44 protein-coding genes are annotated in these 57,671 nt (G+C 66.2%); 27 read left to right on the top strand and 17 right to left on the bottom strand.

Annotation, left to right across the window (positions count from 1 at the left end; all coding sequences use genetic code 11):
• Positions 1-456: 456 nt before the first annotated feature.
• The 3 genes from ACFRAU_RS09280 to ACFRAU_RS09270 all read left to right on the top strand — a co-directional run bounded on the left by ACFRAU_RS09280 (position 457) and on the right by ACFRAU_RS09270 (position 6,181).
• Positions 457-1,605, top strand: coding sequence for an acyltransferase family protein (locus tag ACFRAU_RS09280; protein WP_377999725.1), 1,149 nt, complete (start codon positions 457-459; stop codon positions 1,603-1,605).
• A gap of 893 nt (positions 1,606-2,498) precedes the next feature.
• Positions 2,499-3,656, top strand: a complete 1,158-nt coding sequence (locus tag ACFRAU_RS09275; protein WP_377999669.1) for an alkaline phosphatase family protein — start codon at positions 2,499-2,501, stop codon at positions 3,654-3,656.
• A gap of 320 nt (positions 3,657-3,976) precedes the next feature.
• On the top strand, positions 3,977-6,181 hold the full coding sequence (locus ACFRAU_RS09270; RefSeq protein ID WP_377999668.1) for a S8 family serine peptidase: 2,205 nt from the start codon (positions 3,977-3,979) through the stop codon (positions 6,179-6,181).
• An 83-nt stretch (positions 6,182-6,264) separates the two neighbouring features.
• Here ACFRAU_RS09270 and ACFRAU_RS09265 read toward each other — a convergent pair whose 3' ends face one another.
• On the bottom strand, positions 6,265-6,852 hold the full coding sequence (locus tag ACFRAU_RS09265; RefSeq protein WP_377999667.1) for a TetR/AcrR family transcriptional regulator: 588 nt from the start codon (positions 6,850-6,852) through the stop codon (positions 6,265-6,267).
• Between the two features lie 205 nt (positions 6,853-7,057).
• Here ACFRAU_RS09265 and ACFRAU_RS09260 point away from each other — a divergent pair, with 205 nt between their 5' ends.
• Positions 7,058-7,303 carry a DUF5655 domain-containing protein gene (locus tag ACFRAU_RS09260; protein ID WP_377999666.1) on the top strand — a complete coding sequence of 82 codons (246 nt, stop codon included), beginning with the start codon at positions 7,058-7,060 and terminating at the stop codon, positions 7,301-7,303.
• Between the two features lie 165 nt (positions 7,304-7,468).
• On the opposite strand, the gene ACFRAU_RS09255 is transcribed toward ACFRAU_RS09260, so the two are convergent.
• Both ACFRAU_RS09255 and ACFRAU_RS09250 read right to left on the bottom strand, forming a co-directional pair.
• Positions 7,469-8,863 (bottom strand): NAD(P)-binding domain-containing protein, encoded by a 1,395-nt coding sequence (locus ACFRAU_RS09255; protein ID WP_377999665.1) that lies wholly within the window; start codon positions 8,861-8,863, stop codon positions 7,469-7,471.
• A gap of 143 nt (positions 8,864-9,006) precedes the next feature.
• Positions 9,007-9,387 (bottom strand): cupin domain-containing protein, encoded by a 381-nt coding sequence (locus ACFRAU_RS09250; protein WP_377993539.1) that lies wholly within the window; start codon positions 9,385-9,387, stop codon positions 9,007-9,009.
• Between the two features lie 487 nt (positions 9,388-9,874).
• Between ACFRAU_RS09250 and ACFRAU_RS09245 the strand changes: the two genes are divergently transcribed.
• The 3 genes from ACFRAU_RS09245 (at position 9,875) to ACFRAU_RS09235 (ending at position 11,960) form a co-directional block, all read left to right on the top strand.
• Positions 9,875-10,285: a cupin domain-containing protein gene (locus ACFRAU_RS09245; protein ID WP_377993540.1), complete on the top strand. Its 411-nt coding sequence runs from the start codon at positions 9,875-9,877 to the stop codon at positions 10,283-10,285.
• Positions 10,286-10,359: 74 nt separating this feature from the next.
• Positions 10,360-10,524 carry a hypothetical protein gene (locus ACFRAU_RS09240; RefSeq protein ID WP_377999664.1) on the top strand — a complete coding sequence of 55 codons (165 nt, stop codon included), beginning with the start codon at positions 10,360-10,362 and terminating at the stop codon, positions 10,522-10,524.
• A complete protein-coding gene (locus ACFRAU_RS09235) occupies positions 10,521-11,960 on the top strand; it encodes a purine-cytosine permease family protein (RefSeq protein ID WP_377999663.1) in 1,440 nt (479 codons plus the stop codon). The genes ACFRAU_RS09240 and ACFRAU_RS09235 overlap by 4 nt, the downstream gene beginning before the upstream one ends.
• Positions 11,961-12,039: 79 nt before the next feature.
• On the opposite strand, the gene ACFRAU_RS09230 is transcribed toward ACFRAU_RS09235, so the two are convergent.
• On the bottom strand, positions 12,040-15,114 hold the full coding sequence (locus ACFRAU_RS09230; RefSeq protein ID WP_377999662.1) for a hypothetical protein: 3,075 nt from the start codon (positions 15,112-15,114) through the stop codon (positions 12,040-12,042).
• Positions 15,111-20,354: a hypothetical protein gene (locus ACFRAU_RS09225; RefSeq protein WP_377999661.1), complete on the bottom strand. Its 5,244-nt coding sequence runs from the start codon at positions 20,352-20,354 to the stop codon at positions 15,111-15,113. Before ACFRAU_RS09225 ends, ACFRAU_RS09230 begins: the two co-directional genes overlap by 4 nt.
• A 266-nt stretch (positions 20,355-20,620) precedes the next feature.
• On the opposite strand from ACFRAU_RS09225, the gene ACFRAU_RS09220 reads away from it, so the two are divergent.
• From ACFRAU_RS09220 to ACFRAU_RS09195, 6 genes are all read left to right on the top strand, one after another.
• Positions 20,621-21,994 carry a S1C family serine protease gene (locus ACFRAU_RS09220; protein WP_377999660.1) on the top strand — a complete coding sequence of 458 codons (1,374 nt, stop codon included), beginning with the start codon at positions 20,621-20,623 and terminating at the stop codon, positions 21,992-21,994.
• Between the two features lie 147 nt (positions 21,995-22,141).
• Positions 22,142-22,783: a TetR/AcrR family transcriptional regulator gene (locus ACFRAU_RS09215; protein WP_377999659.1), complete on the top strand. Its 642-nt coding sequence runs from the start codon at positions 22,142-22,144 to the stop codon at positions 22,781-22,783.
• A 235-nt stretch (positions 22,784-23,018) separates the two neighbouring features.
• Positions 23,019-24,437, top strand: a complete 1,419-nt coding sequence (locus ACFRAU_RS09210) for an MFS transporter (RefSeq protein ID WP_377999658.1) — start codon at positions 23,019-23,021, stop codon at positions 24,435-24,437.
• A 112-nt stretch (positions 24,438-24,549) separates the two neighbouring features.
• A complete protein-coding gene (locus tag ACFRAU_RS09205; protein ID WP_377999657.1) occupies positions 24,550-27,270 on the top strand; it encodes a family 78 glycoside hydrolase catalytic domain in 2,721 nt (906 codons plus the stop codon).
• 36 nt (positions 27,271-27,306) lie between these two features.
• Complete coding sequence (locus ACFRAU_RS09200; RefSeq protein ID WP_377999656.1) at positions 27,307-28,257, top strand: alpha/beta hydrolase; 951 nt, start codon at positions 27,307-27,309, stop codon at positions 28,255-28,257.
• Positions 28,258-29,375: 1,118 nt separating this feature from the next.
• A complete protein-coding gene (locus ACFRAU_RS09195) occupies positions 29,376-30,863 on the top strand; it encodes an NCS1 family nucleobase:cation symporter-1 (RefSeq protein ID WP_377999655.1) in 1,488 nt (495 codons plus the stop codon).
• A 29-nt stretch (positions 30,864-30,892) separates the two neighbouring features.
• Here ACFRAU_RS09195 and ACFRAU_RS09190 read toward each other — a convergent pair whose 3' ends face one another.
• Positions 30,893-32,368: a hypothetical protein gene (locus ACFRAU_RS09190; RefSeq protein ID WP_377999654.1), complete on the bottom strand. Its 1,476-nt coding sequence runs from the start codon at positions 32,366-32,368 to the stop codon at positions 30,893-30,895.
• 303 nt (positions 32,369-32,671) lie between these two features.
• Between ACFRAU_RS09190 and ACFRAU_RS09185 the strand changes: the two genes are divergently transcribed.
• Together ACFRAU_RS09185 and ACFRAU_RS09180 are read left to right on the top strand one after the other, a co-directional pair.
• Positions 32,672-33,496 carry a sulfurtransferase gene (locus tag ACFRAU_RS09185; RefSeq protein ID WP_377999653.1) on the top strand — a complete coding sequence of 275 codons (825 nt, stop codon included), beginning with the start codon at positions 32,672-32,674 and terminating at the stop codon, positions 33,494-33,496.
• A gap of 159 nt (positions 33,497-33,655) precedes the next feature.
• Positions 33,656-34,324, top strand: coding sequence for a VTT domain-containing protein (locus ACFRAU_RS09180; RefSeq protein ID WP_377999652.1), 669 nt, complete (start codon positions 33,656-33,658; stop codon positions 34,322-34,324).
• A gap of 8 nt (positions 34,325-34,332) precedes the next feature.
• Here the strand turns inward: ACFRAU_RS09180 and ACFRAU_RS09175 are convergent, their stop codons facing one another.
• Entirely contained in the window at positions 34,333-35,841 is a 1,509-nt protein-coding gene (locus ACFRAU_RS09175; protein WP_377999651.1) for a hypothetical protein, read from the bottom strand.
• 162 nt (positions 35,842-36,003) lie between these two features.
• The gene (locus tag ACFRAU_RS09170; RefSeq protein ID WP_377999650.1) at positions 36,004-36,399 is read right to left on the bottom strand and encodes a DUF1622 domain-containing protein; all 396 of its coding nucleotides are present in this window, start codon (positions 36,397-36,399) and stop codon (positions 36,004-36,006) included.
• A gap of 189 nt (positions 36,400-36,588) precedes the next feature.
• Here ACFRAU_RS09170 and ACFRAU_RS09165 point away from each other — a divergent pair, with 189 nt between their 5' ends.
• Positions 36,589-37,230 (top strand): LysE family translocator, encoded by a 642-nt coding sequence (locus ACFRAU_RS09165; RefSeq protein WP_377999649.1) that lies wholly within the window; start codon positions 36,589-36,591, stop codon positions 37,228-37,230.
• Between the two features lie 129 nt (positions 37,231-37,359).
• Here ACFRAU_RS09165 and ACFRAU_RS09160 read toward each other — a convergent pair whose 3' ends face one another.
• From ACFRAU_RS09160 to rox, 5 genes are read right to left on the bottom strand one after another with little or no spacing between them, the layout of a single operon-like run.
• A complete protein-coding gene (locus tag ACFRAU_RS09160) occupies positions 37,360-38,043 on the bottom strand; it encodes a DsbA family protein (RefSeq protein WP_377999724.1) in 684 nt (227 codons plus the stop codon).
• A gap of 26 nt (positions 38,044-38,069) precedes the next feature.
• The gene (locus ACFRAU_RS09155) at positions 38,070-38,993 is read right to left on the bottom strand and encodes a cation diffusion facilitator family transporter (RefSeq protein ID WP_377999648.1); all 924 of its coding nucleotides are present in this window, start codon (positions 38,991-38,993) and stop codon (positions 38,070-38,072) included.
• Between the two features lie 3 nt (positions 38,994-38,996).
• A complete protein-coding gene (locus ACFRAU_RS09150; protein WP_377999647.1) occupies positions 38,997-39,773 on the bottom strand; it encodes a cation transporter in 777 nt (258 codons plus the stop codon).
• Positions 39,770-40,096 carry an ArsR/SmtB family transcription factor gene (locus ACFRAU_RS09145; protein ID WP_377999646.1) on the bottom strand — a complete coding sequence of 109 codons (327 nt, stop codon included), beginning with the start codon at positions 40,094-40,096 and terminating at the stop codon, positions 39,770-39,772. Before ACFRAU_RS09145 ends, ACFRAU_RS09150 begins: the two co-directional genes overlap by 4 nt.
• Before the next feature lie 27 nt (positions 40,097-40,123).
• Complete coding sequence (gene rox / locus ACFRAU_RS09140; RefSeq protein WP_377999645.1) at positions 40,124-41,563, bottom strand: rifampin monooxygenase; 1,440 nt, start codon at positions 41,561-41,563, stop codon at positions 40,124-40,126.
• A 165-nt stretch (positions 41,564-41,728) separates the two neighbouring features.
• On the opposite strand from rox, the gene ACFRAU_RS09135 reads away from it, so the two are divergent.
• A complete protein-coding gene (locus ACFRAU_RS09135) occupies positions 41,729-42,328 on the top strand; it encodes a TetR/AcrR family transcriptional regulator (RefSeq protein ID WP_377993568.1) in 600 nt (199 codons plus the stop codon).
• Here ACFRAU_RS09135 and ACFRAU_RS09130 read toward each other — a convergent pair.
• A complete protein-coding gene (locus tag ACFRAU_RS09130; protein ID WP_377993569.1) occupies positions 42,325-42,735 on the bottom strand; it encodes a hypothetical protein in 411 nt (136 codons plus the stop codon). The two genes, ACFRAU_RS09135 and ACFRAU_RS09130, sit on opposite strands and share 4 nt — an antisense overlap.
• Before the next feature lie 228 nt (positions 42,736-42,963).
• Between ACFRAU_RS09130 and ACFRAU_RS09125 the strand changes: the two genes are divergently transcribed.
• From ACFRAU_RS09125 to ACFRAU_RS09095, 7 genes are all read left to right on the top strand, one after another.
• On the top strand, positions 42,964-43,893 hold the full coding sequence (locus ACFRAU_RS09125) for an ABC transporter ATP-binding protein (protein WP_377993570.1): 930 nt from the start codon (positions 42,964-42,966) through the stop codon (positions 43,891-43,893).
• Positions 43,894-43,897: 4 nt separating this feature from the next.
• The gene (locus ACFRAU_RS09120) at positions 43,898-45,145 is read left to right on the top strand and encodes an ABC transporter permease (protein ID WP_377999644.1); all 1,248 of its coding nucleotides are present in this window, start codon (positions 43,898-43,900) and stop codon (positions 45,143-45,145) included.
• Between the two features lie 33 nt (positions 45,146-45,178).
• Positions 45,179-45,757, top strand: coding sequence for a GNAT family N-acetyltransferase (locus ACFRAU_RS09115; protein WP_377999643.1), 579 nt, complete (start codon positions 45,179-45,181; stop codon positions 45,755-45,757).
• A gap of 59 nt (positions 45,758-45,816) precedes the next feature.
• Complete coding sequence (locus ACFRAU_RS09110; RefSeq protein WP_377993573.1) at positions 45,817-46,167, top strand: metalloregulator ArsR/SmtB family transcription factor; 351 nt, start codon at positions 45,817-45,819, stop codon at positions 46,165-46,167.
• The gene (locus ACFRAU_RS09105) at positions 46,164-46,883 is read left to right on the top strand and encodes an aquaporin (RefSeq protein ID WP_377999642.1); all 720 of its coding nucleotides are present in this window, start codon (positions 46,164-46,166) and stop codon (positions 46,881-46,883) included. The genes ACFRAU_RS09110 and ACFRAU_RS09105 overlap by 4 nt, the downstream gene beginning before the upstream one ends.
• On the top strand, positions 46,880-47,284 hold the full coding sequence (locus tag ACFRAU_RS09100; protein WP_377999641.1) for an arsenate reductase ArsC: 405 nt from the start codon (positions 46,880-46,882) through the stop codon (positions 47,282-47,284). Before ACFRAU_RS09105 ends, ACFRAU_RS09100 begins: the two co-directional genes overlap by 4 nt.
• A 251-nt stretch (positions 47,285-47,535) precedes the next feature.
• Positions 47,536-47,970: a low molecular weight phosphatase family protein gene (locus tag ACFRAU_RS09095; RefSeq protein ID WP_377999640.1), complete on the top strand. Its 435-nt coding sequence runs from the start codon at positions 47,536-47,538 to the stop codon at positions 47,968-47,970.
• A gap of 67 nt (positions 47,971-48,037) precedes the next feature.
• Here ACFRAU_RS09095 and ACFRAU_RS09090 read toward each other — a convergent pair whose 3' ends face one another.
• A complete protein-coding gene (locus ACFRAU_RS09090) occupies positions 48,038-51,247 on the bottom strand; it encodes a bifunctional cytochrome P450/NADPH--P450 reductase (protein WP_377999639.1) in 3,210 nt (1,069 codons plus the stop codon).
• Positions 51,248-51,759: 512 nt separating this feature from the next.
• Between ACFRAU_RS09090 and ACFRAU_RS09085 the strand changes: the two genes are divergently transcribed.
• Complete coding sequence (locus ACFRAU_RS09085; RefSeq protein ID WP_377999638.1) at positions 51,760-53,322, top strand: M23 family metallopeptidase; 1,563 nt, start codon at positions 51,760-51,762, stop codon at positions 53,320-53,322.
• Positions 53,323-53,337: 15 nt separating this feature from the next.
• On the opposite strand, the gene ACFRAU_RS09080 is transcribed toward ACFRAU_RS09085, so the two are convergent.
• The gene (locus ACFRAU_RS09080) at positions 53,338-54,024 is read right to left on the bottom strand and encodes a response regulator (RefSeq protein ID WP_377999637.1); all 687 of its coding nucleotides are present in this window, start codon (positions 54,022-54,024) and stop codon (positions 53,338-53,340) included.
• Positions 54,021-55,634: an ATP-binding protein gene (locus ACFRAU_RS09075; protein WP_377999636.1), complete on the bottom strand. Its 1,614-nt coding sequence runs from the start codon at positions 55,632-55,634 to the stop codon at positions 54,021-54,023. The genes ACFRAU_RS09080 and ACFRAU_RS09075 overlap by 4 nt, the downstream gene beginning before the upstream one ends.
• A gap of 267 nt (positions 55,635-55,901) precedes the next feature.
• Between ACFRAU_RS09075 and ACFRAU_RS09070 the strand changes: the two genes are divergently transcribed.
• Both ACFRAU_RS09070 and ACFRAU_RS09065 read left to right on the top strand, forming a co-directional pair.
• On the top strand, positions 55,902-56,750 hold the full coding sequence (locus ACFRAU_RS09070) for an ABC transporter ATP-binding protein (protein ID WP_377993581.1): 849 nt from the start codon (positions 55,902-55,904) through the stop codon (positions 56,748-56,750).
• Positions 56,747-57,628 (top strand): ABC transporter permease, encoded by an 882-nt coding sequence (locus ACFRAU_RS09065; RefSeq protein ID WP_377999635.1) that lies wholly within the window; start codon positions 56,747-56,749, stop codon positions 57,626-57,628. The genes ACFRAU_RS09070 and ACFRAU_RS09065 overlap by 4 nt, the downstream gene beginning before the upstream one ends.
• Positions 57,629-57,671 lie beyond the last annotated feature (43 nt).

Genomic DNA, 57,671 nt, shown 5'->3' with positions numbered 1-57,671 from the left:
GGGACGCTCCGGGCCCGCCTTCGCTCCCAATGATTCAGCCGAGCCGTCGCCAAGCACAGCCCCACGGAAGAATGTCCGCGCAAACACCATGCGTGCTGCGGACAGCAAAAAGTTCGATGACAGCGACCCGGAGCAGCTGCTAGTCCCACTACGCGGCGACATTCCTTCGGCGGCGCCGCTTGCGACTTGCGCCCAAAGCCGGAAGCGTCAAACGCGAGGCGTGCCTCGAATCCGACGGGTGCCGTATCGATGACGGTGTTCGCGGACAGATTTGTCGGTTCTTAGGTTCCCGTGTGCGTCGGTATGGCCATTGCTGTGCCCCAACGGTCGTCGTCCGCCTAACTTAGTCTTCCCACTGGAGTGCCCACGGCACTAGTGCGACGCGTTACCATTTTGTGATATTCCCCTTCCTCGTGGGTAGACTGGACCGTTCCCCGTCGTCCCACTCAAGGAGAACTGAACATTTCACCCGCCCGCCTGGATTCACTGACTGGATTGCGGTTTATAGCCGCCATGCTCGTGGTTTTGTACCACGCTGCGGTGACGCTGGTGCCCGAGATGTATCCGCTCGTGTCCATGGGACAGACCGGCGTGACGTTCTTCTTCATGTTGTCCGGGTTCGTGCTCGCCTGGTCCATGAATCCGAGCACGACCAAACGCCAGTTCTACTGGCGCCGGTTCGCCCGGATCTGGCCGCTGCACGCGCTCACGGCGATTGCCGCCGTCGTCCTTGCCCTCATCACACAGGGTGACCAGTCCGTGCCCCGGTTCCTGGCCTCCCTGTTCCTTGTTCAGGCCTGGCTCGGCGACCAGCACTGGGTCTACGCCTACAACGGGGTGTCCTGGTCGCTCTCCTGTGAAGCGTTCTTCTATGCGGTGTTCCCGCTCCTGGCGGTACGGCTGTCACGCCTCGAGCCGGGGAAGCTCTTCCGCGCCGCCGCAGCAGTCTTCGCCTCTGCCGTCGCGCTCGTCGCCGTCCTTCTGGCGTTCGTCCCGGGCTTCGACTGGGGCGCCCTGTTCTACACGTTCCCCGCGTTCCGGATCGCCGAGTTCATTGTGGGTGTCTGCCTGGCCATCGCCATGAAGAAAGGCTGGAAGCCCAGATTCGGCGTGGGCACCGGCGCCGCTGCGGCCATCGGCTCCTTCGTCATTCTCGAAGTGGTTGACGGCATCGCGCCGTGGCATACCGCCGGGCCGCTGGCGGGCGCTCTCTGCATTCCAGGGTACGCACTCCTGATTGCGGCGTATGCGGACCGTGACCGCTGCGGCGGCCGCCCCACCTTCGCCAGCGCCCCGGCCATGGTGAAACTGGGCGAGTGGTCCTTCGCCCTGTACCTGGTCCACGAGCTGGTGCTGCGGACAGCGCTGGAACTCGGCCCGGAGAGCCTTGCCCAGCGGGCCGCGTTCGCCGCCGTCGGAATTGCCATTGCCATCCCGCTGGCCGGCGCCGCCTACACCTTTATCGAGCGTCCGGTTGAGGCCCGGCTCCGGAACCGGGGCACCCGCCGCGGGCCCGTGGCGGACACGCCACAGCCCGAGGTTACGGGCACCTTCACGGAGCCGCAGACGCAGCCGGCTACCGCTGGGGCAACTGCACGAGGGTGACCGTTCCTTCAACGGCCCCGCTGTGGATGTACGCCCTTTGACCGGAGGGTTCAAAGACGATCGGGCTTCCCATGAATCCGACGGGCGCGGTCCCTACGAAAGTGTTCGACGCCAGGTCAGTGACGTGGAGGATGCCGCCGGCGCTGCGTATTCCAGCCGGCCGGAATGTTCGCTATGGTCCGTCCCGTCCGCACATCCAGGAGCACGGCCCAACAGGCACGCCGTTCACGGCCAGGTACAGGACGGTTTCTGCCGCTTTGAGAACAAACTGCGACGGCCCCGACGGGACGTTCAGGGCTCTTGACCACGGAGGATTTAACCAATGATGCGACGCCATTGAGGACGACATCATAGTGCTGTTTTCGACGTTGCTGGGGCGGACCTCGTGTCCAAATCTTGATCCAACACGCTGCATTCCTTCTGGGAGGTGCCCAGCTCGTGCCGGTAGTGTCGCCGGAACACAACTGGAAGGTGTGGCCGCGATGACTATCCCCGAATATGCATCAGCACTGGCAGTAATGCTTGGATCATTGGTTGCAGCAAGCGGTCTCTCCGCCGTGATTATCCGGTCCAGGTCCAGACACTAACCGCCGCACGCGGGCAGACGGCATGGTCGCTCCCGGGAAGCCGCCAAGCTTTCCGGGGTCGACCGAACCGTCGGAGGTGGATGCTCCATCCCGATCAACGTGGCGAACGCGTGGCCCAGAAGATCATCGCCAATGATTCGGCGCGGCTTCTGCCAACAGTTTCTTACCGGATATTGAAAACGATGCTGGGAATCACTGTTCAGGGAGGCCTATGCTGGTGCCAGCCGTCGGGGCCTCTGAACTCCGAAGATTCCCGATGCGGTGTTTGCCGACGACTGCCGGACGGGTCCGTGAGAGAAGGACACGATGGGCTGGAAGGTCAGGCGAAGGCTGCGCGGAGGTACCCGCCGCGGTGCCCAGTGGCTCGCACTTGCCGTCGCCGTAGCAGTGTCAAGCGGGACCAGCCAGCCGCCACCGCCGCCGCAGAACGAACCAGCTCCCGTCATCACGGCCGCTCCGGCCGTCGCGGCGGCTGTGCCGGATGCAACTGCGGCGACCCGGGCAGCGAGGCCCGGCCACGTCTTTGTGATCAACCTCGAGAACAGGGGATATGGCACGGTCTGGGGTCCGGCGTCGAAAGCCCCTTATCTATCCAAGTTTCTGCGCGCCCGGGGTGTCCTGCTGTCCCAGTACTACGCGATCGCCCACCATTCGTTGCCGAACTATCTGGCGCAGATTTCCGGGCAGCCACCGAACGCGAAGACCCGTGCCGACTGCGGGACCTATGCGCGGTTCAGGCCCGCCGGTCCTCCGTACCGCGGCGTCCTCAGGGGCGCCGGTTGCCTCTACCCCCGCTCTGTTCCCACAGTTGCCGGGCAGCTGACTGCGGCCAGGAAGAGCTGGAAGGGGTACATGGAGGACATGCGCATCCCGTGCCGGCATCCGCGGCCCGGCGGCAAGGACGGGAGCCAGGGGGCCAGACGCGGTGACCAGTACGCGACGCGGCACAACCCCTTCGTGTATTTCGAAGGGATCACTGCCTCGCCGGACTGCCGGCGGCGGGTGGTTGATTTCCGGGCACTGGCCGTTGATCTGCGGTCAGCGGCGACGACGCCGAACCTCTCCTACATCACGCCCAACCTGTGCAACGACGGCCACGACAGCCCGTGCGTCGACCGGCGACCCGGCGGCCTGGCCACCGCGGACGCCTGGCTCCGGCGGCTGGTGCCGGCCATTCTGCGTTCCCCTGCGTTCCGGCACGACGGGGTCCTGGTCATCACGTTCGACGAAGCCGAAGGGCGATCGGCCGGCCCTCCCGGCAGGCCCGGAGGGACTGCAGGGGGACGGGTGGGTGCACTGGTGCTCTCGCCTTTTGTCAGGGGCGGCACAACCTCCAACCGCTTCTACAACCACTACAGCCTGTTGGCCAGCATCGAGGACATCTTCCGGGTGCCCCGCCTCGGTGTTGCCCGCGGCGCGGGAGTGAACAGCTTCGGACCCGACGTCTTCAACGCCCCGCGCTGACGTTCTCTTCCGCGTTGGCGCCGAACGGACCTCCCACGTGGGGGATAGGCGGTCAAGATATCCCCAAGGTGGCGCCGCTAGCGTGTATTCATGGAAGACCCATGTTCGTCGGTGACGCCGCCCTAAACCGGCCGCATATCCATGCCCCTGGGAGAACCGGGTGGCCACGCTGCGCCTGCACAACTATTTCGGGATGGCCGGCCCCCTGATACCGTGCCCGAGGTCACTGCCGCTAGACTCGTCCTGAACGCGGCGGGGGCCGCGCCTCATAACTGCGTCCCGGCACCAGCGGCTGAGCGGCGCCGCACAGGATGGTCTCGATGTCTCTAACGCGCCGAACACGCTTCTCTGCCGCCGTCATGTCCGCCGGCATCGCCGGCCTGGTGGCATCGGCCCTCATTGTGCCCTCCGCTTCAGCGGCCGACGGCGACCCCCACCTGCCGTCCATCCCGCGCCGGCCGTCCGTGTCCACCCCGCCCACGGACCAGTTCATCGTCAAGTTCAAGGACCCGGCCCGGTCCGGCACTGCGCTCCGCGCGCAGTCCTTCGGCCGCGCCGCCGCCAAGCTCGGCGCCACCGCGAAGGACGTCCGCGCCACCGCCAGCGGCGCCCGCGTGGTCCGCACCAGCAAGGAACTGGGCGATGGCGACGCCGAGAAAATGCTCGCCTCGCTGCGCGCCGATCCCGCCGTGGCCTACGCCGAGCCGGACGTGAAGCTGCAGGCCAAATTCGCGGAACCGAACGACCAGTTCTTCCCCTGGCAGTGGAACCTGTCCGCGGAAACCGGCGGCATCCGCGCTACCCGCGCCTGGGACGTCACCCAGGGCGCCGGCCAGGTGGTGGCCGTCATCGATACGGGCAAGACCAGCCACGTGGACCTGAACGCGAACATGCTCCCCGGCTACGACATGATTGCCGACGCCGGGGACGCCCGAGACGGCGACGGCCGCGACCCCGACGCCACGGACGAGGGCGACTGGTCCACCCCGGGCCAGTGCGCCGAAGGCTCGGCGGAAATGTCGTCCTCCTGGCACGGCACGCACGTGGCCGGCATCATCGCCGCCGTGGCCAACAACAACCGCGAAGGCATCGCCGGCATCGCGCCGAAGGCCAAGATCCTGCCCGTCCGCGTGCTCGGTCCCTGCGGCGGCCAGCTCTCCGACATCGCCGACGCCATCGTCTGGGCCTCCGGCGGCGCGGTGGACGGCGTGCCGGCCAACCCGAACCCCGCGCGCGTGATCAACCTCAGCCTCGGCGGCACGGAAGCCTGCTCGCAGACGTTCCAGACCGCCATCGACACCGCCACCGCCCGCGGCTCGGTGGTGGTGGCGGCGGCCGGCAACGAGATGGCGCAGGCCTCCACGTCCAGCCCGGCCAACTGCAAGAACGTCATCGCCGTTGCGGCCAGCGGCCGCACCGGCGCCCTGGCGCCGTACTCAAACTTCGGATCCGCCGTCGACATCACCGCCCCCGGCGGTGACATGACGCCCACCAACGCCGCCGAGCCGGACAGCGGCGTCCAGAACGGCATCCTCTCCACCCTGAACGACGGCCCCCAGACCTTCGGCACGGAAGCCTACTTCTTTGCCGAAGGCACGTCCGCCGCGGCACCGCACGTGTCCGCCGCGGCCGCGCTGCTCATGGCCCAGATGGGCCCGACGGCGACCCCCGCCGCCGTCGAAGCCCGCCTCAAGCGCACCGCACGGCCCATGACCGGCGGCTGCCCGCAGGGCTGCGGCGCCGGCCGGCTGGACGCCGCCGGCGCGGTGCTGCACTTCAGCACGGTCCTCGCCGCGGGCGACTTCACCGGCGACGGCAAGGCCGACGTCCTGGCGCGGGAGAACTCCGGCTTCCTGTGGCTGTACCCGGGCAACGGCCGCGGCGGCTGGCTTGCCCGCAAGCAGGTGGGCTCCGGCTGGAACGGCTTCACCACCCTCGTGGCCCCCGGCGACTTCAACGGCGACCGGCGCGCGGACGTTCTGGCCCGCGACACCACGGGCGCCCTCTGGCTCTACCCGGGCAACGGCAGTGGCGGCTGGCTGCCCCGCGTCAAGGTGGGCTCGGGCTGGAACGGATTTAACGCCATCACCGGTGCCGGCGACATCAACGGCGACGGCAAAGCGGACGTCCTGGCCCGCGACACCACCGGCGCCCTCTGGCTGTACCCCGGCAACGGCCGCGGCGGCTGGCTCGCCCGGACCAAGGTGGGCGCGGGCTGGAACTCCATGACCGCCGTCGTCGGCCCCGGTGACATCACCGGCGACCGCAAGGCGGACCTGCTGGCGCGCGACGCCGCCGGCGTCCTGTACCGCTACCCCAACAACGGCCGCGGCGGGTTCGGCGGCAAGGTCCCGGTGGGCTCCGGCTGGAACTCCATGACCACCATCACGGGCCGCGGCGACTACAACGGCGACGCCAAGACGGACGTCCTGGCCGTGGACACCAACGGTGCGCTGTGGCTGTACTGGGGCAATGGGGTAGGCGGATTCTCCGGCCGGTCGGCTGCCGGCAGCGGCTGGGGCTAACCCACCAAGCGCGAACGCACACTTAAGCCCCACCGGCAGCGCGAACGCACACTTAAGCCCCGCCGTCGTTCAGGCCTCCTGAACTAGATGCCGGCCTTGACCAGGAGCGCGTCCAGCACCAGGAAGAAGTTGCCGCGGTGGTCGGCGGCCTTCGGGTCGGTCATGTACTGGATGGCCGCCCCGTCGTAGACCATCAGGAAGGTCCGCACCAGCGTCGCGGCGTCGAGGATGCACTTGTCGCCGTTGCTGTGGGCCGCGGCAGTGAAGAGGTTGCCCAGCTCCACTTCATAGGCGGGATAGATCTTCGCGGCCAGCGGGCTGGAGGCGGCATTGCGCGTTGCCCACAGAATGAGTTCGATTTCGGCGAGCAGGCTGCCGGGCTCTTCCTCGAGCGCGCGCCAGTAGTTTTCCGCCACCTGTTCCACGGCCTTGCGCAGTCCCAGGTGGACCGGCACGTCGCTGGAATAGCGGTTCAGGTTCTTCAGCCACGCCTCTGCGGCGGCGTCCATGAGCTCGCTCTTGTCGCTGAAGCAGTAGTGTGCTGCGGCCAGGGGCGCGTTGGCCTCCTTGGCAATGGCCCGCATGGTCACATACTGGACACCTTCACGCCGCATCAGTTCCACGGTGGCTGCAATCAGCTGTTCTTTTCGATCGGCTGAGGATATCCGCATAGCTCACTCTCCAGTCTCCCGGTCCCGGCCCGGTTCCGCCCCGGCAGGGGGCATTTCCTTAAGACTATTGCTTGGATAAAGGTTACACACCATTGTCCTGAACAATTGACTGGAACGGGTGTCACGTAAACCATTGGGGCGGGGGAGTGTCTCCTCTGGCTGCCGTATGCTGGCTGGATGGCGCGCACGGCGAGAGAACGCATTGATGGTGACCCGATTTCGTCCGGCGTTTACAGTGCGCTCATGGACAGGATTTCGGACCTTCCATCCGCGCCGTGGCGGGATTCTGGTCAACATTGTTCTGACCAGGGAGCTCGAATCGGCCCGGATTCACCGGGCCGAGCGTGTGTCGGCCAACCGGTGGCACAACGAAGTCATCCTCAAGGACCCCGCAGAGATCGACGCCGAACTCCTCGCCTGGATCAGCGAAGGATATGCCCACACCGCGTGAATAGCTGACCCGCGTTGCCAGGAACGGGTGTCACGTTGAGCAGCGCGCTCATGCTTAAACGGGTCACTGCCTGGCCCTGGCCGCGTCACACCTTGGAAGGTGTTTGCGGTCCAGGGTGCCAGGCAGTGCAACCTGTATGCGCGCTCAGCCGTGCATGGCCCCGGATTACCTGGCGGCCACGATGTCCGGGACGGTCGCTCCGGTGTCCGTGTCCTGCGACGGTCCGTTGAGGTAGCGCTCCATGGAGTCGTCCATGGCGTTGAGCCAGCGGGTGTGGTGCTTGGTGGCCATGGTGCCGGTAACTACGGAGCGGTGCAGCATGTCGCGGTATCCCAGGATGTCTGTGTGCTTGTGGTGCATCCAGTCCTTGAACAGCTGGGACACGGCGTCCAGGTCAAACGGCGGGTAGTCCGTGGCGTCAATGAGTTCACGCAGGTAGTCCGTCTGGAAATCGGCCTCCGCGTCATGGTCCGGCAGGGCGGCCTGGCGCTCGAGCCAAAGCTGGATGTCCGCCTCGCGCTCGGCAAGGGACGGCAGGTCAATCGCTCCGGTCATGACGTCGCGGGCAAACCAGGCCTGCGCGTCAAACATGTTGAACGTGTAGTACTGGTCCTGCGCACCCAGGTAGAACAGGTTGGTGTTCTGCTGCCACACCACGCCCTTGTAGAGGTTGCCCGGGTACAGCACGTTGGGCGACTTCAGCGAGAGCTCGCTGGGCAGGAACGGGTACTTGTGCTGGTAGCCGGTGCAAAGCACGACGGCGTCAAAGTCACCCTGGGTGCCGTCGCTGAAGTGCGCGGTGGGTCCCCGGAAATGGGTGACAAGTGGGCGCTCCACCGTGGTCTCCGGCCAGTGATAGCCCATGGGGGCAGAACGGTAGCTCATGGTGATGGACGCGGCGCCCATCTTGTGGGCCTGCATGCCGATGTCCTCAGCGGAGTAGCTGCTGCCGATCATGAGCAGGTTCTTGCCGTAGAAGCGTTCGGCTCCGCGGAAGTCGTGGGCGTGCAGGACCTCGCCCGGGAAGGTGTTGATGCCCTTGAACTCCGGGACTGCCGGGACGGAGAAGTGGCCGGTGGAGACTACGAGCTTGTCGAAGACGTGGGTCTCGGTGTGGTTGGTCTGGAGGTCCTCAACCGTCAGCGTGAATTCCTGCATGGCCTCGTTGTACGTGGTGTGGCGCGCAACGGTGTTGAACTGGACGTACTTGCGTACGTCGGACTTTTCGACGCGGCCCTTGATGTAGTCGAAAAGAACCTCGCGGGGCGGGAAGGACGAAATGGGACGGCCAAAGTGCTCGTCAAAGGAGTAGTCCGAGAACTCGAGGCACTCCTTGGGCCCGTTCGACCACAGGTGCCGGTACATGCTGGAGTGGACCGGCTCGCCCTGGGCGTCCAGGCCGATCCGCCAGCTGTTGTTCCACTGCCCGCCCCAGTCCTCGCGCTTCTCAAAGCACTTGATCTCGGGGATGTCGGCGCCTTTTTGGCGTGCTGATTCAAAGGCCCGCAGTTGTGCCATGCCGCTGGGGCCGGCGCCGATGATTCCTACTCGTAGTGTCATGCTTCTCTCCTCTTCCAATGTCTCTTGTGGGCCGCTGCTCTGCGGCCCTGTGGGTTGCGCTGCGTGCGCTGGCGGCACGTGGGTTGGGCCACGTGCGCCAGCCGCGTGCGCGGGGGAGTGCTTACGGAGTGCTTACTGGGTACTTACGGGGCGAAGGTGCGGTCGCCGGTGAAGAACCCCAGGCCGTACTCGGGGGTCTCGAACTTGACGGTGGTGCCCTTGGGGAAGAACAGGACGTCGCGCTCCTTTGCGTGCGTGACTTCCCCTGTCGTCTGGTCGGTGAGGATGAACTCGCCCTTGATGACCACCTTCATTTCGTCGTACGTGTACGTGTACACCAGGGGTTCGGAAGCCTTCAGTTCGAAGAAGCCGGCGCACATGACCGACCCCGTGGGGTTGTGGAGGGAGTCGCCGATTGCGGCGACCGTTCCGGGCTCGTCCATCGGCGGAAGGCCGAGGTAGCCGCCTTCCACCTTGTGGATGGATCCGGCCTTGCTGAGGGTTCCTACGAGGGTGGTTTCCATGGTCTCTCCTTGTGAATGGTGTTGGGAAGGGTTTTGCCAGAGTTGGTCACTTGGTGCAGGTGACGTTGCGGGGTGCAGGTGACGTTGCGCTTTGGGGCAAAGGGGACTGCGTTGGGATCAGGCCAGAGCCGTGGTTGAGGCTCCGGGGGATCGACTTCGAACGGGACATTCTCTGTGTCCAGAGGGCCCCGGCAGGCTCCGCGTCGAGGCTGCCGGTGTGATGCCAGTCACGCATCTCGTGTTCCAAAACTTTCACATGAACAGCTGTACAAGTCAACCGTTCAAGATGAAAAACATTTGCCGCCCGCTGTTGCCCGCTTCATGAAAAAAGCTTCCAGATCTTTCGTTCTGAACCATTGACTGGAACATGCGTCCCTGTCACTGTATTGAAAGTGCCGTGACGCAGATCACGATGACGCAATCTGATTTAGATTCCCAAGCAGAACCCGCAAAGCAGATTTCCCTACTTAAGAAACGGGTAAAGACAATGACCACAACCACCTCTCAGTCCCCGACGTCGACGACGGGGCAAGCGATCGATTTCTGGCCGGCGAAGTCCATGAAGGTCATGAAGGACGAATGGCCGCGGTTGCGGTGCAGGTTCATCAACTCCGATCCCATAGGTCCCTGGGACGAAGTCATCCTCTCGGAGTGGGAGTTGGAGGCCTGCGGCTGGGAGGACTTCCACCCCCACACCGAGACCAACTACGTGCTGGAAGGCGAGCTCCACATCGAGTGCGAGGGCCAGACCGTCATCCTGCGGCCGGGCGATTCGGCTCGCGTAAATCCCGGACGCACCGGCCGGTACTGGGCGCCCGTCTACGCGCGGATGGTCACTATTTACGGCCCCAACCCCGCAGGCGCGGAGTCACATTCCTTCCGTTACGTCGAAATCTGAGCGCTGAATTCTTCCGCAGTTCCCGGCACCGCCGAGGTCCACCCCTACTCCAACTCCTTGAAATTGGGTACACCGTGAGCACACTTGAAAAGCAGTACGCAGAAGAACTCAACGCCCGGCTGGCTGAATGGCAGACCGGCAGCCTGGAGCCCCCCGCCAGGTTCGCCGACATGCGGACCCTGATCGCCGTCACCATCGCCTTTCCCCTTGTCGCTTTGATCGTGGGGTGGTTCCTATGAGTCAGGCAACGACCGAAATCTCCACCTCCGGAACCGAAGGATCACTTCCCCTGCTGAGCCACGAGCGGAACTGGAGCCCCAAGGCCCTGTTCTTCAGTTCGGCCCAGGCTGCGGTAGCCACCTGGTGCTTCATCATCGGCGGATATGTGGCCTTCTACCTGCCGGCGGTGCAGGGCTCGGTGGTGATGATCGCGGCCATGCTGGCAGGAATGTTTCTGGTATTCCTGGCCACGGTGCCGATGGCAACCCGGTACGGGCTGGAGGCAGTGCGCTCAACACGGCCCGTCTTCGGAACCCGCGGTTCGCTCTTCACCGTGGCCCTGACCTTTCTCTTTACCATCGGGTGGGGAACCACGCTGATGATTTTCAGCGGAAAGTCCGCTGCCACGCTGCTGATCACTCTCGGCGTCGTCAGTGAATCCAACGGCCCCATCGCCCAGACGGTGAGCAGTCTCATCTGCCTTCTGGTGGTGTGGGCGCTCATCAGCCGCGGCCCCGGCATCCTCCGCAGGGTGGGGGTCATCGTTGCCTGCTCGGTCCTTGCGCTCGGGGTCATGGTCATCGTGGTGATTGTGGCCAAGGTGGGCTGGGGTGCCCTCCTCGACGCCAAGCCGAGCGCCGCCAGCGGCAACAAGCTCCTGGACTACACCACCGCCATCGAACTCATGCTCGCCACGGCCCTGTCCTGGTGGCCGTATGTGGGCGGCATGACGCGGTTCTCCAAGAGCACCAAGAAGTCGGTCCTGCCGGTAACGCTGGGCCTGGGCCTCGCCCTGGCGGTGATCTGCCTGATCGGGCTCTACACCGGACTGGTATTCCCGGACTCCGGCGGAAACCCATTGCCCGGGCTGCTGGAAATCGGCGGCGTGTGGCTGGCACTGCCGGCGTTCGCGTTCATCATCATTGCCAACGTGGGCACGGCGATGGTGGGCACCTACACGGCAGCACTTTCCCTCAAGCAGCAGCCTGCCATCGACGCCCGCGTCAGCTGGAGGGGGTCAACCACGTTGGCAAGCCTGACGGTGGCCGTGGTGATCCTGTTCCTGGCGGAGCCCTTCTACGCCAATTTCGGAACGTTCCTCACCTTCTCAGCCGTGGTCTTTGGCCCGCTGTGCGGGCTCCAGATCGCCGACTACTTCATCATCAGGAAACAGCGCCTGGACCTGGACGGTCTCTATAACGACGGCGCCGGGCAGGCGTACTGGTACTGGAAGGGCGTGAACGTGGCCGGCTTTGTCAGCATGGCAATCGGCGTCGTGGTTTACCTGCTTCTGCTCGACCCGGTCACGTTTGCATCGGCCCCACTGTTTGCCTTCACGACGGCAACGCTGCCGTCAACGCTGGCCACGGTGGCCGTCTATGTGCTCCTGGCGCGGCTTCAGCCCAAGGCCTTCGGGGCAAGCGCGCCGCCCCTCGATGCCAGCAAGGTGCACTGACAACCCGGCGCATTGACAGGCCCGGGCACCTCCAACTGCACAGCGCGAACGCACAGTTGTGTCCCACCGGCGTCCGCGTTCACAGGACGGGCACTGGCACCGGCCCGTGCCGCCCGCCGAACGGATCAATGAGCAGCACCGCGTACCTGTACTGGGGCCTGGGCATGACGCTCAGGCCCTGGGACGCCGGAACCGGGTCCCCGGCGGGACCGGGGTCCGGGGCCAGACTCGACTTTCCGCGCCAGAGCTGCATTGTCCACGCTGGAGTGTTTGGGGGCAGGGTGGGCAGGCCCGTGGCCTGGATCGACACGGCTACGGGGGTGTGCAAGAAGTCGAGGGTGGGTACGCTACCCCGGAAACCGATCCATGCGGGCGTGGAATATGCGCCCCACGGCGACGGGATCCTCTCGTACCGGAGCCCGGTGGAACGGATCTCGCCGCCGATGGCGGTGTCTCCTGACGCGAGGGTGGGTTCCGGCGGATACCGGACGCAGGCGGCAACCGCTGTTCGTTGCCAGGGCCGTCCGTGGATCTTTGCGCTGCCTTCATACACGGTGCCTTCATCCATGCCCGGGTTACCCGTGACTGGTTCCAGCGTCAGCGTGGTGATCTGGGGCCAAAACACGGGCTCCGCATCCGCCACGTATTCCACCAGGCGGGCCTCGATACGTGCCTCCGGTTCCCCGCTGATGCGCAGGCTGGCCAGCACCGCCGCGGGCGGACGGCTGACACGGACGGTGACGGCAGCGGTGCCGTCCTCTGCGACGGACGTTTGTATGTCCGGCACGGGCGGGAAATCGCTGCGGGGCACCACGACGGCGGCCGGTTCCGTCCGCTCGAACGGCGTGGACACCGCCTCCGTGGGCGGGTTCCCCGGGATGGTGGTGACGGCCACGGCCCGGGCGAACACCACACCGTCGGTTCCGGAGGGCAGCTCGATGGTTGCCAGGGCAGCGCCGTCCACCACCGGGTAGGCCTTCGTCGATGCCCAGAAGTAGAGGCTTCGCCGGTCCTGGCCGGCCATGGCGCGCCGGATGGTTGCCGCACGTTCTGCGCGCGGTTCCGCCGGGTCCGGGGCAGGCAGGCCGAAGGCGCGTCTGAGCGTCGTTTCACCGGCGAGCAGGACGCGGTAGGCGCGGGCGTTGGGCGCCGCGGTGATGGCCAGCGTGACCGTCACGGTGGGGCTGTTGCCGCGGCGGGTGCTGGCGATGAGCCGGGGGCTGGCCACCGGCGCCCGGACCGGGCGCGGGTCAACGATCCGGGCGGTGAGGGCAACCGGGGAGGAGGTTCCGCCGTCGTCGTTAATGCTCAGCAGCGTCAGGGTGTCCACGGCAACTTCGCCCGGCACCGTTTCCCGCGCTGCGAACTCGACGGTGTGGGTGATGATCCCGTCCTCGACGTCGCCGAAGCTGAGGTTGAAGTACCGCGGGGAGGGTTCCCGGGGAACGGTGACGCTTAGCAGGGTCAGCGGGACGGCTCCGGGACCGGCCGGCCACGGCACCCTGATGTCGGCGCGCACCGTCGCGGAAGAAGCGGGGCCGTCTCCGCCGGGGACGGCGCCGGGTATGACGAGCGTGGTGCCCTGCGGCGGGGGAACGGGCGGCCGCGCGGGCCGGTGGAGGTCCGCTTCGCCCGCGTCGCCCCACCGACCCAGCCAGTCCTGGACGCTCACGCCCACCGTGACGGATGCGTACTCGCCGGGGATCCCTGCTGCCGTGAGAACGTGCCGGCCGTGCAGTTTGGAGTACCCCGCGATCATCGGGGCGGGTGCGCCCGGGTCACCTGGGTGCAGGGTCTTGGCCGCTGGCGCCGTTTGAACGAAGGCCACCTCGCCGCGGGGCACCAGCTTGTCGATGCCCACCGTGGCCGACCATTGGTCCGTGGTGACGGCGTTCCACGAGGAACCAAGCTCCAGAAGTTCGGGCGTGCCGGGCCCGTCCTGGGACCACTCGCGCAGGTACGGGATGGGAACGGCCAGCAGGGTGAGTTCCCAGTGGCTGCCGTCTTCGAGCGGCAGGAAATCGCTGGTGGCCTGCTTCAGGTCGAAAAATCCAGGGATCTCCGCGTCGTAGAACCTTTCGGTCTGAGCGTCCTGTGGCGCAGGTGACTGTCCGGGATGGAACAGCCGGTACACGGGGATGAAGGCGGCGGCGAGCCCTAACTGGTTGGGGGCGTCGGTCGGATCCGGTTCCGCTTCAGGGTCAAGGGTGCCCGACAGTCCCTGCCAGCGTGCGACGCCGGGATCAACGGACGCCTGCAGGTACGCGTTGTCGGCGGGCTGGGACACAGTGGTGCCGCCGGCCTCGCCGTCGATGGTTCCCCGCACGCCGCTGCCGAGGGCTCTGTAGGCCTTCCGGCACCACGCTTCCACGCCCTGGACCGGTGTGCCGGTGCTCGGGTCGGGTGGCGGCTCAACGATCGAGTGGATCCGGGCGAATTCACGGTTGGGGTCGGGTTCGTAATCTCCCGGACGCTCCTGGTCGGAGGGCAGCCGATAGAGGGGTGCGGAGCGGCCGACGCGGTCTTTCCAGTCGTCACTGCCATTGGGGTCGGGAAGATAGTAGGGAGCTATCTGTTGTGCTGTCTCGTCTGGCAGCGATGCGCGGCCGAGCACACGGGCTTGGCTGAGGTCGACGCTGCTGCTGCCAACATAAGCCCATGCCTCTGAGACCCACCCGCGGCCGGTGATTCGCACCACTTGGCAGTCCGCGGAGGCGAGTCGCCAGTGGGTGGATTCAGGGGGACCAGGCTTTGACCTGGCCGCGTTGACCGGCCACAGGCCCTGCCGGGTGAGGAGGGAGTCGGCAGCCGATACTGTGAATTCGCCTTCACCTTGGATGAAGGCCCAGCCCAGCACCTCTGGTCCCGGCGCGGGTTTGTCGAAGAACAGCGTGAGCTCCTGGCCCTGGTCGGCGTCGATTTGCCAGCTGCCGGGTCCGCCGGTTCCGAAGTACTGCAGCAAGTTCGCGTCGCGGCAGCTGTCAGCGTTGGGCTTCAGGTCCACGACCAGGGTCGGGCCGGCGGGCAGGCCCCCGTCCCGTCCCATGGTGACGTGCCAGTGGACGCCGTCCGGAATGTTGGGATCAGATCCCGGTCCGCGCAGCCAGGCGATGTCGCCGAAGGCGGTGGCGCGCTCGCAGAAGAGGATGCTCATGGCTGGTCTCCTGCCGTCAGGATCGCACTGGTGAAACGCGGCGGAGCCGTCACCGTCACCCCGCAGGTGAATTCGGCGAGGCGGTCGGTGGCCCGGATTTCCAGGACCGCAGGCGCACTGACATTCAGGGGCGTGGCGGCAAGCCAGAGTGCCGTGGTGCCTGCCCTGTTCACGACGCGGAGAGGCAGCTCCGTTCCTGCGAGCTTCACGTCCCGCAGTCCCATCCGGCGGGATTCATCGCGGATGAGCGGTTCTGTCGATTCGAGCAGCAGGCCGGCCAGGGCCCATCCGCCATCGGCCGGCGCCCAGAGCAGGCTGGAACGGTTGGACCGGACGGGCCGGAGCGGAGGCAAGCCGAGGGCGTCAACCAAAAGCTCAAGCCGGGCGTCGTCCTGGACCTGCCCGGCCGCCGTCGTTATCTGAACAACCTGCAGGTCGCCGTGGGCTGCCCCGGACCCACCGGAAGCGAACCCGAAGGAATGCAGAAGATCAGCCGGGCCGGTGTAGTTCGACGTAGTAAAGGTGATGCCGCCAATGGAGGGTGTCCACGTGTCCGGATGCGTGTTTCCCGCTTCCGGCAGGACGCAGGAGAGCTCGTAGCTGGCGCCCTTTTCCAGGTCCTGCTGCACGGTCAGGGTTGACTCCGTTGGCGGGACCGGGCATCCGACGTCCCTGCCTGCCAGTTCGACTGCCACCGCCAGGGGCAGCTTCGGTTTCGACTTTGCGGGCTGGGGGAAGGGAACGGTGTAGATATCGGGTGCCGGTTTGTCGACGCGGCGCAGGAGGAGGCCGACGTCGCGGTCATAAAGCCCGGCGAGTTCCACGATGTGCATGGCCAGGAACTCGATGCCCGGGCGGTCGGCGGGGAACAGGAATTCGGTGTGGTCCGCGGGCGTGAAGCCTTTGACGTACCGGGCCAGGTAGGCGGGCTTGAAGGTATCGAGCAGAAGGCTGGTGGCAAGGTGGGCTTCGATCTGGCCGCCCGTGGCCGTGAAGGCAAGGCCAGCGGACTCCACCAGCTTCCATGCCGAGGAATACCCGGACGCGGTGCCGGCTTTCACCAGTTCCGAGGCCTGCTGCGGTGTGGCCGGTTTGGCGGGCGGGGAGGGGTCCTTGCCGGCGGTGGCGAAGTACCAGGACCGGGTGAACGGGCCGGGCCCCGAACTGGCCGGGGCCGCGGTGATGCCTGCGACGTTGAGCGCGCTGTCCCAGCCCAGGGTTACGGTGATGCGGTACCGGTGCCCCGGGGTCAGCAGCCGGCTCAGCTTTGCGGGGTTGACCGAGCCTGCCGCGTCGGCGTCGTTGGAGGCCTTCTGTGCGTCCCGGCCGCGTTTGGCTGCGGCGCGGTCCTTCGCTGTGGTCGCCACCAGCCCCAGGATGTAGGCGGGCCGCCCCCAGTCGATTTCAACGCCGATCACGGCGACCGGGTCGTCGGGCGAGTACGGCAGCACTATGGTGACCACGACGCCCAAGCCGTCGTCTGTCTGGTCCCCCGGAACCACCGACACCGCCACCGTCCTGCCGCCCTGCGTGCGTGCCGAAGCGGTTCCGGTGTAGACGCCGTCGGGACTTTCGCCGTCGTTCATGGCAAGCAGGAGGTGCAACCTGCCGTCCACCACCGGCTCATCAAGGGTAATGATGGTCCGCATCCTCGGGGGCTGCTCGGGCTGGATGAAGACTGAGCCGGTGAGGTGCAGCGCGCGTCCGAACCGCCGGCCGTCCGCTGCCGCTTCCGAGGAGAGCGCCGCTGGGCCGGTTGGAATGGTGGCGGCGGGAAGCGTGGGCGGCTCACCCATGGCGGTCACAGGCACGGTGTTGACGGTGAATCCGGTGCCGTTGGCAAACGCCTGCAGGGTACGGGCATCCCACTCGGAGTGTTCGGCCGGGACATGCCACTCCGCCGTGTCCAGGGGAGTGGCATCCCTGCCCACCGCCCAGCCCGGCCCTTCCGGGGCGGTCCAGAGGCAGGCGCCGCCGATGAGCTGGGCGGGGTCCATCATCGGCTTCAGGCGGCTCCCATCGCCGGCGATGTGCGCCGCCCACGCCAGGAGAGTGCGCCGCAGCAGGACCAGTTCGCGGGCGTTGGACGTTCCGGCCGGCCACGTCCCGGTGCCCGCCGGCGGCTGCCAGCGCGACGTGTCGTAGAGCGGGACGGTGGTCATGACCCAGGGGTTCGTGATGTCCTCGAGCACCACGTCCTGCAGCGTCCACGTGATGCTGGCACCCCCGGAACTGACCAGGCCAAGGTTGACCGATGGTGCCGGCGAGGTGATGCTGGTGGCCGCGACGGCGGGTGCGATCGGAAAGGCAAGGACGGGCACGACGTCGGGCCAGACGGTGGGCGCTTTGGTCCAGCCGCCGTCGGGGTTGGGTCCGCTGCCGGTGGCCGGGCGCTGCGGGGAAGCGGTGGTGCCGTCGCCGGCGGTGCCGGCGTCGCCGTCGCCGTCTGTGCCGGCTGCGGGGCCGGCGTCGGTAGTAGCGGGGAGGGAACGGCCCAGGCCGTCGGCGAGGAACACGTCCGGCCAGGGCCAGTCGCCGGGGCCCGGGACGGGCGCCAGCGGTGCCGGTGCGGCGTCCAGGGTGTTGAACGTGATGCATTTGCGGAGGGTGTCAAAGAACAGGTCCACCTCGCCGCAAACCTGCAGCTTGTAGGCGTACTGGATGTCGCCTGCAGCGTCGGTCCAGATCTGGAGGGCCACGTCTGCGGAGATTCCGATGTGGAAGGGCCCGATCCCCAGCGATCCGCTGACGTTGCCTGCGAGGCGGACCAGTTTTGGCCTGGTGCTGATGAGCGCGGCGAAACGGGAGGTGATCTCAGCCCAGAGGATGCCCTTGGCACCGATGACCACCTCGATGCCTGCCCCCATGCCGATGGTAAATCCCGTCGTGGCCGGGAAAGCGGGGTCTCCCATCAGGCTGGGCGTGTTGATTCCGGCCCCGTGCACCATGAGGAATGCCCAGCCTTGGCAGGCGAACGGTGTATCCGGCAGGACCGTTGCCTTGATGGGGCCGGGCGGCCGGTTTGTCGGCGCCATGATGCCGTCGTCGCTGCCGGTCCGGATCCACCAGTTGGCGCCGCGGAAGGGGAAATGCGCTGCCAGCGGCACTTTTACCGTGACCAGATACCTGATGGAAAACTCCCCGGCGACGGCGATGTCTAGTGCGTCGGCGGTGGCGGCGACCCCGCCGAAGACGGTGATCTCGAAATTTGGGGGCGGCGGATTCTCCGCCCGGGTTTTCAACTGGTTCAGTATTGTGCGGGTCAGGGTTTGGCGCTGGGCCAGCAGGCTCCCGTCGAGGCCAATGCGCAGGTCGAAGGCGGGGACGGTGACGCCGAGGACGCCCAGGGAGCTGAAGAAGAAGCCGTTGTCCGGTGCGGTGCCGATGCTGGCGCCGATGCCGATGGTCATGTTGCCCGGTCCGAAGTCCAAGGCGTCCCAGGGTTTCCATTTCCGGAGCGACAGGAATGGGTTGGGCGGATCCAGGGCGGTCATGCGGGCGTTGTGTCCGAAGGTTCCGAGCACTCCGTACAGGCCAAGCCCGGTGGGGCCGAGGGGGATGGGGCCGGGAAGGTCAACGGCGAACCCGATCTCCATCTTGCGGCCCAGGGGAAAGTCCGCGTAACGCAGGAAGCCGAGGGCGGCCACTCCGACGGGCGGGACCTCGACGCCCAGGACCACGGAGAAACCGCCCTGCGTGAAGGACACCTGGCCCTCGCCGCTGAGGAGGCCTGGAACATCGACGCCGGCAATCAGGCCCCGCAATCCGAGCGAGATGTCACCGTTGTCGAAGGTGGCGCGGACCGTGGCACCGCTGATCCTGACGGGGCCGAGATCCACGACAAAGCGCAGGTCCACCTCGAACCACGTGGAGCCGTGCCCGGAGCGCGTGCCCACGATGTCCAGGAGCGATCCAGGTGTGTCCACCGTCCATTCACCCGGATCAACCACCTCGGCCCGCGACCGGGAGAAGTCCAGCGTCAGCATCTCGCCCGGGCTCTGGGTGGGATCGACGGCAGCCATGACATCCCGCCACCGCACCCGCAGGGGACGGGCGTCCGGGCGCATGCCTACTGCCAGTGGGCCGCAGCGCCAAAGGTCGGCCGTTACCCGGCCTTCGACGTCGAGCAGGGCGATGACCTTGCCGGATTGCTGGACCGAGGCATCGAGCGTAACCCCATAGAGGGTGAAACCGCCCTGGACCGCCAGTTCCCGGCCGAGGAGCGCTGCGGTGGCAAACAGGGCCGCGGTGGCGGGGCCCGGCGAGTCGGCGGCAATCGCCGGGGCGAGGACGGTCGTAATGGCCGCCGCGATGTCGCCCGGGCTGTCACCGAAGGCACTTAGGAGCCCGGCAGCCGCTTCCGACTCCAGCGTCACGGTCACGTGCAGGGCACCAGGATCTTCGGGAGGCCGGGTCATGCCCGCGCGGACCCGCAAGTGCCTATCCACCGTCGGTCCGGCCGCCCCCAGCAGGCCATCACCTTGTGGCAGTTCGAGAATCACCGAGGCGCCGGTAGGGACAAGCTGGTCAAGGGATTCCGCATTGGGCAGCTCCCACGACAACGTCCCACTGATGGCCGGGGGAATCCCTCCGCCGCCGACGGGGACCGGCTGGATCTTCGCTTCGCCCTTCAGGGGGCCGCTGCCCCATTCCAGGGTGGCCTCACAGGCCACGCCACCAACCGCGGGTACAGACTCCGGCAGGACGAACTCCGTACCCACCAGCCTGAACCTCCCGCCGTCGGCCGTTATTGTTTCCGGCAGCTGCAGGCCGATGCCGCCGGGAAGCAGCAGGGTCCGGGGGTGCGGGGACAGCGAAAGGCGGGAAACGTCTATGGCAGGCGGGCGGACCCGGGAGAGGAGGATCTTGAGGGTTCCTGTTGCCGTCAGGCTGGCCGGTCCCCCCGCAGCGGTGTAGCGGACCCGCCGGCGCTGGCCTGTGGCAATCTCCGTTCGGGTGGCGGCCCGCACAGTGGAGGGCAGGCTCAGCGCAAGCCCATTCAGGTTGAGCGTCACGGTGGCTTGTGCGCTGTCCGGCGATGCGGCGGCTGACACGGTCACGGGGCCCGTGAACGTCGTCCCCAGCACGTTGGGCATGGTCTGCTGAGTCGCCACTGTTACAGTGCTTGGCACAGCCAGGTCAGCCGGCGCCGGGAGTGCCCTCAGGAGCGCGGCAACGGCGGAATCGAGGAGCATGCCGGTGCTGATGCCCTCCTGGTCAAGCTTTTCGAGAAGGTTCATCTGCGTCCCCTGAGATGTAGCCGGCAACGGCGAGGCGTTTTTGCGGTACCGCGAAATGTCCGCGTGCGGTGCGTGCCCATATGATGAACCCGGCCCAGACGGGCGTCAATGCGTTTTTTGCAGCGCGAACGCACAGTTGTGTCCCACCGGCGTGCGCCTTCACAGCTTCAGCACAGCGACGGGACAGAAGCGCCAAAGGCCCGGTGGACAGGATTAGGGGGAAAGCTCCGGAACCCTCGGAGCGGTACCGCCTGAGGAGCCAAACCATGCACACGGAGACCCGCCCCACCCCTGTTGCTCACACCGATGGTCCACACCCTGCCATCCAGCAGGGGAGCGCACCTCAAGGCTCCGGGCCGGTCCCTCCGGCTTTCGGCGCTGTGCCGCCTGTCCCGCCGGGCCGCCCGGGCCGCCCGCGGGACAGGAAGCGGGTTGGCCCGGCGGTCTTCGTCACCTGCCTGGTGGCGGCGGGCCTGCTGGGCGGAGGTGTGGCCAGCGGGGCCTCGGCTCTGCTGCACAGCGCGGCGGCGAAGACCACCACCACGGCGCAGGCAGCCATCAGCCCGGTCATCGTCAACAACACCGAGAGTGTGAACGCCGTGACGGCCGCAGCGCAGAAGGCCTCACCCAGCGTGGTGACCATCAGCGTCAGCTCCGGCAGTTCCGGAGGAACGGGCTCGGGCATCATCCTGGACACCGAGGGCCACATCCTCACCAACACGCACGTGGTGACCCTGGACGGGGCGGCCGCGGATGCCGCCGTCGAGGTCCGCACGCACGACGGGCAGGTCTACAAGGCCACGGTCGTGGGCACCGACCCGCTCTCCGACCTGGCCGTCATCAAGATCGACGCGCAGGGACTGACGCCGGCAACCCTCGGTGACTCCGGCGCCGTCAACGTCGGCGACACCGCCATCGCCATCGGCGCACCCCTGGGCCTCAGCGGCACGGTTACAGACGGCATCGTCTCCGCCGTGAACCGCACCATCGAGACCGCGTCGTCCGCCACCTCCGGCGGAACCTCGTCTGACGGATCTTCTTCTGACGGGTCCTCGTCCCAGGGCGGAAGCTCGTCGCAGAACCCGTTCGGTTCTTCCCAGCAGGGGCTTTCGGCTTCCGCCCAGGACTCCATCAGCATCAACGTCATCCAGACGGACGCGGCCATCAACCCGGGTAATTCCGGCGGCGCCCTGGTGAATGCGCAGGGCGAGATCATCGGCGTCAACGTCGCCATCGCGTCCGCCGGATCGTCGTCGTCCTCGTCCGCCCAGAGCGGCAATATCGGCGTCGGCTTCTCCATCCCCATCAACCAGGCCAAGCGGGTGGCGGAGGAAATCATCTCCACGGGCAAGGCGACCCATGGCCAGCTGGGACTGTCCGTTCAGGACAAAACGTCAGGGTCGTCGTCGGACTTCACCGCCGGCGCCGAGGTGGCCTCGGTGACCGCCGGGTCCGCCGCGGACAAGGCCGGGCTGAAAGCCGGCGACGTGGTCACCGGCCTGGCCGGCCGGACGGTCACCGATGCCTCCGAGCTGACGGCAGCCGCCCGCGAGCAGGCCGCCGGGGCCACCGTGAAGATCACCTTCCAGCGTGACGGCCAGGAACAGACCGCGGATATCACCCTGGGCGCGGCATCCTAGAAACGGTCTCTGTGCTCCCGGTCCTAAACCGACTCCCAAAACCGGGGTATCAGATAAGCCGTCATGCCGTGGAACCTGCAGGGCTGGGTCGGTGATTCGCCTACCTGCTGGTTGGTAGTTGGGTGGCCGTTATGGGAACCTGATTTCATGGGCACACGAGACCTTTCAGAGCCTCAGCGGAAGATCCTTGAAGCAGCGGTCGCGGTATTCAGCGCGCATGGCTACCGGGGCGGATCGCTCAACGACGTCGCCAAGCGATCGGGATACACCCGCGCCGGACTGCTGCACCATTACCCGAGTAAAGAGGCCATGCTCCTTGCTCTGTTGGATCTTCGGGACCGGGAGCTCGAGCTCGAAAGTTGGGGGAATGACCCCGAGCAGGGGATTCACGACATGCTGAGGACACTTCCGGCAATGGTGGACCGGATTCTCAAGGACCGGGTGCTGATCCAACTCGGCCATGTACTCACCAGCGAAGCGTCCCACCCGGAGCATCCCGCCCGGGACTGGGCTGCGAACCGCCACCGGACGCTGCGCGGACGGATGGCCGCGGCAATTGAACGGTCCATCGGCCGCGGCGAGCTTGCTCCGGGTACTGACGCAGATTCTTTGGCTGCGCTTCTGCTCGGCGCCGTCGAAGGCGTGGAGGCCCAGTGGCTGGTCGATCCGGAAGTGGATCCCCGCAGGTGTGCCCAGACGCTTTTGTTGATGCTGGATGCACTGACGGTCGGGTCTGCGACGGACCGTCCAGGCAAGGGCTCCTCGGGAGCGCCCCTGCCCGCTGCCTAGGAACCGGGGAAGCGGCAGGCAGGGGCACTGCCGGGCCATGGCGTAGGGATCCGGGCGGGGCTCGGCCACGGGACGCCTGTCGGCGCCTGCTGGCGCCCGCAGCCCCGGGCGCCTGCCGGCGCCTGCCGAAGTAGGGGCGTGCTGGTGTTGGAGTTTTCATTGATCCTGCACAACTTTTCAAATTGACCTACCAACATGTAGGTATATGTGGTTCAATTGTGATTGCAGCCACACGATGATCGGCGAATCGGGCAATCTCCATTTCCGCGGCATCCGTGTCGGCATAACTTTTGAATCGTTCCAATCAGGTGATGGCCTCCTTAGCGGAGGTTGCTTCAAGGAAGAAGTAAAAATGTCAGTTACGCATCCTGCGCGCCGCCCGAACCCATGGTGGGTCGCCACCGTATCCGGTATGGCCTCCTACATTGATGCTGCAGCAATCATCAGCTTCGGGATCGTGGTGACGATCTACGCCTCGGTTCTGGGGTTCGGTCCCACTGAGATCGGTCTGGTGTCCGGCGGCCTCACTTTCGGCATCGCCATCGGCGCCTTTGCGGGCGGTCGGCTTGGTGACCGGTTCGGTCGCCGTCCCGTCTTCACCGTAACGATGGTTGTGATCATCGTCGGTGTGCTGGTCATGATTCTGGCGAACAATTTCGCATTCGCCCTGACCGGTGCCGTTCTCGTAGGACTCGGAACAGGTGCTGACCTGCCCGTGTCTTTGTCGACAATCTCTGAGGCGGGCAACGACCGCAATCGCGGCCGGCTGATCTCGCTGTCCAACATCCTGTGGCTCGTGGGAGTCGTGGCGGCGATGGTTCTTGGGATCAGCGTCGGCAACCTTGGTCACCTGGGAGGCCAGTTGCTTCTGGCACATATCGGCGTCATGGCGCTCATTGTTCTCGTCTGTCGCCTGACCATCCCTGAATCCGAGCTGTGGTTGAAGGCCCGCGCTGAGCGGAAGGCAGGAGTCGAAACGGTGCGAGCGGACCGCAGTGCCGTCAGGGAGCTGTTCAGCCGCACCTACGCGACGCCCTTTTTCGGACTCATCTTCTTTTATGCGCTGGTCAATCTCGCCGGCAATACTGCTGGCCAGTTCGGCACGTATTTGCTCGTCAATGTGGCCAAAGTGGACGTGTCGACCGCGTCGGGCCTGGGTCTGATCACACTTCCTGTTGCTCTCGTCGGCTATGCGGTTTTCATGAAGATCGCGGACAAGCCCTATCGATTCACTTGGTTCACCATCGGAGCCGGCCTCATGATCCTCGGCCAGGCAGTCATCGCGGTTTTCGGCTTTAGCGTGACCACGATGATCGTCGGCGGCATGATCGGCATCATCGGTGCCAGCTTCGCCGGAGAGACGATCCTTAAGGTCTGGGCACAGGAGTCCTTCCCGACGCTTCTGCGGACCACCGCGCAGGGGATCATTATCGCGGTTGCCCGATTCTCAGCAGCGGTACTGGCATCCGTCACACCCCTGATCCTTCAGGCCGGAGTCAGCACGCTCTACTGGTTCCTCACGGCAGTCACGGCCGCCGGTGTGATCACCGCCTGGGTCGTCTTCCGCAAGCGCGATCGCCACAACGAGTTCGACGTCGAAGACGAACTCGAGTCGGACCTCGACCCATCCATCCACGCGATCAGCACCAACTAACAACACCAAGGCGACGACCACAGGAATCAAGCGGCGGCGAAGGCGTAATGGGCCCGGAGACCCTGGCGTCAGCATGCTTTCCACTACCTCTCCCAAATAGTAAGGAACGAACATGTACCCTCAAGATCTACGTGTGAACGGGCTCATCGACCCTCTTGGCGTGGACCGCAATCCCGTTTTCGCTTGGAAGATCGGCACCAGTGAACGCGATGTGCTCCTCGTGCACGCCCAGGTGGAGCTCACTTCTGATACCGGAATGGTCTGGGACTCCGGGAAGCTGGCTACCCCCACCGTGCCTACGATCGAATACACCGGGCCGGCACTTACCCCCACTACGGCGTACCAGTGGCGTGCGCGCGTATGGAACCAGCACGATGTCGTATCGGAATGGTCAGCCCAGTCGGCGTTCGAGACTGGACTGCTCGGTACGGAGCTGGCTGACGCCCGTTGGATCCGCCTCGACGAAGAGACCCCCGTCGGCACCAAGGCACCGGTCCAGTACCTGCGCACCGAGTTCACGCTCGACGCACCGGTGCGGCGTGCCCGCTCCATCTCGACCGCGCTCGGCTGGTACCGCCTGCACGTCAATGGTGAGGATGCGACCGGTCCGGGCTTCTATCCCGGGTTCACCGCCTTCGAGTCCCGGGTCGAGTACCAGGTGCGGGACATCACCGCATTCGTGCAGGAGGGCCCAAACGCAGTGGGAATTCTGCTTTCCGACGGGCGGTTCCGGGGGCGGATCGGTGGAACAGCCGAGCCTGCCATGTACGGAAACCGCACGGCCGCGATCGCATACCTGGAGATCGAACTCGAAAACGGCCGGACCGTCAGGATCGTCACCGATGAGAACTGGGAGGGTGGCCACGGGGCGATCATTGACTCTGATCCGCGCGATGGCGAGACGATCGACGCACGGCTCCGCACGGACTGGGATGTTGTCAGTGGCCGGCTGGCAGAAGAGGTCGCGGTCGTGGCTGTCGACGAAAAGCGTGTGCTGGTCGGAGAATCCGCCCCGCCGATGCGTCCGGGTGACCACATTCCTGCGGTCGAGAACCGCACGGCGCCCTCTGGTGTTCAGATTGTCGACTTCGGCCAAAATGTTCACGGCGTTACGCGCTTGAGCGTTCGCGGCCCGGCAGGAGCTGTCGTGGCAGTGCGCACCAGCGAGGTGCTCACTACCACGGGGGAACTCGAACTCGACTACCTCATGCCCGGAATCGACGACAGCGTCCTTCATCTCGGACCGAACGTCTACACTCTTTCGGGGAGTGACGACGTCTTCGAGCCCACGTTCTGCACGCAGGGGTACCGTTACGTCTCCATCGAGGCTTCAGAGGGCATCGAGATACTCGACATCGTGAGCATTCCGGTCCATGCCGATCTTGAGTACCACGGGCGATTTGATAGCTCCAACCCATTGGTGAACCGCTTTCACGACAACGTGCTGTGGAGCATGAAGGGTAACTTCCTGGATGTCCCCACAGACTGCCCAACGCGTGAGCGCAGTGGATGGACCGGTGACGCTCAGGTCTTCGCCCACACGGCGCTGCTGTTCGCCGATGCGGCGCCCTTCCTCGGCAACTGGCTGACGGACGTACGTCTGCAGCAGCACTCTGACGGCACCATTCCGGACGTCGTTCCGATGGACGGGGAGAACTGGCGCGAAGGCGGCGAGCGGCACGAGCTAATGCCCGGGCTCCAACTGCCGCCGTCTGGTTCGGCCGGGTGGGGGGACGCGATCGTGCTGATCCCGTGGGACCTCTACGAGGCGACTGGCTCGCTGGCCCCGCTCCGCGAGAACTACGAAGCGATGGTGAAATGGATCGAGCGCTATGCCCGCATGGCCCGCTCCACCTCCACCGATGGTTATCTGGTGGACTCGGGGTACCACTGGGGCGAGTGGCTCGAGCCTGCCGGTGAGGGCGATGGAAACGACAACCTGATTGAAATGATCTCCGACCTTGCCAGCACCCCGCGGGCATGGGTGGCCACCGCCTACTTCGAACACTCGAGCCGGCGCCTGGCCCAGATCGCGAAACTCCTCGGCCGGGACGAGGACGTCAAGCATTTCACTGAGTACGCCGACGGCGCCCGCGCGGCGTGGCAGCGGACCTACATGGCCGATCAGGGCCTCCTCGAGCCGGACGCGCAGGCCACGTACGTCCGGGCGCTCGAGTTCGAACTGGTCCCCGAAACGCGGCGGGCACAGACGGCCGAGCGGCTCGTACAGCGAATCCGCGAGCACGACAACCACTTGGGCACCGGATTCCTCAGCACCGGATTCCTGCTCAAACAGCTCAGTGACAACGGCTACGGTGACGTCGCGCTCGATGTCCTCCTGCAGGAGGACGCGCCGTCCTGGTTGAACCAGGTGCAGCGCGGCGCCACGACCATCTGGGAGACGTGGACCGGTGTGGACGCTAACGGTCAGCCGACGGCCTCCTACAACCACTACTCTCCGGGCGGATCTGCCCGCTGGCTCTACGAGCACCTTGCAGGGATAAGGCTCGCGGCGCCCGGCTGGCGCCACGTTATCGTAGAGCCACTGATCAACTCCCGGATCACTCACGTGGCCGCGGCAACCGGGACCCCGTTCGGCGAGATCGCCTCCGAATGGACTTACTCGGACGGAACCGTCGTTTTTGACGTGACCATCCCGGCCGGCGTAACCGCGGAGGTTGGACTCCTCGGCGCGACAGCCGGATCTGCGGCCCTCGACGGGCAGCCGGTTCTCGAAGCTGCCGAGACGGACACAGGCGTTCGAGTGCCGGTCGGCTCCGGAACCTACCGCTTCACCTGGGCACCGGCAGACATTCCAGCGCTCGTCAGCTGAGGCGCGCGTGGAAATCTCTCTGGATTAGGAACTGAAATGGACGAGACCATGATTCAAGACGAGTTGATCGAAGCGCCGGGCCCGTCAGGGATGCCCCCGCTGGCGCAGCTACTCCCGATGTTGTCTTCTATGTCGGCGCAGCTGAGCCCTGCAGAGACAACTGAAGGGCTTCGCCAGTCGCATCCCGGGCTCGCCGCCGTGGAGATCAGCGAGGTCGACATCGACCTGAACGTGCCTGCCCGCTACTACTCAACACCCAACAGCACCGGGCGCCCCCTGCTGGTGTGGGTCCACGGCGGCGCGTTTGTCGGCGGTGACCTGGACATGCCCGAGGCCAACTGGGTGGGCCTCGCTCTGGCCGGACGCGGGTTCAATGTGCTGTCCATCGACTACAGGAAAGCCGTCGACGGCATTGCCTATCCGGCGCCCCTGGAGGACGTGCTGACTGGTTGGCGGTGGGCGCAGGCGAACGCCGCCCGGCTGGGTGTTGGGTCGGTACATCTTGGCGGCGCGAGTGCTGGCGCTTCGCTCGTCGCCAGCGCGACACTCAAGCTCCGGGACCACGGCGCTGCCACTCCGGAGAGCGTCGTGCTGGCGTACCCGACCCTTCACCGCGTTCTTCCAAAGTGGAACGCCAACGAAATCGAGAAGATCCGTGACGCCGCAGGCATGGCCTACTTCAGCGCATCGTGGCTGAAGGAGATGGGAGAAAACTACCTCGGCGACGGAGGTGGCGACAACGGGCGGTACGCGTTCCCGGCCGAGGCCCAGCTCAGCGAACTGCCGCCGCAGCTGATCCTGCTGGCCGACCTGGACTCACTGCGATCCTCGGGAGAGGACTACGCCCGCCTGGTCACGACAGCGGGTGGGACTGCCGACACATGGTTTGCCGAGAACGCGCTGCACGGCTTCCTCAGCGGCCCCCTTGGGATGGGCGCAGAGGCAGGCATCGCTGCCATCGCAGACTGGCTCGAATCCCACGCCTAGAAAAGTGAGACGCGCCGGTCTCGTGCCGCGGTTCGCTCACGGGAACCTCGGCACGAGGCCGGCCGCCCTGGCAACTATCGACAAAGAGCGATACAAAACACCCACCCCTTAGCGGTGAACTCCACAGGACTTTGCGCGGCCGCCAATGCAAATGTATCCGCGAATTGTCTGGAATCACCCGCCCCGGAATCTCGGATTGCTGAGAAACCTCTCATTAATGGCTGTTTGATGAGAATTTACTCATTAATTAAGAAGTCTTGTCGAATGGAGAATTGGTTCTTTTCAACGCCCGTTATTCATCTGTATCGTAGTTCTACGCTGCTTTCGCCGGGGCAAAACCGAAAGTAGCAGGGAATGGGCAACCCGAGGCTGCCAGTGCCGATGTCTGGCTCTATTAGTCTTGACTGGCCCACGGAATTGCCACGGGGGAGGTCGCGAGCATGGGTTGGCTCTCTGGGGAACGCCAGCACGAGGGGTGGATCGAGCATATCGCGGCGGGTGACCGGCCGTTCTCCCCAGCCGGCGCAGAAGGAAAACTGGACGCCTACATATCCGATCCTGACGGAGCGCCGGACAACGAAGCCTTGGGCTGGCGCGGGGCCTGTACCTGCGGGTGGCTCGGCAAGCTATGGGAACGGGGCACTCACCCGGCCGACGATGATATGGCGCATGCCGCCCGACGGATTGAGTACGCCATCCACCGTGAGTGGAGGTCCCACCTGCCGCCGCGGGATCCAATCACAGCTGCTGCCCTTGCCGCGGTGATGGCGGCCGCGCACGAACACGACCAGGCAAGTCAGCGGTTGGCCTCCACGGTGGCGGACGCCAGGGCCGCTGGAGCATCCTGGGCCAAGATAGGCCGGGCTGCCGGCTTCAGCCGCCAGGGCGCATACAAGCGGTGGGCGGAATCAGAGTCGACAGGGCCCCGCTGACAGCCGGCAGCGGCGGGATAACCCACCGAGCGCGAAAGTACACTTGCGGCCCCCAAGGCGGATCTAACTTAGCGGCTGGCCGATCCACGGAAATGAAAAGGGAGTAGATTAGCAGTGCTAGCTGCACTGCTGCAGAAGATTCAGACTCTAAATTTCACAACGCGGAAGTTGGGAAGTGAGGTTTCGGTGTCTCACACAATTCCCCCCGGTGCCAGTGCGCGCCTGTACAACGAAGACCTGGCTCCGGCCGAACATCGCACATGGGGTTTCTATTCGCTGTTCGCGATGTGGATGTCCGACATCCATTCGCTCGGCGGATACACCTTCGCCGCCGGCCTCTTCGCATTGGGTCTCGGGGCGTGGCAGGTTTTCCTTGCATTGGTTGTGGGGATCATCCTTGTCTACTTCCTGATGAATTTCTCCGGCTATGCAGGGCAGAAGACCGGAGTCCCGTATCCGGTGCTCGCGCGGATCTCGTTCGGAACGTTCGGAGCCAACCTCCCGGCCCTGATTCGTGCGCTCGTGGCCATCGCCTGGTACGGCATCCAGACCTGGCTCGCTTCCCGCGCCGTCATCATCATCGCCCTCAAGGTCTGGCCTGGCCTGAAAGGGCTGACGGAAAACAACTTCCTTGGTGAATCCACCCTGGGCTGGCTTGCCTTCCTGTTAATGTGGTCGCTTCAGCTGCTGCTGCTTCGAAACGGCATGGAGACGATCAGGAGATTCCAGGACTGGGCCGGCCCGGCCGTGTGGGCCGTCATGGGCCTCCTGGTCATCTACATCCTGATCAACGCAGGCTGGAACGTGTCCCTGGACCTGCCGGGAGGAACCGCGCAATGGGGCACCGTGCATGCCTTCTTCGCGGCCGTGGCGCTGACCGTGACCTACTTCTCCACCCTGATGCTGAACTTCTGCGACTTTTCCCGCTTCGCCCCATCCCGCAAGGCGGTTCGCAAGGCGAATCTGTGGGGGCTGCCAGTGAACTTCATTGCTTTCTCGGTAGTCTCCGTGGTGGTCACTGCCGGAACTTTCAAGGTGTACGGAGAGCACATCTACGATCCCGTGGAGATTGTGGGGCGAATCGACAGCATCTGGGCCCTCCTGCTCGGCGCAGTCACCTTCGCTGTGGCGACACTGGGGATCAACGTCGTCGCAAACTTCGTCTCACCGGCCTACGATCTGGCGAACGTCTGGCCCTCAAGAATCGACTTCAGGCGCGGCGGCCTGATCGCCGCCATGATCGCCCTGGTCATCACACCCTGGAACCTGTTCAACAGTCCGGTGGTGATCAACCTGTTCCTCGGCGGGCTCGGGGCACTCCTCGGTCCTCTTTTCGGAATCATCATGATGGACTACTACGTGCTCCGCAGGCAGCATGTGCTGGTGCAGGACCTCTTCACTGAGCAGGGCTATTACACGTACACAGGCGGCTGGAACCGCAAAGCCGACATTTCATTCCTCGTCTCAGCTGTCCCTGCCGTGGTCTTGGCGCTGGTCCCGCTCTTTGGCGCTTTTTCGGCCTTCTCCTGGTTCATCGGAGCAACCCTTGCGGCCGTGGTGCACTACCTCATCTCGCGCAACGATACGACTCTTGCCGCCTCGGTCAGGGCCGCAACCGAGGCGGAAATCGAATCAGATGCGGCATCGACTTCCTCCCGGCCCGTGAGGCCCTGACCGAGAGAAAATCGAGCCACGAGGCCGTGCTACCGCAGGATGTTGTAGCTGCTCCAGCCTGCACCGACGATGGTCCGCGCGCCCCAGGTGCCCCTGCTGAAGGGGTAGTGGGCCAGGCGGCCGTCGGTGAGCCGGGTCATGAGGCCCGAGCTTCCCGTGGTGAAACCGGCGACGGCGGTGATGCTGTTGATGCTGTTCCATCCGGCGCCCACCGTGCGACGGGGTTCGGCCACAAAGCCGCCGGTTCCGGTTGAGCGGTACAGCACAAGCGTGCCGTCGGTGCGTTTGGCCAGCAGGTCCTGTGCCCCGTTCTGGTCGAAGTCGGTCATGGTGAGGTACAGGCCCCGCCAGCCGGCCCCGGTCCTGATGCGGGGTGACAGGGATGATCCGGCGCTGTTGCCGTAGTACCAGAGGGTGCCGGCGGAGTCGAACGCGAGGATTCCCGGGTGCTGGTCGGTTTTGCGCCAGTGGCCGACGGTGATGTGGAAGCTGGCCCAGCCGGTGCCGATGGCCCTGGCCGGGGTGAATCCGCCGCCGGGCCTTCCGGGGTAGAAGCTCAGCCGGCCGTCCTTCCACTGCGCGATGATGTCGAAGACGCCGTCGCTGTTCCAGTCCGCCACGAACCCCTTGGCCAGCCCGGACCAGCCGATGCCGATCTTCTGCCGGGCCTGCAGCGTGCCCTGGCCGCTGGCCGGGTAGTCCCACAGTGTGCCGTCAGGACCCACCGCCACGACGTCCGCGGCACTTCGGATGGACGGCGTGGAGGTGGCCTTCGGTGAGGCCTTGATGACGATGTCGTCGATGTAGCTATCGCCCATCTGGCGGTTGTGTTCTGCACCGAGCTGGACCGTGTCCAGCGTGGTGGCCGCGGAGGCTATCTGGCTGCTCGAGAACACCGCTGTGCCGTCAAACCACACCTCCACGGTTGACGCGGTACCGTTCGCGGTGGTCCGCATGGCCACGTGGTGCCACTCGCTGAGCGGGATGCTTGAGGCGAGCAGGCGGGTAAAGACGGAGGTTCCGTCAGGTGCGGTTGTGCGGAGCCATAGCTCTCCGTTGTTGTTGTATCGGTAGACGTCGGCCACCCGGATGCTGCCGGAGAAAAACCGGAGGTACGGGACATCGTTGCCCAACTCCCCGGCCTGGGTGATGTTAAACCAGCCGTCCGCATAGGCGGTCGCCGTACCCGCCGGCAGAGGGGTGGACAGGTTGGCAACCGAACCCGCATCCGTAGTGACATGCAGGAAGGCGGCGCAGGTTCCCGAGTGGGCCTGGACCGAGGAGACTTCCGTGCTTCCCGTGCCTCCGGTGGTGGACGTAAATCCGTCCAGAGTCCCGGACTCGAAATTGTTGGCCATCACCGTTGTTCCCGGGATGGTGCTGGCCGGGGCAGGTGTTCCTGGCTGGCACGTCGCCGCCTGGGCCGGGACGGCCCCCACTGCCAGGGCTAAGATCAGGGACGCCGTGGTACCGCCCACTACACCAAATCTGATGAGTCGTTTCATTGTTCCGCGCTCCAAAGTCATTGAACCGGTGGTTCAATCTGATAGAGCTGTTCGGCGACCTTGGCCAGTTTTCGACGACCAGTACACGGCAACTTAGTCGTGAGCACAGGAACCAAACAACCGTAATGTGTACGCAAATTTTTCGTTCCCATCTGCCGACTACTTGAACCGGGGCTTCGGCGCCTGTCCCGCTGGGACTGCCCGTTCGGGACAAAACGTCCGGGACGCCGTCGGACTTCACCATCCTGTCCGCATGCTGAAACGTCTGTCTCGAAATCCAAGACACCGGCCTAGGCTGTGCTCATGGAAGAGAACCGCCTGATCCCGCCGTTCGTCGATCTCGATTGGTGCGCCGGGCAGCAGCGGCGGATTGTGCTGGCGGACACGCGCTGGTATCTCGACGGCGCCGCCGGCCGGGACGCGTATGACCGGGGCCATCTGCCCGGTGCCGTGTTCGTGGACCTGGACCGGTGGCTGTCCGGGCCTGCCTCGGAAGACGGGGGACGGAACCCGCTGCCGGATCCCGCAGTGTTTGCCGCGGGCATGCAGGAGTGCGGCATCGAGGACTCTGATCTGGTGGTGGCGTACGACGACGCCGGCGGCGTCATCGCTGCCCGTCTGGTGTGGATGCTTAGGGCCACCGGCCACCACGCGGCCGTGCTGGACGGCGGCATCGCCTCCTACGCTGGCCCGCTGGAAACGGAAGCCGCGGCCGCGGTCCGCTCCAACTTCACGGAGCGCCCCTGGCCAGAGCACTTGCTGGCGGACATCAGTGACGCCACCAGCCCCGCATTTCAGGTGATCGACGCCCGCAACCTGGACAGGTACCTGGGGCAGCACGATCCGGTGGACCCACGGCCCGGCCACATCCCCGGGGCACAGAACGTTCCGTGCCGCAAGAACCTTGACGCGGGTGGCCAGCTGCTGTCCGAGGCGCAGCTGCTGGGGAACTTCCAGCGGGCGGGCATTGAATCGGCCGACAGGACGGTGAGCTACTGCGGCTCGGGCGTGACGGCCTGCCACAACCTGCTGGTGCTCGAGCATCTGGGACTGGGCCGCGGCAGGCTCTTTGTGGGCGGCTGGTCACAGTACTCGCACGCCGTCGACCTGCCGGTGGCGACTGCCTGACGCTTCACAGGATTCTCGGAGGTACAGAAGGGACAGTGGAGTGAGGCGACAGTGAGGTCGCAGCCCCTCCCAACTGGCTGGCAATAGTTGTCGTTTTGAGCCCTCAAAACGACAACAACTGCGAGTTACTTGGGTGCCTTTTCCCAGGAAGCCACCTCCATGCTCACTCTGCACACCGCCCTTGCCCTTGCCCCGGCCGCGGCGCCCGGGATCACGTCCCTGCTGGATCCGGCCGCACTGCTCCAAGGCCTGGGGCCGGCAACCCTGTCCGTGATCGCCCTGATAATCTTCATCGAATCGGGCGTTCTGTTCCCGTTCCTGCCCGGCGACTCCCTGCTCTTCACGGCCGGGCTGCTGCACCAGCAGCTGAGCCTGGCGCTTCCGGTGCTCATCGGCGTCATCACCGCGGCCGCCGTCGCCGGGGACCAGGTGGGCTACATGCTGGGACGGAAGTTCGGCCGCCGCTGGTTCAAGGACGACGCAAGAATCCTGAAAACCTCCCATCTGGACAAGACGGAGGACTTTTACCGCCGCCACGGCGGGCCCGCGATCGTGCTGGCCCGGTTCGTCCCCATCATCAGGACCTACGCGCCGCTGACCGCCGGCATCGCCCGCTACGAGTACAAGTCCTTCACGCTCTGGAACGTCGTTGGCGCCCTTGCGTGGGCCGCGTCCGTGACGCTGCTGGGCACCTGGCTGGGGCACTTTGAGATCGTGGCCAGGAACATCGACGTCATCGCCGTCGTCATGGTGCTGGTCTCCGTGCTGCCGTGGGGCATCGAGTACCTCAAGCACCGCCGCGGCAAGAAGGCAGCACCGTTGAAATAGCTCCTCGGCTACCGCAGGATGTTGTAGCTGCTCCAGCCTGCGCCCTCGATGGTCCGTGGGCCCCAGGTGCCCTTTGTGAAGGGGTAGTGGGCCAGGCGGCCGTCGGTGAGCCGGGTCATGAGCCCTGAGCTTCCGGTGGTGAAACCGGCGACGGCGGTGATGCTGTTGATGCTGTTCCAGCCGGCGCCCACCGTGCGCCGGGCTTCGGCGACGAAGCCGCCGGTGCCGTTGGAGCGGTACAGCACAAGCGTGCCGTCGGTGCGTTTGGCCAGCAGGTCCTGCGCCCCGTTCTGGTCGAAGTCGGTCATGGTGAGGTACAGGCCCCGCCAGCCGGCCCCGGTCCTGATACGGGGTGACAGCCGTGATCCGGTCGTGTTGCCGTAGTACCAGAGCGTCCCGGCGGCGTCGTAGGCGAGGATTCCGGGATACTGGTCGGTCTTGCGCCAGTGGCCGACCGTGATGTGGAAGCTGCCCCAGCCGGTGCCGATGGCCTGGGCCGCGGAGAACCCGCCGCCGCGCCTTCCGGGGTAGAAGCTCAGCCGCCCGTCCTTCCACTGCGCGATGATGTCGAAGATGCCGTCGCTGTTCCAGTCCGTCACGAACCCTCTGGCCAGCGCGGACCAGCCGACGCCGATTCTTTGCCTGGGCTGCAACCCTCCCTTGCCGGTGGCCGGGTAGTCCCACAGCACGCCGCCAGGATCGGCCGCCACCACGTCCGCGGCGCTGCGGATGGATGAAATGGTGCTGGGCGGCGGGGGAGGGGGCGGAGTGGGGCTGGCCGAGGTGGAGGCCTTGATGAGGACATCGTCAATGAAGCTGTCGCCCATCTGCCTGTCGTGTTCCGCGCCCACCTGGACCGTGCCCAGGGTGGTGGCCGTGCTGGCCACCTGGTTGCTGGAGAACACGGAGGTCCCGTCGAACTCCACCTGCACGTCGGTCCCCAGGCCGTTCGCGGTCACCCGCATCACCACGTGGTGCCAGGTGCTCAGCGGGATACTCGACGAGACCAGCCGGGTATAGACAAAGGCTCCGGTAGGGGAGGTGACGCGGAGCCAGAGCTGCCCGCTCGAGTTGTAGCGGTAGATATCGGCCACCCGCAGGCTGCCGGAGAAAAACCGGAAGTACGGGACGTCGTTTCCGGCCACCCCGGCCTGGGTGATGTTGAACCAGCCGTTGGCAAAGGCCGTCACTGTGCCTGCCGGCAGGGGCACCTGCAGCTTGGCCACCGAGCCCGCGTCAGTGGTGGCATGCAGGAAGGCGGCGCAGGTCCCCGAATGGGCCCGGACCGAGGAAACGGCAGCGGTTCCGGTGCCTCCGGTGGTGGCCGTGAACCCGGCCAGGGTCCCGGATTCAAAATTGTCGGCCATGACCGTTGTTCCCGGGTTCGTGTCGGCCGGGGCGGCGGTTCCTGGCTGGCACGTCGCCGCCTGGGCCGGCACGGCTCCGACCGCCAACGCGCATATCAGCGACGCGGTGATGCCGCCCGCAACCGCAAATCTGAAGAGCTGTTTCATCATTCTGCACTCCAGTGTCGGCTGGACCGATGGTTCAGGGTGGGAGGGCTTTGTCCGGGACGAAGTCAATTGTGGTCAGCGCACGTTGGGAAAAGGTCGGAACAGACCTGCTGATGTTGCCTTAGGACACCAAATTGGGGGGTGATCCTAAGCCAGCCCGGCCCGTTAGCCGGCAGGCACGTCAGCAGGATCGCCGGAGGTGCGCGGTTCTTTCTGCCAGGGCCATCGTCCGGTGATTTCCAGCTCGAGAGAGAAACTGAGGAACGTGCGGATAAGCACGATGAGGGCCAGGACGCCAACAGTTTCGAAGGTGGGTGTAACGGCCACCGTGCGTATGATGTCGGCCGCTACGAGCAGTTCAAGGCCCAACAGGATGGATCTGCCGAGCAGTTGGCGGTAGGAACGGTAGAAGCTCAGACGTCCGGCGCCGGCGGGAAGATTCCGCGGCTGATGGCCCCGTAATGCCAGCACCACCGACACCAGGGCGCCGATCACCATGACGGCCACACCGGCGAAGTCAACAAACTGTCCAATCGTCTCAATGACGTGCCGAAAATCCATGACTCCAGCCTCACTCATTGCAGCTACGCCTCCACGCGGACACGCCCGCGGTACGTTGTTCGGCCTGCCGCCAATCACAGGGACGGGCTGGGCGTCACCCCACCATACCGCCGTGGCGTGCCGCAGTCGGTGGTTCCCGCGGCGCCGGCGCCTTGGGTGTAGAGGGCATTTTCAGGGATAATCCTCACCATGACCCTCGCTTCGCTCGCGGCCTTTGCCGGACTGTGCCTCATTCTGTCCCTAACGCCCGGCCCGGACACGTTCCTGGTGCTGCGTATCGCTCTGAACCGTCCCAGCGCAGGCATTGCGGCTGCGGCGGGCTCGGCGGCTGCCGCCATCGTGTGGGCCGCCCTTGTGGGCGTCGGACTGGCAGCGATCCTGGAACAGTCAGCCGAGGTGTTCCGCTGGCTCAAGATCGCTGGCGGCCTCTACCTGCTGTACCTCGGAATTTCCTCGTTCCTGAAAACGCGGAAGGCAGCAAAGGACGGCCTGGCAGGTGGCAACGAAGGAGGCGCGCTCCGCCACAGCAACCTGGCGGGCCTCGGCGCGGGGGCGCTGTCCACGCTGCTCAACCCCAAGGTGGGCCTCTTCTACCTGGCAGTGGTTCCGCAGTTCATCCCGCAGGGCGGTGACACCATGGGCACCGCGATGATCCTGGGTGCAGTGGAGGCGGTCATCGGGTTCGCCTACCTGGCCGTCGTCGCGCTCATCGCGTACAAGGCAATGGCGTGGCTGCGGCGCCCCAAGGTGAGCACCGGCGTCGAACGCGTCAGCAGTGGCATCATTGCTGCCCTTGGTGCCGGCGTCATCGCCTCCGGCGCAAGCAGCTAAAGCGTCACTTCTGACTTCAGGGGCGCAGGAAATCCTCGCTCCGGGGTCCGCCTCCCATGCCTGGCTGGGACCGTCGCTTCAGGACAAAACGTCCGGGCCGCCGTCGTACTTCACCGCAGAAGCCCAAGGTTATTTGGCGGCGTCGTCGAGGAGTTGGCGGAACTGCTCCTCGGTGTTGAGGGTGAGCTTTTCGCCGTTGAGGAAGAACGTCGGGGTGCCGGTGACGCCAAGGGCTTTGCCGTCCGCGATGTCTTCGCGGATCCGGTCCTTGGTGGCCTCGGCCGCGACGGCGGCGTCGTACTTGGCCATGTCCAGCCCGAGGTCCTGGGCGTATGTGCGGAACAGGGCGGCCTGCGAGTCCTGCTTCTCACCCCACTGCGGCTGGGTTTCGAACATCCTGGCGTACATCTGCTGGTATTTGCCCTGCTGGGCGGCGGCTTCCACGGCGAGGGCGGCGGTCCCGGAGTTCCGGTGGCCGGGCAGCGGGAAGTAGCGGTTGACGAACGTGATCCGGTCCCCGTATTCCTTCTTCAGTTCCTCCACCAGGGGCACGGCGGCGCGGCAGGATTCGCATTCGAAGTCCAGGAACTCCACCAGCTGGGCCTTCTCGGTGGCCGGGGTGGTGACGCGGTGGCTGTCCTCGCGGACGAGCTGTGCGTCGGCGGCGGGTGCCGCGGCGGTGGGGGCGGGCCTGGTGGACGTCAGCACGGCGTACCCGACCACCCCGGCGGCGACGATGAAAGCGAGCAGTACCCAGAGCATGATGCGGACTTTTTTGGCGGCGCTGGCGGGCTTCGTGGCGTCGGCAGGCATGGTGGCGGCCCGGGGTGCTGGCGTCATCAGTGGGGCAGGCTTTCCTGGTCGCGGTGGGCGGCGGGTTCGATCTGGAAGGTGGAGTGTTCGACGCTGACGTCGAAGTGTTCGGCGACGCAGCGTTGCAGGTCCGCGAGGATGCCGGCCGCGTGGCCGTCCCGCATGCACATGTCCTGGACGGTGACGTGGGCGGAGAGGACCGGTGTTCCGGAGGCCACGAGGGAGGCATGCAGGTCGTGGACGTCGATGACGTGCGGCAGGGCCAGGATGTGTTCGCGGACCTTGGCCAGGTCCAGGCCGCGGGGCACGTTTTCCATCAGCACGTCGGTGGTGTCGCGCAGCAGTTTCAGGGTGCGGGGAATGATCAGCGCGCCGATCAGCAGGGACACGACGGCGTCGGTCCGGGTCCAGCCGGTCAGGGCGATGATGACCGCGGCGGCGATGACGGCCACCGACCCGAGGGCGTCGTTGAGGACCTCGAGGAACGCCGCCTTCATGTTGAAGTTGTGGTGCCGGCCCGAGGCCAGTACCAGAAGCCCGACGGCGTTGCCGGCCAGGCCGATGATGCCGAACCACAGCATCGTGGACCCGCCGACCTCCTGGGGTTCGATGAGCCGGCGGATGCCTTCGACGATGACGAAGCCGCCGACGCCGAGCAGCAGGGCTGCCTGTCCGGCGGCGGCAACGATTTCGGCTCGCTTGTAGCCCCAGGTGCGCTTCAGCGTGGCGGGTTTCAATGCCAGCGATGCGGCGATCAGCGCGATCAGCAGCCCCGCCGAGTCCGTGAACATGTGCCCGGCGTCCGCCAGCAGCGCCAGGCTGCCCGTGAGCACCGAGCCGATGATTTCGGCGACCATCACCGCGAAGGTGATACCGAAGACGATGAGGAGTTTGGTCCGCTGCCCGGCGGCGCCGGCCGCGCCGTGGGAATGGTCGTGTCCGCTGCCCATGGCTCAGTCCTTCCGGCGGAGGTTCAGTGTCAGGGGCTGCGGCAGCGTCAGCGGCTGCGGCTGGGTCTCGGACGCGCATCCGGCACAGCAGTCATCGTTGTCGGTGTCGGTGTCGGTGTCGGTGTCGGTGCCGTGGGCCGTGGCGGCTGTGTTGGGGACCGTGCAGCAGACGTCCCCGCGCCAGGCGTTGATGCCTTCCCGCACGGCAACCGCGGCGATCACCAGCGCGGCGCCGGCATCGGCCCACCACCAGCCCAGCGTGCTGTTCAGGACCAGCCCCGCCAGCAACACCGCAGAGAGATAGGTGCACAACAGCGTCTGCTTGGAATCCGCCACCGCTGTCTTGGAGCCGAGTTCCCGGCCCGCGCGGCGCTGCGCCCAGGACAGGACCGGCATGACCGCAAGACTCAGGGCCGCGATGACGATCCCCGGGGTGGAGTGCCGGGCCTCTCCGCCGCCGGCGAGGGACGTGACCGCATCGACGCTGACGAACGCTGCGAGGGCGAAGAAGGACGCGGCGATGATCCGCAGTGTCAGATGCTCGCGCCGTTCCGGGTCCTTCGCGGAAAACTGCCATGACAGCGCCAGCGCGGACGCAACCTCGATCACCGAATCCAGTCCGAAGCCGATCAGGGCCGAGGAGTCCGCGACGCCGCCGGCCCAGAGGGCCACCACCGCCTCGATGAGGTTGTAGGTGATGGTCGCGGCCGCGAACAGCCGGATCCTAAGATTCAGCACCGCACGGCGTTCCGGGCTTGGGACGTTAACCAGCGCCGTCATGCGAAGCACTCCCCGTCCGGTGCGCAGCACGCCGGGTCCACTGCGAGGACGACGCCGATCAGGTCCTTGATCGCATGGCCGAGCCGGCCGTCCGCGAGCTCATACCGGGTGCGCCGCCCGTCGGGGGCGGCAACGACCAGGCCGCAGCCGCGCAGGCACGTCAGGTGGTTGGACATGCTCTGCCGGGACACCCCAATGGAGTCGGCCAGATCCGACGGATAGCCAGGGCCATCTGACAGGGCAAGGAGGATCCGGGCGCGGGTAGGGTCCGAGACCGCGTAACCGAACCGGGCCAGCACCGGTGCCTGCGTGAGCGTTTCCATGCCTTCAAGGTACATCCCCCGATGTACTCATCCAAACGCTTGATGGGATGCGGCTCCGAACCATTTTGGCAGGTGGCGGAGCAGGTCCTCCTGGTCTTCGCCGATCCAGGCCACGTGGCCGTCCGGCCGGAGCAGCACCGCGGGGGCGTCCAGCTCCCCGCTGGTGTCCGCAACATAGTCGACCCGGTCCGTCCACCCTGCCACGGAAAGCCCGCCGGTCTGATTCAGCAGGAGCCCGCGGCCTTCGCGCGTCAGCTCGTAGAGGCGGCCCCGCGACAGCGGAATGTCGCGCAGCCGCCTGCCGAGCAGCTCGGGCCCGTCGCCGAAGTCGTAGCGAATCCCGGTCGAACTGATCCGCTCGGCAAGGAACCGGCTGACGTCGTCGAAGTCCATCAGTTCGGTCATCAGGCGGCGCACGGCCTGGGGGCCGGGCTCGGGCGAGATCAGTTCGCTCTGGGCCCGGGTGATGGTCAGGACGTCGGCGGCCACCGGGTGGCGCTCGGCGAAGTACGTGTCCAGGAGCCCCTGCGGCGCCCAGCCGTTGACTTCGGCGGCGAGCTTCCAGCCGAGGTTGAACGAGTCCTGGATGCCGAGGTTCAGCCCCTGCCCTCCCAGCGGCGGGTGGATGTGCGCCGCGTCGCCGGCGAGGAACACCCGGCCCGAGCGGTACTGCTCGGCCAGCCGGGTGGCGTCGGTGAAGCGGGTTATCCAGCGGGGTGAATGGACGCCGAAGTCAGTGCCGGCGTAGGCCCGCAGCTGGGTCTTCAGCTCTTCGAGCGTGGGCGGGACGGTGCGGTCCTCGGCCACGCTCGCCGCGGGCACCACGGCGCGGTACAGCCCGTTCCCGGCCGGGCCGACGCCGAACCCCCGGTGGGTCTTGCGCACCTCATCCACGACGGCGGCCAGTTCGTCCGGGGGCGTCGTCACCTCCATCTCGCTGTGGATCCACTCGGTGGTGGCTGGGTCGCCGGGGAAGCCGATGCCGAGCTCCCTGCGCACCAGGCTGCGTCCGCCGTCGCAGCCGACCAGCCAGCGCGAGCGGAGCATGGTGCCGTCAGCGAGCCCGACGCCCACGCCGTCGTCGTTTTGTTCGAAGCCGGTCACCTCGCAGCCGCGGCGGATTTCTGCGCCGAGCTCGACGGCGCGCTCGGCCAGCAGGCGGTCGGTGACCGGTTGCTGGATGCCCAGGATGTAGGCGTGGGCGGTGTCCAGGTTCGCCGGCAGGGGTTTGTCGATCCCCGCGAAACGGCCGACGCCGGGATACTGCCGCCCGTGGGCGAGGAACCGGTCCAGCAGCCCGCGCTGGTCCATGATCTCGATGCTGCGGGCGTGCAGGCCCAGCGAGCGGACGGCCTTGCTCGGATCCGCGTCCTTCTCCAGCACCAGCACGTCCACCCCGTGCAGCCGCAACTCGCTGGCCAGCATCATCCCCGTCGGCCCGCCGCCACAAATGATCACGTCAAACATGTGAAACCCCAATCCCAAAACTAAGCGCGGCCAACCATTCTGGCCGAGGGTAGGGGCCTTGCGGCAAGCCCCCTGGCGGGCTATATCCTGAAAGTGGCAAGGAGGCAGACCCGGAGCCCTAGACAGAACGTTCTGTCTAGTCCCAGCCGGATTGTGTATTATCCGATGGTGCACACCTCAGAGGGGAACGGGCAGCCAGGGCGCCCTGCGACGGGCAGTCCCCGGGACAAAATCGTTGGCGTCGCCTACGAGTTGTTTGCCCTGCGGGGGATCCGCGATGTGGGAGTCGACGAGCTGATCCGCGTATCAGGGGTGGCCAAGGCAACGTTCTACAGGCACTTCCACTCCAAGGACGACGTCGTCCTGGCCTTCCTCGAGCAGTGGTACCGGGAACGCACGGCCACAATCGAGGACGCCATCGCCCGGAACGGGACCCGGGACGGGGCAGCCATGCTGACGATCTTTGACGTCTTCGACGACTGGTTCCGCCAGGGCGCGGCCCAAGTCAGCTCGTTCCTGCACGTGATGATGGAAATGGGCCCCGACCACCCTCTCGGGAAGGCGAGCATCCAGTACCTGGAGAAGACGCGGGTACAGATCGCCGAACTGGCAGAATCCGCCGGCCTCGACAACCCGAACGACTTCGCCTGGTCCATGCACATCCTGATCAAGGGAGCCATCGTCGCCTCGGCCGAGGGCGACCCCCGTGCCGCTGCCCGCGCCAAGGCCATGGCCTCCCTTCTCATGGACGACCACCGGCCCTAAGCCCCGCGGGGCACCCTGTCCGGGAGCACCATGTCGCCGAAGCCGTGGACCATCCACCGGCCGTGGTCGGGCCGCCACACGAGCGTGATCAGCAGCGGGTCGTCCAGCATTGTGGCCGGCGTGTGTTCCTTGGCTTCGCGGATTACGCGCATGTAGCAGACATCGAGGTCTCCATGGGCGTAGACGGCTTCCTGGAGCATGCCGGGGTCTTCGATGGAGTCCAGCAGGGCTGCGGCGATTTCGAAGGCTCCCCAGAGCGGACGGGATTCCGGGGTCACGATCAGATGCAGGTCATCGAGGTTCCTCGCCCTGTCGTGCAGCGCTCTGAAGAACCAGTACCCAATTTGGCGCGGATCGTTCGCGATCTCCTGCGATTCTTCGGCGTCAAGGTCAAAGTCTCCGGTCATGGCACCAAGCTACTCGTGAGTCCGGGCGCTGACGAGACCCTCCCGTGCGGTGACCTGCATGAACACCGGCAGCTGCGATGACAACGGCTGCGTTGCATGGAGTGGGGGCCCAAAGCGCTCCGGATCATCGAGGCGGCTCTGGAGGAACACGGGCTCGCCTTGGGCTTGCGCCATGGGCACGCCGTCCGGAACCGAGACGCCTGAATCGCTTCCGCTAGGCTGGGCTTCATGACGCTGGGGGACGCGGCCGAGCCGCTTGTGCACATCAAGAACTTCCGTATGGACTTCGGGGAGACGACGGTGGTCAAAGACCTGTCCTTCGATGTCCGGGCCGGGGAAACCTTCGGGTTCCTGGGCAGCAACGGGTCCGGGAAGACCACCACGCTGCGGGCCCTGCTGGGCATTTACAAGCCCACCGCCGGAACCCTGCACATCGGCGGGAAGGTCTTCGAACCGCGCGACGGCGCGCGGCTGGGCTACCTGCCGGAGGAACGGGGCCTCTACAAGAAGGAAGTCGTCCTGGACGTGATGGTCTACTTCGGCCGGCTCAAGGGCCTGAGCAAACACCACGCCCGCGCCTGGTCCCAGACCTACCTGGAGCGGGTGGGCCTGGCCGACAAGGCAGCGGTGCGGCTGGACAAGCTCTCCGGCGGCCAGCAGCAGAAAGTCCAGCTCGGCGTCACGATCATGAACGACCCCGACCTGCTCATCCTCGATGAGCCCACGAAGGGCTTCGACCCCGTGAACCGCAGGCTGCTGATGGACATCATCGAGGAGCAGAAGCTCGCCGGCGCCACGGTCATCATGGTCACGCACCAGATGGAGGAAGTGGAACGGCTCTGCGACCGGGTCATCCTGCTCAAGGACGGCACCTCCCGGGCGTACGGCACCGTCGCCGAAGTCCAGGACCAGTTCGGCGGCACCGTGTACCGGCTGGGCTACGAGGGCATCCTGCCCGCCTCGGACCTGTACGACGTCGTGCGTGACAGCGACGGGCACGCGGAGCTGGCCCCGGCTGCCGGGGCGGACGAAACCATGGTCCTGCGGGAACTGATCGGAGCCGGCGTTGCGGTCCGCAGCTTCGGCACCGCACGGGCGTCCCTGGAGGAGATCTTCATCCAGGTGTACGGGGAACAGCACGAAATGGCGGAGGTCTAGGACGATGGCACGGACAGCATTCAAACAGCACAACCTGGGTACCGTCGTCGGGTTCGAATTCGTGCGCACCATCAAGAAGCGCGGGTTCGTGATCGCCACCCTGGCCATCCCGGTGGTCTTCGCGATCATCTTCGCGCTCGTCTACGCCAGCAATTCCAGCACCTCGGCAAACGCCGACGCCCAGAAGAACTCGACTCTGACCTTCACCTACACCGACGCCGCGGGCCTCATCCCCGCACCGCTGGCACAGGCCGTCGGCGGGACCCTGATCGCCGACCCCGGCGCCGCGCTCCAGTCCGTGAAGGACGGCAGCAGCGAGGCGTACTTCGCCTACCCGGCGAATCCCGCCACCGAGCCGGTGAAGGTCTACGGCGCGGACAAGGGCATGTTCGAGAACGGCAAGTATGAGGCCGTGGCCAAGCACCTGCTGGTCACCGCTGCCCAGTCCAGGGTCAATTCACCGGAAGTCACCGCCGCGCTGAGCGGGGGAGTGAAGTTCGACGCCGAAACATACCGGGACGGCCGGGTCTCGGGAGGGATCGGCTCAGTGATACCGCCATTGCTGTTCCTGGTCATTTTCTACGTCAGCATCATCCTGCTGTCCAACCAGATGCTTAACAGCACGCTTGAGGAGAAGGAAAACCGGGTCACGGAGATGATCCTGACCACCCTGAACCCCACCACCCTGATCACCGGCAAGATCATCTCCCTGTTCGCCGTCGGGCTCCTCCAGATAGGAGTGTTCCTCACGCCGATCGCCGTCGCCTACTTCCTGTTCCGCGACTCGGTGGCCCTGCCCGACCTCGACCTGTCCTCCCTGGTGTTCGAGCCCGTCCCGATGATCACCGGCGCGCTGCTGCTGCTGGGCGGGTTCACGCTGTTCACCGGCGTGCTCGTGGCCATCGGCGCGATCATGCCCACGGCCAAGGAGGCCGGCACCATCTTTGGCCCGCTGATGGCCCTCATTTTCGTGCCCTTCTACGCGGTCAGCCTCATCATCAGCGACCCGACGGCCCTGATCGTGCAGGTCTTCACCTACTTCCCGCTCACCGCCCCCGTCACCGCGCTGCTCCGCAACGGCTTCGGGACCCTGGGCCCCGTGGAGTCAGCCATCGTGATCGCCGAGGTGTTCATCGGCGGCATCCTCATCCTGCGCCTGGCCGTGCACCTGTTCCGCTACGGCTCCATCGAATACGGCCGCAAGTTGTCCATCGCCGGGACGTTCCGCCGGAAGGACCTGACCGGCAAGTAGCTCCCTGCCTGTGCCGAGTGCGAGAATTCCCGCATGCCCATATTCCTGGAGACCGAGCGGTTGGTGCTGCGGCAGTTCACTGCCGACGACGCAGACCTGCTCGTGGAGCTCGACGGCGATCCGCGGGTGATGCGGTACATCACCGGCGGCGCGCCCACGCCGCGGGAAGAGATTGAAGGCGAGTACCTTCCGGCGTTCCTGGGCTACTACCGGAAATTCGCCGGCTACGGATTCTGGGCCGCGGTGGAGAAATCAACCGGGGACTTCCTCGGCTGGTTCCACTACCGGCCAGCCCCCGGCGACCCGCCCGACCAGCCGGAACTGGGCTACCGGCTGCGCTGCGAGGCATGGGGAAAGGGATACGCCACCGAGGGCTCCCGCGCGCTGATCGCCAAGGGGTTTACCGAGTTCGGCGTGCAACGGGTGGTTGCCTCGACCATGGCAGTGAACACGGGCTCGCGACGGGTGATGGAGAAATCCGGGATGCGCCTCGTCCGTTCCTTCGTCGCGGACTGGCCCGTGTCCATCCCGGGTGATGAACACGGCGACGTCGAGTATGCGATCTCCCGGACTGAATGGGAGCGAAACCCGTCCGCCGCTACTGGCCGATAGGCAGGATGCATTCGGGGTTGCCCTAAGACATAGATGAGTGTAGATATTTACATGTGTCTATGTCTTTGGAGTTGACCCCGGTCCAGACCGTCGCCTGCTGTTCCCCGCTGGCGCGGGAGCCCCTGTCCGAGAACGAGGCGGTGCAGATCGCCCCGTTGCTGAAGGCACTGGCTGACCCGGTCCGGCTGCGGCTGATGTCCCTGGTCGCCTCGCACGAGGGCGGCGAGGCCTGCGTCTGCGACCTGAATGACGCGTTCGAGCTGTCCCAGCCGACCATCAGCCACCACCTGAAGCTCCTGCACGAGGTGGGTTTGCTGGACCGTGAAAAGCGCGGTGTCTGGGTTTACTACCGTGCCCGGACCGAGGCGCTGCAAAACCTGGCGGCGCTGATCGGGGGACAGGCACAGTGAACGGGCTGGCACGCCGGGCCACGGCGGAGTTCCTTGGCACCGCCTTTCTGGTGATGGCCGTGGTGGGGTCCGGTGTGATGGCCTCACGGCTGTCCCCGGACGACGCCGGGCTGCAGCTTCTGCAGAACAGCCTCGCCACCGGCGCCGCACTGGTGGCGCTGATCGTCGCCTTGCAGCCGGTCTCGGCGTCGTTCAACCCGGTGGTGACCCTGGTTGAGCGGGCCCTGGGCATGCTCGACACCGGAACCGCAGTGGGCCTGATCGGCGCCCAGCTTCTTGGTGGCCTTGCCGGCACCGTTCTGGCGAATGCGATGTTCGGCCTCGACGCGGTGACGTTCTCCACGCATGAACGGACGGGGGCGGGTTTGTGGCTGGGGGAGGTCATCGCCACGGCGGGGCTGCTGCTGGTTGTCTTCGGCACGGTCCGGTCCGGCAGGGCGGACAGGGTGGCGTTCGCCGTCGGCGGCTACATCACAGCCGCGTACTGGTTCACCAGCTCCACCAGCTTCGCCAACCCGGCGGTGACCATAGCCAGAACCGTCACTGACAGCTTTGCCGGCATCGCGCCGTCGTCGGCTCCGGCGTTCGTTTTGGCGCAACTGGCCGGCGGCGCCGTCGGGTACGTCCTGGTCCGCTTCCTTTACCCCACCCTCGCAACTTCCGCCGCCGCCGCAACGTCCGCGGCACCGGCGGCTGACCGAAAGGTGCTCTCATGAGCCAGAAGCCCTCCGTCCTGTTCGTCTGTGTCCACAACGCCGGCCGCTCCCAGATGGCCGCAGCGTTCCTCAGCAGCCTCTCCCAGGGCGCCATCGAGGTCCGTTCCGCCGGATCCCAGCCCGCCGACAAGGTCAACCCGTCCGCCGTGGAAGCCATGTCCGAGGTGGGCATCGACATGTCCGCCGAAATCCCCAAGATCCTCACCACTGAGGCAGTGCAGGACTCCGACGTCGTGATCACCATGGGCTGCGGCGACGAATGCCCCTACTTCCCGGGCAAACGCTACGAGGACTGGGTTCTGGAGGACCCGGCCGGCAAGGGCGTCGACTCCGTCAGGCCCATCCGCGACGAGATCAAGACCCGCGTCGAGGCTCTGATCGCCTCACTGACCCCGGCCTAGCCAACCTCAAAACCCCGAACCCGGGAGGAGGTGAGCTGAATGACTACCGGCTGCTGCGGCGACTCGGGCTGCTGCGACGACGGCTGCTGCGACGACGGACAGGGCTGCTGCTAATCCCCAGCCGCCCCGCCCAACTGGGTAGCAGCTGAGGGCGTTCTGAGCCTTGAGAACGCCCACAACTGCGACCCAGTTGGGCCGCCCGACCGGGCCAAAACCCTGGCCGCCTCACCCACAAAGGAAGCAACGCACTCATGACCCAGGAAGTACCCATCACCCAGAAGACCCCTTCGGTGCTGTTCGTCTGCAGCAAGAACGGCGGCAAATCCCAGCTCGCCGCCGGCCTGATGAAGCAGCTCGCCGGCGGGGACGTAACCGTCTACTCGGCGGGCACCAAACCCGGCGCGTGCCTCAACCCGCAGGCCGTGGAATCCCTGACCGAACTCGGCGTGGACATCACCGGCGAACACCCCAAGCCCGTCACCGACGAGGTGCTGGACGCCGTCGACGTGGTGGTGGTGCTGGGAACGGAAGCCAAGCTGGAGGCCCACGAGGGGACCCGCTTCGAGTTCTGGGAAACGGACGAGCCTTCGGAGCGCGGCATCGAAGGCATGGAGCGCATGCGCCTGGTCCGGGACGACATCAGGGCCCGGGTCCAGAAGCTCCACGCGGAGCTCGCCCGGGACTAAAACTCATGGCCTGCCCGCCCCAAGACCAAGACGGCGGACAGGCCACGTTCCCACCTAAAGCAACCCCCTACGTGAAGATGTCCGCCACGTACCTGCCATGCGTGCGCTCCACCTCGTCCATCCAGGCGTCGGCGTCCGCCTCGGAAGCGCCGGTGGCCTCCTGGTAGATGCGCTCGCAGGTCTCGCGGACCTCCGGCGCCATGTGCTTCCCGTCGCCGCAGACGAACACTGTGGCCCCCTGCTGCACCAGTTCCTTGACGTCCGCCCGGTCCGCCCACAGGCGGTGCTGGACATACTTCTGCCCGTCGGTCGGCGCTTTGGAGAAGACCGGCCGCAGGTCCAGGTTGGCCTGCTCCGCCCAGGATTCGAGTTCCGTCCGGTAGAGGTAGTCGGTGTCCGGGGCACGGCAGCCGAAGAACAGCAGGGACTTTGCCGGCCTGATGTCCTCGGCCTGGGCCCGCAGCGCCCGGTCCTGGACGAAGCCGCGGAACGGGGCCAGCCCGGTCCCGGCGCACACCATGATCACCGGCATGGCCAGGGACTCCGGCGGGTGGAAGGCCGCGTTCGACGGCCGCACCGTCACCGCGATCCGCGATCCCGGCCGCGCCTGGGCCAGATACGTGGACGCCGCCCCCTCGAACGTCCCGCGTCCGGACCATGCCGGCGCCTGGATGACGGCGAACGTCAGGGTCGCGTGGTCAGGGCTCCAGAGCGGCGACGACGAGATGGAGTACCGCCGCGGGGTCAGCTGGGTGAGAAGCTGCAGGAACGTCGTGAACGGCAGCTGGCACGACGGGTATGTCTCCAGCAGGTCCAGCAGCGAGACGCGCTTGTCCACGATCTCCGCAGCGTGCCGGTCCCGGTCCTGCGCCAGCGCCTCCAGCGCCGCGCGCTCGGCCGGGTCCGCCGCCACCTCGGCCAGCTGCTCCAGCTGGGGCCGGGTGGCCGGAACCGCGAGTTCCACGTAGCTGCTCAGCAGCTCGCCCACGGCCACAGGCGCGCCGGTGGGCAGGAACGTGTCCCCGTGCTCCATGGACAGCACCACGTGGGAGTCGTAGTCCAGGCTGAGGCGCGTCAGGGCCCGCTGCACCAGGTCTGCCGGGTTCAGCGGCAGCACAGCCAGGTAGTCCCCGGCCCGGTAGCCCATGCCCTCCGGCAGTGCGACCTCCACGTGCCGCTTGGACCGGGCGTCGGGCTTGGTCAGGTCCACCAGTTCCCGGTTGACGACGACGGTGCCCACCGACAGATCGTTTTGCCGCAGGAATGTGTCCCGGACGTTGCCCACGAACTGGACCTCCAGCTGCGGCTGGCCTTTGGGCGCACTGGTCCGCTGACCGAGCGCGCCGTCCACCGCCGGCCAGAATCCCGCGTACCACTCCTCGAAGTCGCCGAAGAAGTCGCCGCGGGCGTTCGCTTCGCCGCGTTCGTAGACCCGCTCGGCGCCGGCCGCCTCGAACCGCGCGTCGATGGCCTTGGGCACCTCCTGGTAGGTCCGCGCCCAGTCCCGGTTGCCGTTGCCGAACACCGTGTACCGCACCCCGGCGAGGCTGCCCGGCTGCAGGCTTTCGGTCCAAGTCATGAACTTCTTGGCATTGTCCGGCGGCATCCCTTCATAGGATGAAGCGACGACGGCGACCAGCCCCACCGTGGGCAGCCCGCCGGCCGCCTCGTCCAGCGGGGCGATGGTGGGGCTGTAGCCCCGCCGCCCGGCGTCGTTCGCTATGCGCTGCGCAAAATCACGGGACGTGCCCGCGTTCGAGCCGTACAGCACTCGCACCGGAACGCCGTTGGCGGCGGCAACCGCAAGTGCCTCCGCCGTCCGGGGCTGTTCCCCGGTTCCCATCCCTCTGTCCAACTGTCCGACGGCGGCACTTGCCGCTGCGTCGATACGGACGTCCCGCCGTCGGACGTGGATAAAAAGCCCTTCCGGCTTCATGGTCAGGGTGTGTTTGATGTGCAGCTCATAGTTCGGATCGGCGGCCGTGATGTCGAAGCGCTGGAGGGCTTTGGCCAGGAACAGCTGGGCCTCCTGCAGGGCAAACCCACGCCCGATGCACGAGCGCTGGCCGTTGCCGAACGGCTTCCAGGCGTTGGCCGGGATGGATTCGACGCGCTCGGGGGAGAACCGGTCCGGGTTGAAGAGCTCGGCGTCCTCGCCCCACGCCGCCTTGTCCCGGTGTAGCTGCGGGATCAGGACCATGAGGGTCTGTCCCTTGGCGATCTCGTACTTGCCGCCGATCACCGTGTCCTCGTAGGGTGCCACGTTGAACGCCGGGGCGGTGGGCCACAGCCGGAGCGTCTCCTTGAGGATCTGGTCCAGGTACCCCAGCCTGGGCAGGTGCTCGAACCGGGCGGCTTCCGTTCCCAGCGCCTCGTCGACGACGGCACGGGCCTTCTTCATGACCTCCGGATGCCGCAGCAGCTCGTACATCATGAAGGTGATCAGCCCGCTGGTGGTCTCATGCCCGGCCACCAGGAAGGTGACCATCTGGTTGCGGACGTTGCTCTCCGGCAGGCGCTCGCCGGTCACCGGGTCCGCCGCGTTGAGCATCGTGTCCAGGATGTCCTCGCTGCCTTCTGGACTCGGGTTGCGGCGCCGGTCGCTGATGAGCTGCTCGGCCACCTCGAGCATCAGCGCGTTGTCCTCCTCCAGCTGGTGCCGCTTGCGGATCATGAGCTTGTTCTGCACGGGCAGCCTGGTGGACCTGTCGCGGGACTCACTCAGGGCACGGACCATGGCCCCGATGAACGGATGCATCTCCTCGCGGTAGAGGCTGTTGAACCGGTAGCTGAACGAGCACAGGGCGATGGTGTCCAGGGTCAGCCGGGTGGCGTTGTCCGCAACGTCGATCTTCGCCGCGGGGCCCAGCCGCTCCCACTTGAGCAGCAACTGCTCCAGGATGTCGTCCATGCCGGCGAACATCTTGGTCAGGGCCTTCGGTCCGAACGCGGGCATCAGAATGCGGTGCGCCTTTTGCCAGTTGGGCTCCTCGGTTTCGGCCGTGAACAGGCCGTCGCCGATGAAGTCCCGCACCTGGCGCAGGGACACGCCGAGCACCTTGCCGAAGCGGGTCTCATCGCAGATCTCGTTGACGAGCTCCTGGGACGAAACGGCGATCATGCTGCGGTTGAAAACCTGGATGCGGACGATGGGGCCGTACTCCTCGGCCACGTCGACGATGCCCAGGATTCCCTTGGACGAGTCGATATCGGGCAGGTTGCCTACCAGTGGTTTCGTGGGCGGTTGGGGGATGGGGGTGCTGTTCGATGAAGGCATGGGGCCCTCCTAGGCGGTCTTCATTGACTCTTGTTCTTATTGGTTCCTGGTTGCTTCTGGATGCTTCTGGTTCCCGCTGCTTGCTTCTGGTTGCCGGGAGGGGGCGCCACTGCCCGCTGCTTTCCTGACGGGGGCTGGCCGGGCGTCACAGGCCGGGCGCTGTACAGAATACTCCGGTCCGGTGCCGGCGACTACGGGTTTTTTCTTGGTCCGGGCGTGGTTTCCCAGGGGCTCCGCCGCTGACCCAACTAGGTCGCAACTCAGGGCGTTCCCAGCGCTGAGACCGCCCTGTGCTGCGACCTACTTTGTGCCGGGCCGGTCTCGGTGTGGGCGCATCGGGATTCCTCAACGTCAGCCGAAGATTTGCGCACTTAGGGGTAGGTCCCGGTCAAGATTTTCCGAGCTTATCCACATATGCGGCCGTAGCGGTTTCGCTGACCTGCCCGGCATGCTCCCATGTTAGGAGCATGCCGTCATCCACCAGCATCCGGCGGCCTTCATGGGGAGATCTAATGTCAAAGCATCTGGCGCCAGCCGCTGTCCGGCACACACCACAGATCCTGCGTCCTGCCGTCCTAAGTCGTGCCGTTCGGGTAGGGGCTGGCACGGCTTTCCTGGCGGTCTATGCCTTGGGATTCCAGAGCACCGGCCCGGTTCTTTCGTCCGGGCAGATGCCCGCCGAGCAGGCTGCCGACGTCGCCGTCAACGCGCCTCTCGTATCCGCTGCCGTGGCTGAGGCTGCTGAGGGCTCGGGTTCGAGCGTCCCAGGTTCAAGCCTTGTCGTTTCGAACACCGGTGCCGTCTCGGCCTCTGCGGATGCGTTGCTGTCCTACAGTCGCACCGTGGTCTTTACCGAAGCGAAGCCAGTGAGTGAAAAGCTCGATGTGGTTTCAACCAAGGTGCGGCGCCCCGCGGCCGGAAGTCTGATGGCGCCGTTGGAGGTCCTGGTTCCCACCTCGCACTTTGGACTGCGGACAAGTCCAATTTCCGGCGTGGCAGGTGAGTTTCACTGGGGCCAGGACTTTGCGGCCGCCTGCGGAACTAACGTCTACGCAGCCGATGCGGGCGTGGTGCGGGCAGTGGGATGGCACCCGTGGGGTGGCGGCAACCGAGTGGAAATCGACCACGGCAACGGCCTGATCACTACCTATAACCACCTTGAGGGCATCGGCGTAAAGAAGGGCCAGACAGTCCAGGTGGGGCAACTCATCGCCAAGGTCGGGACCACAGGCTCATCAACCGGATGCCACCTGCACTTCGAAACCATCCTGAACGGCAAACACACGGACCCCGACAACTGGACCCTGCTGCGGCTTCGCCATTCGGGGCCAGTCGCCAACATAACGATGACCGACTACCGGAAGTCCGGCACCGCTACGGAAACGCCGAATTGGGCTGTCCCGGTCGGGGCCAGCGCTCGCGCTGCGGCGGTCAACGACGAGCACGGGACATCGGCAAGCGTTTCGACGGCCAAGTCCTTCAAGACTGCCAAAGTGTCTGTTTCCGCAGCGAAGCCCTCCTCTCGGCGGGCCGCCGCTCCGGCACACAAGGCAGCCACACCTAAGCACGCCGCACCGGCTCCGGCACACAAGGCGGCTGCGCCCAAGCACGCAGCGCCGGTCCCCTCGCCGAAGGTGACTGCGCCGAAAGTGACCGTGCCTAAGCCGGTGACCCCGGCTCCGGCGCCGAAGCCAAGCACGCCGGCACCAAAGCCTGAGCCTGCACCCGCGCCCAAACCAGTTCCGGCACCCGCCATCACGCCCGCCCCCGCAACCACGCCGGCAAGCCCTGCTCCCGCGCCTACGGCTGCTCCCGTTCCGAAGGCGTCCGCTCCGGTTCCTGCTCCGATTGCCACGCCGGCACCGGCAGTTACTCCTGCCCCGGCCCCTTCACCCACAGCCTCCGCGGCGCCGAATGCGGCAGCGCCGGCTCCGGCTCCGACGGCAGCAGCCGCTCCCGCGGCGGCGCCGGCACCGGCATCCTCGGGCTCTGCAGCATCGAGCTCCACCGCGGCTCCTGCCATCGTTGCCGCTGAGGAAGTAACGAGGAAGACGGGGGCCAGGCACTCAAAATAGCGTGGTGGAGCGGAGCTAGCGGGTATCGGCGGGGATGTAGGTGTTCACCGGCCGCCCGGTGGTGCCGTACTCGAGGTGGAGTGCCACACGGTCCTTGCGTTCCAGCTCGCTCAGGTAGCGCTGTGCGGTGGGCCGCGAGATGCCGATCAGGTCCGAGACGTCCTGTGCGCCCAGGGGCCGGCCGGCCGCCACCACGGCGTCGAGCACCTTCTGCATGGTCGGCGGGAGGCGCCTCGCGGAGCTGGTGCCGGCTGCGGGCGCCACAGAAGCCCGCCGGGATGCGAACAGGGCGTCCACGTCCGTCTGCCCGGTGATCCGCCGGGACTCGGCGTCCGCGCGCCACTTCTGGTAGGCCCGCAGCTGCTCAGCGAGCTGCTCGAACCCGAACGGCTTCACCAAGTAGTACACCGCCCCGCCGCGCATCGCCGCCCGCACGGTCCCGACGTCGCGCGCCGCCGTGATGATGATGACGTCCACGTCCTCACCCGCCTCGCGCAGCGACTGCAGCAGCGAGATGCCGTCCTCGTCCGGCAGGTAGACGTCCAGGAGCAGGAGGTCGGGGCGCTGCCCCGCGATCGCGGCGCGCGCCTCGGCAACGGTGTGCGCCTCACCGACGCACTCGTACCCGGGAACGCGCGCCACCTGGGCGGCGTGCAGCCGCGCCACGCGGTAGTCGTCGTCGACAACCAGCACCCGGATCATCCTTCTGCCCCGCCTTTCGGAATCCATACTTCGAAGCGTCCGCCCGGCCCGGCGAACACATCCATCGTGCCACCTGCGCGGCGCACGATCCTCGCCACGAGCGCCAAGCCTATGCCGCGCCGCAGCGCCGGGCCGCCGTCCTGCCCCGCCCGTTCGGTTTTCGTCGTAAAGCCGTCGCGTACGACGTCGTCCACCGCCTCTGCAGGGACGCCCGGACCGCTGTCGGTCACTGAGACGAAAACGCCGGCGGAGTCATCCAGGGTAAGCGTCACTTCCCGTGGTCCCGAAAGGCTGGAGACGGCGTCGACCGCGTTGTCCAGCAGGTTCCCCACGATGGTCAGGAGATCCTGCGTCCCGAGCCCCGGTTCGCGGAGCCGTGATTCGTCGGAGACCGCCACGCTCACGTCCTGCTCCGCGGCCACCGTGATCTTTGCATAGATGAGCGCTGCGAGCTCGGGCGGTTCGATCCGTGCGCGCAGGCCCTCGCCGAGGGAGCGCGACGTGTCCGCGATGCCCGAGATGAAGGTGCGTGCCTGCTCGATGTCGCCCAGATGGAGGAGCGCGCCCACCGTGTGCATCCGGTTTGCATACTCGTGCTCCTGCGCACGCAGGGCAGCCATCAGCCCTTCCAACGCACGCAGGTCCCGCACCAGCGCTTCCACTTCGGTGCGGTCGCGCAGGGTCACGACGGCGCCCACGCTCCGGCCGCCCACGCTCACCGGCATGCGGTTGGCCACGAGGAGGGAGTCGTCGGTGATGATCGTCTGATCGGCGCCGGGCGCCTCGCCGGTGAGGACGTCGCGGAGCCGTCCCTCCGGGATGAGCTCCTCCACCGGGCGGTCGAGCGGCGTGTTTTCGAGGCGCAGCAGGCGCCGGGCCTCGCCGTTGATCACGGTGACCCGGCCGGCGTCGTCAATTCCCACCATGCCCTCGCGGATACCGTGCAGCAGGGCCTCCCGCTCCTGCAGGAGCGAGGCGATCTCCGACGGTTCGAGTCCGAACGTCGCGCGCTTGATGGCCCGCGCCAGCAGGAACGAGCCCGCACCGCCGATCAGGAGGATGAGCACCGAGGACCCGCCCACGATGCCGGCGTCCCGTTCAAGCTCCACGCTGACGGTGGTCTCGAGGATGCCCACCGAGACTTGTCCGACGACGTTCCCCGCCGCATCCAGGATCGGCGCCTTCGCATTGGCGGAGTCGCCCAGGCTGCCGTGGTCCGTGCCCACATGGGTCTGGCCGTCGAGCACGGCCACCGGCTCTTCGAGCCGCTTTCCAATGAGCGACGGCGTGGGGTGGGAGAAGCGGATGCCGTCCCGGTCCGTGACTACCACGTAGTCCGTCTCCGCGCGCGTGCGCACACGCTCGGCGATGCCCTGGATCTGGTGGCCCTGATCGCCGGTGGCCACGCCGGTCGCGACCTCCGGCATCTGCGCCACGGATTCCGCGACGCCAAGGGCCCGCAGCCGGAACTGGTCATCGAGGACCTGGCCGGTGATGCGGTTGGTCACCAGCCCGCCCAGTCCCACCGTGACCACGATCAGCACGAGCGTCCACACAAGGATCTGGGAAGCGAGCGGCCGGGCGCCCCACCACGCCTTCGGGCTGCTCACCGCCCGCATCCTGCCCGGCCGAGCGCGGCATTCCGGGCGCCCCGGACGGCATTCCGATCAAAAGGTTCAAAACCTGAATGAAGGCTAATAACCCTCACAAGGCACGCAAGCGTGGCCCTGACCCGGCAGTCCTTTCTACGGTGGGTGCACTGATCATGACTCATGTCACAAAGGACGAACTGTCGAAGGCATGGCTCAAGGATCCACCGGACAAAGGCGTCGCCGCAAATGAGGCGGCTGGCGCAGACAACAGAGAGGCTTTACGCCATGGGTGTAAACCATCGAATCCGCCCACCAGCGGATGGCGGCAAGGATGCCGGCATTGATATCGCGGGGCTGACCAAGCGCTACCTCACGCCGAAGGGTGAGACGTTCACCGCGATTCAGGATGTGACGCTTGCTGTGGAACCCGGGCAGTTCTGCTCGATTGTCGGCCCCACGGGCTGCGGCAAGTCCACCACGCTGGCACAGGTCTCCGGGCTGGAGCGTCCCAGCCAGGGCTCTGTGCGCGTCGGCGGCCAGGCCGTCGAGGGTGTCACGGACGGCGTCAGCTACATGTTCCAGGCGGATGCGCTCTTCCCGTGGAAGAGCGTGCTGAGCAACGTGATGATGGGACCGGTGCTGCTGGGAACCCCCAAGCGCGAGGCCACCCTGCTCGCGAGGGACTGGATCCGCCGTGTGGGGCTGGCCGGCTTTGAGGACCGCTACCCGCACCAGCTCTCGGGCGGAATGCGCAAGCGCGTTGCCATGGCCGCCGCCCTCATCAACAATCCGAGGATCCTGCTCATGGACGAGCCGTTCGGTGCGCTCGACGTGCAGACCAAGGCCATCATGCAGAACGAGCTGCTCAAGCTCTGGGAGGAGCTCAGGCCCTCGGTCCTCTTCATCACCCACGACCTCGACGAGGCCGTGGCGCTCTCCGACCGGGTGGTGATCATGACCAGCAGCCCCGGAACGGTCAAGGACGTTTTCGACATCGACCTCCCCCGGCCGCGCGGAAATGTCCAGGAAATCCGCCACGAGGAGCGCTTCCTCGAACTGCAGGGCCAGATCTGGGAATCGCTCAAAGACGAGGTCACCCGCGCCTACGCCAAGACGGCAGGTGCAGCAGCATGACCACTCTTGTGCAGGAGGAAACGGTGAACCCGCAGCAGCAACAGCAGCAGGCCGCGGCCGCGCAGTCCGGCAAAACGCAGTACCGGCGCCGCGCAACGGCAGTCTGGGTGGGCCGCGCCGTCCTCGCCGTGGCAGTAATCGGCGGCTGGCAGTGGTTCACTTCGGAAGGCTGGGTGGATGCGTTCTTCTTCGGCCAGCCCAGTGAGATCTGGAACAGCCTCGTGAAGCTCTTCACCGAGGGAACGGCCTTCGGCACCATCTGGGAGAATCTCTGGATCACCATGCAGGAGGCGTGCCTGGGCTTCCTTCTCGGCACGTTCGTCGGCGTGGTCCTCGGACTCCTGCTGGGCTCGAACAAGTACCTCTCGGCCGTCGTGGGGCCTTACATCCGGATCGTGAACTCAATTCCCCGCATCGTCCTCGGATCGATCTTCATCGTGGCCTTCGGCCTCGGCGTCTTCCCGAAGGTTCTGCTCGCCGCAGTGCTGGTCTTCTTCGTCGTCTTCTTCAACGCCTTCCAGGGCGTGCGTGAGGTGGACCAGAACCTCGTCGCGAACGTCCGGGTGCTCGGTGCATCACCGCTCCAGGTGGCCGTCCACGTAACCATTCCCTCGGCGATGACGTGGATCATCGCGAGCCTCCACACGGCCTTCGGCTTCGCGATCATCGGCGCACTCGTCGCGGAGGTGCTCGGCGCCCAGCAGGGCATCGGCCTGATCATCAGCCAGGCGCAGGGCACCTTCGACCCGAACACTGTGTTCGCCTGCATGGTGATCATCGCCGTGATCACGCTCGCCGCCGAGTACCTGATCAGCCTGCTGGAACACACCCTGCTGAAATGGCGGCCGCCAAACCGCTCCGAAGCCCAGGCCATCTGACAGCCCAGGCCGTCCAACCGATTTACACCCGTCAAACACAGCA

The sequence above is a fragment of the Arthrobacter sp. NPDC056691 genome (assembly GCF_042791415.1).
Taxonomy (GTDB): domain Bacteria; phylum Actinomycetota; class Actinomycetes; order Actinomycetales; family Micrococcaceae; genus Arthrobacter.
Note: the sequence above shows the minus strand (reverse complement) of the source record. Positions and strands in the feature narration are given on the sequence as shown.

What these genes read in the sequence shown, in the direction of transcription:
- ACFRAU_RS09265 (WP_377999667.1), bottom strand. Translation starts at nt 6,852, where the DNA reads ATGCGGATATCCTCAGCCGATCGAAAAGAACAGCTGATTGCAGCCACC.
- ACFRAU_RS09225 (WP_377999661.1), bottom strand. Translation starts at nt 20,354, where the DNA reads ATGAACCTTCTCGAAAAGCTTGACCAGGAGGGCATCAGCACCGGCATG.
- ACFRAU_RS09145 (WP_377999646.1), bottom strand. Translation starts at nt 40,096, where the DNA reads ATGGAAACGCTCACGCAGGCACCGGTGCTGGCCCGGTTCGGTTACGCG.
- ACFRAU_RS09100 (WP_377999641.1), top strand. Translation starts at nt 46,880, where the DNA reads ATGAGCCAGAAGCCCTCCGTCCTGTTCGTCTGTGTCCACAACGCCGGC.
- ACFRAU_RS09270 (WP_377999668.1), top strand. Translation starts at nt 3,977, where the DNA reads ATGTCTCTAACGCGCCGAACACGCTTCTCTGCCGCCGTCATGTCCGCC.
- ACFRAU_RS09125 (WP_377993570.1), top strand. Translation starts at nt 42,964, where the DNA reads ATGACGCTGGGGGACGCGGCCGAGCCGCTTGTGCACATCAAGAACTTC.
- ACFRAU_RS09135 (WP_377993568.1), top strand. Translation starts at nt 41,729, where the DNA reads ATGGTGCACACCTCAGAGGGGAACGGGCAGCCAGGGCGCCCTGCGACG.
- ACFRAU_RS09080 (WP_377999637.1), bottom strand. Translation starts at nt 54,024, where the DNA reads ATGATCCGGGTGCTGGTTGTCGACGACGACTACCGCGTGGCGCGGCTG.
- ACFRAU_RS09245 (WP_377993540.1), top strand. Translation starts at nt 9,875, where the DNA reads ATGACCACAACCACCTCTCAGTCCCCGACGTCGACGACGGGGCAAGCG.
- ACFRAU_RS09200 (WP_377999656.1), top strand. Translation starts at nt 27,307, where the DNA reads ATGGACGAGACCATGATTCAAGACGAGTTGATCGAAGCGCCGGGCCCG.
- ACFRAU_RS09070 (WP_377993581.1), top strand. Translation starts at nt 55,902, where the DNA reads ATGGGTGTAAACCATCGAATCCGCCCACCAGCGGATGGCGGCAAGGAT.
- ACFRAU_RS09165 (WP_377999649.1), top strand. Translation starts at nt 36,589, where the DNA reads ATGACCCTCGCTTCGCTCGCGGCCTTTGCCGGACTGTGCCTCATTCTG.
- ACFRAU_RS09170 (WP_377999650.1), bottom strand. Translation starts at nt 36,399, where the DNA reads ATGGATTTTCGGCACGTCATTGAGACGATTGGACAGTTTGTTGACTTC.
- ACFRAU_RS09215 (WP_377999659.1), top strand. Translation starts at nt 22,142, where the DNA reads ATGGGCACACGAGACCTTTCAGAGCCTCAGCGGAAGATCCTTGAAGCA.
- ACFRAU_RS09250 (WP_377993539.1), bottom strand. Translation starts at nt 9,387, where the DNA reads ATGGAAACCACCCTCGTAGGAACCCTCAGCAAGGCCGGATCCATCCAC.
- ACFRAU_RS09235 (WP_377999663.1), top strand. Translation starts at nt 10,521, where the DNA reads ATGAGTCAGGCAACGACCGAAATCTCCACCTCCGGAACCGAAGGATCA.
- ACFRAU_RS09230 (WP_377999662.1), bottom strand. Translation starts at nt 15,114, where the DNA reads ATGAGCATCCTCTTCTGCGAGCGCGCCACCGCCTTCGGCGACATCGCC.
- ACFRAU_RS09155 (WP_377999648.1), bottom strand. Translation starts at nt 38,993, where the DNA reads ATGGGCAGCGGACACGACCATTCCCACGGCGCGGCCGGCGCCGCCGGG.
- ACFRAU_RS09220 (WP_377999660.1), top strand. Translation starts at nt 20,621, where the DNA reads ATGCACACGGAGACCCGCCCCACCCCTGTTGCTCACACCGATGGTCCA.
- ACFRAU_RS09130 (WP_377993569.1), bottom strand. Translation starts at nt 42,735, where the DNA reads ATGACCGGAGACTTTGACCTTGACGCCGAAGAATCGCAGGAGATCGCG.
- ACFRAU_RS09210 (WP_377999658.1), top strand. Translation starts at nt 23,019, where the DNA reads ATGATCGGCGAATCGGGCAATCTCCATTTCCGCGGCATCCGTGTCGGC.
- ACFRAU_RS09205 (WP_377999657.1), top strand. Translation starts at nt 24,550, where the DNA reads ATGTACCCTCAAGATCTACGTGTGAACGGGCTCATCGACCCTCTTGGC.
- ACFRAU_RS09190 (WP_377999654.1), bottom strand. Translation starts at nt 32,368, where the DNA reads ATGAAACGACTCATCAGATTTGGTGTAGTGGGCGGTACCACGGCGTCC.
- ACFRAU_RS09275 (WP_377999669.1), top strand. Translation starts at nt 2,499, where the DNA reads ATGGGCTGGAAGGTCAGGCGAAGGCTGCGCGGAGGTACCCGCCGCGGT.
- ACFRAU_RS09185 (WP_377999653.1), top strand. Translation starts at nt 32,672, where the DNA reads ATGGAAGAGAACCGCCTGATCCCGCCGTTCGTCGATCTCGATTGGTGC.
- ACFRAU_RS09110 (WP_377993573.1), top strand. Translation starts at nt 45,817, where the DNA reads ATGTCTTTGGAGTTGACCCCGGTCCAGACCGTCGCCTGCTGTTCCCCG.
- ACFRAU_RS09065 (WP_377999635.1), top strand. Translation starts at nt 56,747, where the DNA reads ATGACCACTCTTGTGCAGGAGGAAACGGTGAACCCGCAGCAGCAACAG.
- ACFRAU_RS09175 (WP_377999651.1), bottom strand. Translation starts at nt 35,841, where the DNA reads ATGATGAAACAGCTCTTCAGATTTGCGGTTGCGGGCGGCATCACCGCG.
- ACFRAU_RS09090 (WP_377999639.1), bottom strand. Translation starts at nt 51,247, where the DNA reads ATGCCTTCATCGAACAGCACCCCCATCCCCCAACCGCCCACGAAACCA.
- ACFRAU_RS09120 (WP_377999644.1), top strand. Translation starts at nt 43,898, where the DNA reads ATGGCACGGACAGCATTCAAACAGCACAACCTGGGTACCGTCGTCGGG.
- ACFRAU_RS09260 (WP_377999666.1), top strand. Translation starts at nt 7,058, where the DNA reads ATGGTGACCCGATTTCGTCCGGCGTTTACAGTGCGCTCATGGACAGGA.
- ACFRAU_RS09255 (WP_377999665.1), bottom strand. Translation starts at nt 8,863, where the DNA reads ATGACACTACGAGTAGGAATCATCGGCGCCGGCCCCAGCGGCATGGCA.
- ACFRAU_RS09160 (WP_377999724.1), bottom strand. Translation starts at nt 38,043, where the DNA reads ATGCCTGCCGACGCCACGAAGCCCGCCAGCGCCGCCAAAAAAGTCCGC.
- ACFRAU_RS09085 (WP_377999638.1), top strand. Translation starts at nt 51,760, where the DNA reads ATGTCAAAGCATCTGGCGCCAGCCGCTGTCCGGCACACACCACAGATC.
- ACFRAU_RS09095 (WP_377999640.1), top strand. Translation starts at nt 47,536, where the DNA reads ATGACCCAGGAAGTACCCATCACCCAGAAGACCCCTTCGGTGCTGTTC.
- rox (WP_377999645.1), bottom strand. Translation starts at nt 41,563, where the DNA reads ATGTTTGACGTGATCATTTGTGGCGGCGGGCCGACGGGGATGATGCTG.
- ACFRAU_RS09180 (WP_377999652.1), top strand. Translation starts at nt 33,656, where the DNA reads ATGCTCACTCTGCACACCGCCCTTGCCCTTGCCCCGGCCGCGGCGCCC.
- ACFRAU_RS09115 (WP_377999643.1), top strand. Translation starts at nt 45,179, where the DNA reads ATGCCCATATTCCTGGAGACCGAGCGGTTGGTGCTGCGGCAGTTCACT.
- ACFRAU_RS09150 (WP_377999647.1), bottom strand. Translation starts at nt 39,773, where the DNA reads ATGACGGCGCTGGTTAACGTCCCAAGCCCGGAACGCCGTGCGGTGCTG.